37 protein-coding genes, 1 tRNA gene and 1 pseudogene are annotated in these 57,671 nt (G+C 46.9%); 6 read left to right on the forward strand and 33 right to left on the reverse strand.

Annotated features, from left to right (window positions below; translation table 11 throughout):
- Positions 1 to 86: 86 nt before the first annotated feature.
- The 5 genes from Q0G26_RS07820 to Q0G26_RS07840 form a co-directional block, all read right to left on the reverse strand.
- Positions 87 to 1,106 (reverse strand): asparaginase, encoded by a 1,020-nt coding sequence (locus Q0G26_RS07820; protein WP_293829635.1) that lies wholly within the window; start codon positions 1,104 to 1,106, stop codon positions 87 to 89.
- Positions 1,107 to 1,129: 23 nt separating this feature from the next.
- Positions 1,130 to 1,558, reverse strand: coding sequence for a C-GCAxxG-C-C family (seleno)protein (locus Q0G26_RS07825; RefSeq protein ID WP_293829636.1), 429 nt, complete (start codon positions 1,556 to 1,558; stop codon positions 1,130 to 1,132).
- Between the two features lie 101 nt (positions 1,559 to 1,659).
- Positions 1,660 to 2,157 (reverse strand): HD domain-containing protein, encoded by a 498-nt coding sequence (locus Q0G26_RS07830; RefSeq protein WP_293829637.1) that lies wholly within the window; start codon positions 2,155 to 2,157, stop codon positions 1,660 to 1,662.
- Between the two features lie 197 nt (positions 2,158 to 2,354).
- Entirely contained in the window at positions 2,355 to 4,031 is a 1,677-nt protein-coding gene (locus tag Q0G26_RS07835; RefSeq protein ID WP_293829638.1) for an ammonium transporter, read from the reverse strand.
- A 157-nt stretch (positions 4,032 to 4,188) separates the two neighbouring features.
- Positions 4,189 to 6,276, reverse strand: a complete 2,088-nt coding sequence (locus Q0G26_RS07840) for a glutamine synthetase III (RefSeq protein WP_293829639.1) — start codon at positions 6,274 to 6,276, stop codon at positions 4,189 to 4,191.
- A 590-nt stretch (positions 6,277 to 6,866) separates the two neighbouring features.
- Between Q0G26_RS07840 and Q0G26_RS07845 the strand changes: the two genes are divergently transcribed.
- The 3 genes from Q0G26_RS07845 to Q0G26_RS07855 all read left to right on the forward strand — a co-directional run bounded on the left by Q0G26_RS07845 (position 6,867) and on the right by Q0G26_RS07855 (position 10,788).
- Positions 6,867 to 8,324, forward strand: a complete 1,458-nt coding sequence (locus tag Q0G26_RS07845) for a monomeric [FeFe] hydrogenase (protein ID WP_293829640.1) — start codon at positions 6,867 to 6,869, stop codon at positions 8,322 to 8,324.
- A 127-nt stretch (positions 8,325 to 8,451) separates the two neighbouring features.
- Positions 8,452 to 9,342, forward strand: coding sequence for a DMT family transporter (locus Q0G26_RS07850; RefSeq protein WP_293829641.1), 891 nt, complete (start codon positions 8,452 to 8,454; stop codon positions 9,340 to 9,342).
- A 75-nt stretch (positions 9,343 to 9,417) separates the two neighbouring features.
- Complete coding sequence (locus tag Q0G26_RS07855; RefSeq protein ID WP_293829642.1) at positions 9,418 to 10,788, forward strand: MmgE/PrpD family protein; 1,371 nt, start codon at positions 9,418 to 9,420, stop codon at positions 10,786 to 10,788.
- A 91-nt stretch (positions 10,789 to 10,879) separates the two neighbouring features.
- On the opposite strand, the gene Q0G26_RS07860 is transcribed toward Q0G26_RS07855, so the two are convergent.
- From Q0G26_RS07860 to Q0G26_RS07945, 19 genes and pseudogenes are all read right to left on the reverse strand, one after another.
- Positions 10,880 to 11,083: a hypothetical protein gene (locus Q0G26_RS07860; RefSeq protein WP_293829643.1), complete on the reverse strand. Its 204-nt coding sequence runs from the start codon at positions 11,081 to 11,083 to the stop codon at positions 10,880 to 10,882.
- A gap of 22 nt (positions 11,084 to 11,105) precedes the next feature.
- Positions 11,106 to 11,846, reverse strand: coding sequence for an Rpn family recombination-promoting nuclease/putative transposase (locus tag Q0G26_RS07865; RefSeq protein WP_366517759.1), 741 nt, complete (start codon positions 11,844 to 11,846; stop codon positions 11,106 to 11,108).
- A 387-nt stretch (positions 11,847 to 12,233) separates the two neighbouring features.
- Positions 12,234 to 19,823, reverse strand: a complete 7,590-nt coding sequence (locus Q0G26_RS07870) for an ESPR-type extended signal peptide-containing protein (RefSeq protein WP_293829644.1) — start codon at positions 19,821 to 19,823, stop codon at positions 12,234 to 12,236.
- Between the two features lie 343 nt (positions 19,824 to 20,166).
- Positions 20,167 to 22,806, reverse strand: a complete 2,640-nt coding sequence (locus Q0G26_RS07875; protein ID WP_293829645.1) for an S-layer homology domain-containing protein — start codon at positions 22,804 to 22,806, stop codon at positions 20,167 to 20,169.
- A gap of 604 nt (positions 22,807 to 23,410) precedes the next feature.
- Positions 23,411 to 23,545: pseudogene (locus Q0G26_RS11480) on the reverse strand (autotransporter outer membrane beta-barrel domain-containing protein); the annotation flags it as partial.
- A gap of 50 nt (positions 23,546 to 23,595) precedes the next feature.
- On the reverse strand, positions 23,596 to 24,171 hold the full coding sequence (locus Q0G26_RS07880; RefSeq protein ID WP_293829647.1) for an autotransporter outer membrane beta-barrel domain-containing protein: 576 nt from the start codon (positions 24,169 to 24,171) through the stop codon (positions 23,596 to 23,598).
- 786 nt (positions 24,172 to 24,957) lie between these two features.
- Positions 24,958 to 26,253, reverse strand: a complete 1,296-nt coding sequence (locus tag Q0G26_RS07885; protein WP_293829649.1) for an ATP-binding protein — start codon at positions 26,251 to 26,253, stop codon at positions 24,958 to 24,960.
- A 290-nt stretch (positions 26,254 to 26,543) separates the two neighbouring features.
- Positions 26,544 to 28,424 (reverse strand): sigma 54-interacting transcriptional regulator, encoded by a 1,881-nt coding sequence (locus tag Q0G26_RS07890; RefSeq protein ID WP_293829651.1) that lies wholly within the window; start codon positions 28,422 to 28,424, stop codon positions 26,544 to 26,546.
- Between the two features lie 52 nt (positions 28,425 to 28,476).
- The gene (locus Q0G26_RS07895) at positions 28,477 to 29,394 is read right to left on the reverse strand and encodes an NlpC/P60 family protein (protein ID WP_293829652.1); all 918 of its coding nucleotides are present in this window, start codon (positions 29,392 to 29,394) and stop codon (positions 28,477 to 28,479) included.
- A gap of 21 nt (positions 29,395 to 29,415) precedes the next feature.
- On the reverse strand, positions 29,416 to 30,309 hold the full coding sequence (locus tag Q0G26_RS07900; RefSeq protein ID WP_293829654.1) for a radical SAM protein: 894 nt from the start codon (positions 30,307 to 30,309) through the stop codon (positions 29,416 to 29,418).
- 383 nt (positions 30,310 to 30,692) lie between these two features.
- Positions 30,693 to 32,111 carry an LPXTG cell wall anchor domain-containing protein gene (locus tag Q0G26_RS07905; protein ID WP_293829656.1) on the reverse strand — a complete coding sequence of 473 codons (1,419 nt, stop codon included), beginning with the start codon at positions 32,109 to 32,111 and terminating at the stop codon, positions 30,693 to 30,695.
- A 13-nt stretch (positions 32,112 to 32,124) separates the two neighbouring features.
- The gene (locus Q0G26_RS07910; protein WP_293829658.1) at positions 32,125 to 32,808 is read right to left on the reverse strand and encodes a FlgD immunoglobulin-like domain containing protein; all 684 of its coding nucleotides are present in this window, start codon (positions 32,806 to 32,808) and stop codon (positions 32,125 to 32,127) included.
- A gap of 100 nt (positions 32,809 to 32,908) precedes the next feature.
- Positions 32,909 to 35,344 carry a LuxR C-terminal-related transcriptional regulator gene (locus tag Q0G26_RS07915; protein WP_293829660.1) on the reverse strand — a complete coding sequence of 812 codons (2,436 nt, stop codon included), beginning with the start codon at positions 35,342 to 35,344 and terminating at the stop codon, positions 32,909 to 32,911.
- Positions 35,345 to 35,399: 55 nt separating this feature from the next.
- Positions 35,400 to 36,353, reverse strand: coding sequence for a 2-hydroxyacid dehydrogenase (locus tag Q0G26_RS07920; protein ID WP_293829662.1), 954 nt, complete (start codon positions 36,351 to 36,353; stop codon positions 35,400 to 35,402).
- A gap of 171 nt (positions 36,354 to 36,524) precedes the next feature.
- Positions 36,525 to 36,600 (reverse strand) — tRNA-Lys (locus tag Q0G26_RS07925).
- Between the two features lie 102 nt (positions 36,601 to 36,702).
- Positions 36,703 to 37,992: an adenylosuccinate synthase gene (locus Q0G26_RS07930; protein WP_293829664.1), complete on the reverse strand. Its 1,290-nt coding sequence runs from the start codon at positions 37,990 to 37,992 to the stop codon at positions 36,703 to 36,705.
- Positions 37,993 to 38,014: 22 nt separating this feature from the next.
- The gene (gene purB / locus Q0G26_RS07935; protein ID WP_021719764.1) at positions 38,015 to 39,307 is read right to left on the reverse strand and encodes an adenylosuccinate lyase; all 1,293 of its coding nucleotides are present in this window, start codon (positions 39,305 to 39,307) and stop codon (positions 38,015 to 38,017) included.
- A gap of 170 nt (positions 39,308 to 39,477) precedes the next feature.
- Complete coding sequence (dnaB, locus tag Q0G26_RS07940) at positions 39,478 to 40,830, reverse strand: replicative DNA helicase (RefSeq protein ID WP_293829750.1); 1,353 nt, start codon at positions 40,828 to 40,830, stop codon at positions 39,478 to 39,480.
- A 178-nt stretch (positions 40,831 to 41,008) separates the two neighbouring features.
- Positions 41,009 to 41,626: a YigZ family protein gene (locus Q0G26_RS07945; protein WP_293829667.1), complete on the reverse strand. Its 618-nt coding sequence runs from the start codon at positions 41,624 to 41,626 to the stop codon at positions 41,009 to 41,011.
- Positions 41,627 to 41,838: 212 nt separating this feature from the next.
- Here Q0G26_RS07945 and Q0G26_RS07950 point away from each other — a divergent pair, with 212 nt between their 5' ends.
- Positions 41,839 to 42,840, forward strand: coding sequence for a bile acid:sodium symporter family protein (locus tag Q0G26_RS07950; protein ID WP_293693013.1), 1,002 nt, complete (start codon positions 41,839 to 41,841; stop codon positions 42,838 to 42,840).
- Between the two features lie 71 nt (positions 42,841 to 42,911).
- Here the strand turns inward: Q0G26_RS07950 and Q0G26_RS07955 are convergent, their stop codons facing one another.
- From Q0G26_RS07955 to Q0G26_RS07970, 4 genes are all read right to left on the reverse strand, one after another.
- Positions 42,912 to 44,129: a nitrogenase component 1 gene (locus Q0G26_RS07955; protein ID WP_293829669.1), complete on the reverse strand. Its 1,218-nt coding sequence runs from the start codon at positions 44,127 to 44,129 to the stop codon at positions 42,912 to 42,914.
- Positions 44,130 to 44,131: 2 nt separating this feature from the next.
- Positions 44,132 to 45,418: a nitrogenase component 1 gene (locus Q0G26_RS07960; protein ID WP_293829671.1), complete on the reverse strand. Its 1,287-nt coding sequence runs from the start codon at positions 45,416 to 45,418 to the stop codon at positions 44,132 to 44,134.
- 87 nt (positions 45,419 to 45,505) lie between these two features.
- Entirely contained in the window at positions 45,506 to 46,471 is a 966-nt protein-coding gene (locus tag Q0G26_RS07965) for an ABC transporter substrate-binding protein (RefSeq protein WP_293829673.1), read from the reverse strand.
- Positions 46,472 to 46,489: 18 nt separating this feature from the next.
- Entirely contained in the window at positions 46,490 to 48,289 is a 1,800-nt protein-coding gene (locus tag Q0G26_RS07970) for a TonB-dependent receptor (RefSeq protein ID WP_293829675.1), read from the reverse strand.
- Positions 48,290 to 48,416: 127 nt separating this feature from the next.
- Between Q0G26_RS07970 and Q0G26_RS07975 the strand changes: the two genes are divergently transcribed.
- Positions 48,417 to 49,253, forward strand: a complete 837-nt coding sequence (locus tag Q0G26_RS07975) for a MerR family transcriptional regulator (protein ID WP_293829677.1) — start codon at positions 48,417 to 48,419, stop codon at positions 49,251 to 49,253.
- A gap of 220 nt (positions 49,254 to 49,473) precedes the next feature.
- Positions 49,474 to 51,033 carry a ClC family H(+)/Cl(-) exchange transporter gene (locus Q0G26_RS07980; RefSeq protein WP_293829679.1) on the forward strand — a complete coding sequence of 520 codons (1,560 nt, stop codon included), beginning with the start codon at positions 49,474 to 49,476 and terminating at the stop codon, positions 51,031 to 51,033.
- 173 nt (positions 51,034 to 51,206) lie between these two features.
- Here the strand turns inward: Q0G26_RS07980 and Q0G26_RS07985 are convergent, their stop codons facing one another.
- From Q0G26_RS07985 to Q0G26_RS08005, 5 genes are all read right to left on the reverse strand, one after another.
- On the reverse strand, positions 51,207 to 52,466 hold the full coding sequence (locus tag Q0G26_RS07985) for an L-serine ammonia-lyase, iron-sulfur-dependent, subunit alpha (RefSeq protein WP_210685346.1): 1,260 nt from the start codon (positions 52,464 to 52,466) through the stop codon (positions 51,207 to 51,209).
- A gap of 201 nt (positions 52,467 to 52,667) precedes the next feature.
- A complete protein-coding gene (locus Q0G26_RS07990) occupies positions 52,668 to 53,957 on the reverse strand; it encodes a diaminopimelate decarboxylase (RefSeq protein ID WP_293829683.1) in 1,290 nt (429 codons plus the stop codon).
- Entirely contained in the window at positions 53,950 to 54,657 is a 708-nt protein-coding gene (locus Q0G26_RS07995; RefSeq protein WP_293829685.1) for a helix-turn-helix domain-containing protein, read from the reverse strand. The genes Q0G26_RS07990 and Q0G26_RS07995 overlap by 8 nt, the downstream gene beginning before the upstream one ends.
- Positions 54,658 to 54,865: 208 nt before the next feature.
- Positions 54,866 to 55,912, reverse strand: a complete 1,047-nt coding sequence (locus tag Q0G26_RS08000) for an ABC transporter ATP-binding protein (RefSeq protein WP_293829687.1) — start codon at positions 55,910 to 55,912, stop codon at positions 54,866 to 54,868.
- A 17-nt stretch (positions 55,913 to 55,929) separates the two neighbouring features.
- The gene (locus Q0G26_RS08005; RefSeq protein WP_293722512.1) at positions 55,930 to 57,597 is read right to left on the reverse strand and encodes an iron ABC transporter permease; all 1,668 of its coding nucleotides are present in this window, start codon (positions 57,595 to 57,597) and stop codon (positions 55,930 to 55,932) included.
- Positions 57,598 to 57,671 lie beyond the last annotated feature (74 nt).

Raw genomic sequence — 57,671 nt, forward strand, 5'->3', positions numbered from 1 at the left:
TTTGTCTTTAATAAAAAATAAGTGCCGGTAGTCTCGATCTTATTTTAGACCAAGACCCCAACACTTATTATAGAACCGTTTATCTTTTAATAACGGCTAAAAATCTCCTGCACCTCGCTGCGCTCGTGCATCCGCAAAAGCGCCAGCTGCAGCAAAAGGCGTGCCTTTTGCGGATTCAGGTTATCCGCATACAGGAAGCCCTGCTCCTGCCAACGCTCCAAGCCTGCGGCAACAATACCGCTGCCGGTGCGGCTGGAACGCACAACCACAACGCCGCGGCTGACAGCCTCCGCCAGCGCCACCTCCACAGCCTCATGAATGCTGCCCATGCCACTGCCGGCGTAGATAAGACCACGCGCGCCTGCTGCTAATGCTGCATCCACAAATACGCGGTCCTCACCGATATGCGTATAAATGATATCTACGCGCGGCAAAGCAGTAACACCGCTTACATCAAATTCGCTCTGCAAAGTGTGCGGACGCATACTGCGGTAGTAGTAACGCACCTCACCGCCGACGATGAAGCCCAAAGGACCGCCGTTCGGCGCTTTGAACGTTGCCACATTCGCCGTGTTTGTCTTGGTCACGTCACGGCCGCTGTAGATTTCATCGTTCATCATCACCAGCACGCCCTGTCCGGCACTGGCAACGTCTGTTGCTGCCTTCACAGCGTTGATGATATTCAAAGGTCCGTCGGCACTGACTGCGGTGGCAGGACGCATCGCGCCCACGAGCACCACCGGCTTAGCACTCTTCACCGTCAGGTTCAGAAAGAAGGCCGTTTCTTCCATAGTATCAGTACCATGGGTAATAACAACGCCGTCGACATTCTCCTGTGCCAGCAGCTCATTGCAGCGCTGCGCCAGGCGCAGCAGCAACGCGTCCGTAAGACTGCTGCTGTCGATATTGCACAGCTGCTCGCCGCTGATATTTGCCAGCTCGCCCAGTTCAGGCACACCTGCCAGCAAATCGGCAACGCTGTAGGCCCCGGCAGTATAGCCTGTCATTTGGGTACCGGAAGCAGCCTTACCGGCAATAGTGCCGCCGGTTGCTAAAATCACAATGTTCTTCAACTCAGTTTTTTCCATCAGCCTGACCTCCTTCAATCCTTCAGCTTCACCGCCAATGCTTATTTTACCAGGCCCTTTTCCTGCAGATAATCAGATACCATATCTGCCGCTTCGGCAGTAATTTTAATGCATTTAGTTCTGTATTCCGGTGTGCCAAAGCTCAGGCGGTTCAGTGCTCTGCAGCAGGAAGTACCGAAATGCTTGGTAAAACGCTCATGGAACTCATGCGTATATTTATAGACCTCCGTCTGATGCTTTTCGGACGTATCCAATCTGCCAACGATAGAGCTGATAACCAGGCAGGAACCGCTCAGCGCACCGCACACGCAGCCGCTGCGGCCGATACCGCCACCCATACCGGACACCATGCGGATTGCTACATCCGGCAGGCCCAGCTCTAAGCCTTCGTTACACGCCTTAACTACGGATTCTACGCAGTTATTGCCATCGTTATGGTACTGCTCTGCTAAATCATAAATTTCTTTCATATCTTATCCCTCCAAAAAATAACCTAATCTTGTTTATTTTAGCAAGCATGAGGCAAAATAGCAAGAAAAATGCTGTGACCGAAAAGCCACAGCATTGTATATCAAAGTCCGAACATAGTCTTAGCCAACTTCGTTCCACTCTCGGTTTTAAAAATCCGCTCCACAGTTTTGGCAATATTCTCCTTCGGCGTACCATCCTCATAAAAGTTTACTATAAAATCAGCTTCCACAAGCAGCTGATAATCAAGACCGTCAATCATATTATACGTATGGTGATGACCGACAAGATAGCAGATGCGTTCAATTTTTTCAGGGGCATAGCCAACCTTTTGCAAAAGCTCGCGTGCTACCGCAGGTCCCTCCTGCTCCTGAATTTTGCCTGTGCAGTGACCGGCACCGTACTTAGCCTCGCCGGGTTTAATACCGCAGTCATGCACAAAACCGGCCGCCTCCACAAGCTCTGTAAGCTCTGCATCCGCACCCTCGCTCTCAGCCAGCTGCCTGGCCAGGCTGGCAACCTTGATAAAATGCTGACAGCGGCGTGCATCTCCAGCAAAAAATTTTATCATCTCATTATATAAAGCAACGTTTTTATTCATAGCATTCACTCCAATCCGACTAAAATACGATTCAATCTTATTTTGGCCTAAACAATGCAGTTTTGCAAGTTTTTTCGCCATAATAATATTATAAAAGCATTCTCCCCCAACACACAGAAAAGCGCTCTTAGCCTGCATTACGCAAGACACCGAGCGCCTTCCTGTTTTATTAGGGAGTTTGATTAGGGAGAAGCAAATTATTTTTCCTCAATAGGATAATCCTGCAGAGCATCATAGCCTGTTTCACCGGTACGAATCTTAACAACGTCTTCAACATCATAGATGAAGATTTTGCCATCGCCGTATTTGCCGGTGTACAGAACCTGCTTAGCAACATTGACTACTGCTGCAACAGGAATTGCGGAAACAATCATTTCAACCTTTACCTTCGGCAGCAGGTGAGCTGCAACCTCAGCACCACGATACATTTCCGTGGAGCCCTTCTGGATGCCGTAGCCCAGAACCTTGGTAACAGTCATGCCGGTAATACCCAGCTTATCCAAAGCATTTTTCAATGCTTCGAAACGATTTTGCGAGGTGATAATAACAACCTTGCTCATCTTTACTGCGCCTGCAGGCTTAGCTGCAGTTTCTTTGACCGGAGTAACATAAGTAGTAGTAACAGAGGTCTGTGCCTCCAGCGGAGTTTGCATAAAGTCGGCATAGCTGCTGAGCAGACCATGCTCTTCCATATCCAGACCTTTAATTTCTTCAGATTCCTTAACACGCAGGCCAAAGAGCTTATCAAGAACTTTAAAGATAATCGTCATGGTAACTGCAACATAGATTGCTACAACTACAACACCGAGGATTTGTTTTACCAGGAAATCAGTACCGCCACCATAGAAGAGGCCGCCGTCAAGAGCGAAGAAGCCGGTTGCGATAGTACCGAAGGCACCGCAGACACCATGAACAGAGATTGCACCAACAGGATCATCAATCTTCAGCTTTTGGTCGAAGAATTCAACAGCAGCGACTACCAGCACACCGGCAATCAGGCCGATGATTAAAGCGCCGGCCGGGCTTACCATGTCGCAGCCTGCGGTAATTGCTACCAGACCTGCAAGCACGCCGTTCAGTGTCATGGAAACATCAGGCTTGCCGTAACGAATCCAGGTATAAATCATAGTTGCGGTAGCAGCAGCTGCTGCAGCCATGTTGGTAGTAATGAAGATGGCACCCATGGAAACCAGAACATCATCACCGGTTGCACAAACGGTAGAAGCACCGTTGAAACCGAACCAACCGAACCAGAGGAGGAAAACGCCCAAGGCACCAAGCGGAATGCTGTGACCAGGAATAGCGTTTACTGTACCGTCAGCATTGTATTTGCCGATACGTGCGCCGATCATCTTGGCACCGACAAGAGAAGCAACACCGCCTACCATATGAACGGCAGTGGAACCAGCAAAATCATGGAAGCCCATCTGTGCGAGCCAGCCGCCGCCCCAAATCCAGTGACCGCTGATCGGATAAATAATAGCGCTGATTAACACGCTGTAAATGCAATATACCAGGAAGTTGGTACGTTCTGCCATAGCACCGGAAACAATTGTTGCTGCGGTTGCACAGAACATAGTCTGGAAGATGAAGTACGCTGTGCTAGGATAGCTGGCACCGTAATCACCTTTTACAAAGAAGTCCGGCGCTCCGATAAAGCCGCCGATATCGGTACCAAACATCAGGCCAAAGCCCAGAACCCAGAAAACTATGGAACCGAGGCACATATCCATGACGTTCTTCATGACGATGTTGCCAGCATTTTTAGCTCTGGTAAAGCCTGTTTCAACCATTGCAAAGCCCGGCTGCATAGAGAATACCAGGAAGGCACCTATCAGCACCCATATAGTATCGACAGATACATATTTGTCCATTTGTAAACACCCCTCAAATTATAATATTTTTTAACGCGTCATTGAGCAGCGCTCACATGGCATTAGCTAAAGAAAAAGGGGCGTACCCGATTTTTCGGATACACCCCATTGTGTATGAGTTTTTATATTTATATTTTATACCTATTTATCGTTTGATTTATTCATTTACACCAAACAGCAACTCACCATAAGTCGGATAGTCGAGATACTTACCACCGGTCAAAGCTTCGGCAGCATCAACAGCACTTCTCAGCTTGCCCATTTCTTCAAGAACGGTATCGTGATAGTACAGAGCCTGTTTCTCGCTGTCGCCGATTTCTGCTGCTTCCTTCAGGCCATCTTCCAGCTTCAGGGAGGATGCATACATTTCGCCGCCTAGCTTGCTCAGCTTATCAGCAAGTGCGCCTTCAAAGCCTGCGCTGACGCCGGCAGCCTTTTTATCCAGTACTGCTTTAGTCAAATCTTCGGTATAAGCAGTAACTGCCGGGAGGATATCCTTGTGGAACATATCCAGCATGGTTGCTGCTTCGATGGAAATCGTGGTGCTGTAGTTCTCCAGCAGGATTTCTACACGGGATTCAACCTCAGCTTTGGTAAAGATGTTGTGTTTTTCGAACAGCTCAATGTTCTTGGCATGTCCCAGATACGGCAGAGCCTCCGGAGTAGATTTGAGGTTCAGCAGGCCACGTTTGGCAGCTTCATCAACCCAGGCATCGGTATAACCGTTGCCATTGAAGACGATGCGTTTATGAGCCTTGTAGGTTTCTTTAACCAGATCATATACTGCTGCTTCCAGGTCAGGAGCATCTGCCAGCTTATCGGCAAATTCATCCAGCTCTTCGGCAACGATGGTGTTCAGTACGATGTTGGGGCCGGCGATGGAGAACATGCTGCCCAGCATACGGAATTCAAATTTATTGCCGGTGAAGGCGAACGGAGAGGTTCTGTTTCTGTCGGTGTTATCCTTAACCAGAGCAGGAATCGTATCGTCGCTTACCTTGATGTAGCTTTCCGGATTGCCGTTGTAAACCTTGTCTGCTGCAATAGCTTCAAGAACTGCAGTCAGCTCAGTGCCAAGGAACATGGAAACGATAGCCGGAGGAGCTTCGTTAGCGCCCAGACGATGGTCATTGCCGGCGCTGGCAACAGATACACGCAGCAAATCCTGATATTCATCAACTGCTTTGATGATTGCTGCCAGGAAGGTCAGGAAGCGGATGTTTTTGTACGGCTCCTTGCCGGGATCCAGCAGGTTCAGGCCTTCTTCCGTAGATAAGGACCAGTTGTTATGCTTACCGCTGCCGTTTACGCCATCAAAAGGTTTTTCATGCAGCAGGCAAACAAGACCATGACGCAGAGCAACACGTTTCATGAATTCCATCATCAGTTGGTTATGGTCAGATGCTACGTTTGTAGTGGTGAAGATAGGTGCCAGCTCGTGCTGTGCCGGAGCAACCTCGTTATGCTCGGTTTTGGCAAGTACGCCCAGCTTCCACAGCTCATCGTCCAGATCCTTCATGAAGGAAAGAACTCTTTGTTTGATAATGCCGAAGTAGTGGTCGTCCAGCTCCTGCCCACGCGGAGATTTCGCACCGAAAAGGGTACGACCGGTGTAAACCAGGTCTTTACGTTTTTCCCACATTTTTTTATCTACGAGGAAATATTCCTGTTCCGGACCAACAGTACTGTTGACGCGGATAGTATCAATGCCGAACAGCTTCAGCAGCTTGCAGGCTGCTTTGCTGGCTGCATTCATAGAACGCAGCAGCGGAGTCTTTTTATCCAGCACTTCGCCGGTGTAGGAGCAGAAGGCTGTAGGAATGCACAGGCAGTTATCTTTGATAAATGCATAGGAGGTCGGGTCCCATGCTGTATAGCCACGAGCTTCGAAGGTTGCACGTAAGCCGCCGGACGGGAAGCTGGAAGCATCAGGCTCGCCCTGAATCAGCTCTTTGCCGGAGAAGTCCATGATTACACGGCCTTCAGCAGTAGGAGAAATGAAGCTTTCATGCTTTTCAGCAGTAATACCGGTCATCGGTTGGAACCAATGGGTGAAATGAGTGCAGCCATGCTCCAGAGCCCAGTCTTTCATAGCATTGGCAATGATATTAGCAATTTCCAGATTCAGCGGAGTGCCTGCCAGCACTGCTGCCTTATATGCCTTATAGGTTGCAGTCGGCAGACGGTCCTTCATAACGCTTTCGTTAAAAACTAAGCTGCCAAACAGTTTCGGTACATCATTCATTGTAAAACCTCCCTAATTTCTCTCTGAGAATTTCCTTGGGTTTACGAAGTGTAAGCCCCTCATTTGAAATACAGTTTTTTGTGCTTTACAGATTTTCTTCTCTCTGGCTCTGTAAATAAGAAAGCACCGTCAGCTGCGCCCTGCGCTGCTACGGTGCTTCGTTGCACTTATCATGGGTAAGAGGATAATTCTCACCGCTGATATAAAAGAAAAAGCAACTACGAAGTTTGGATCTTTCAATCCAACAACCACGTCGTTGCTTTATGCGCTTATTATAATACTAGGATTTTAATTTGTAAAGGGGGTAAGAGGAAAATTTTTTAATTTTTTTCTGCGTATACTAAAAAGGTATGCTTATTTTTGACTACAACAGCAGAGATTTTTATCAGATATAACTGATAAAAATCTAAAATCACGAAAAGTTTCAGTTATATCTGATAGAATTTCAAATATCAAAACAGATGACCAGACTTATGCCAACCATGATTTATCTCCTACCTCAGCAGGATTTTTGCGTTCTGTAAAGAATTGTACAGTATAAAGTATGCAATGCAAAACGCAAGATAACTAATTGCCAAGGAGGTACCCTTATGGAATTAACCGCTGTTGCGCAGCTGCGCCGCATGGTACTGGAGCATTTATCCCGCTACACCTGGAATAACGAGCTGCCTGACCACGTCTACGATATTCTGCAGGAGGTACGCGAGGACACTCCGCGCTACCGCTGCTGTGTTTATAAAGAAAGAGCCGTACTGAAAAACCGTATTGATATGGCGCTGGGCCAGGAGTGCTCCAGCAATATCATCGAGGCTGCCAAGCTGACGCTGAACGAGCCTGAGCGCACCGATTTACCGATTATCGACGTGCTGCCCGCAGCCTGCGACCAATGCCCGATTGATGCTTATTATGTTACAGATATGTGCCGTCACTGCATCACCCACAAATGCATGAATAACTGCCCGAAAAAGGCTATCAGCATTATTCAGGACCGTGCCTTTATCGATAAGACCAAATGCATTGAATGCGGACGCTGCAAGCAGATGTGCCCCTACGGTGCGATTATCGAAATCCATCGTCCCTGCGTGCGCGCCTGCGCAATCGGTGCCATCAGCATCGGTGAAAACCGCAAGGCTGTCATTGACCACGAAAAATGTGTTTCCTGTGGTGCCTGCCGCAACGCCTGCCCCTTCGGCGCTATCGACGAGCGCAGCAATATTATCCGCGTTATCCGCGAAATTCAGCAGGGCAAGCAGGTTATCGCCCTTGTGGCACCTTCCATCGTAGGCCAATACGGTTTAAAGATTACTATGTCACAAATTTACGAGGCACTTCAGAAAGCAGGCTTCGCTGAGGTCGTAGAGGTTGGCGTTGGCGCCGATATCACCAGCGTTAAGGAGGCAGAGGAATATCTGGAGAAGGTTCCTGCCAAGCAGGGTTTTATGACCAGCTCCTGCTGCCCTGCCTTTGTTAAGCTGATTAAAACGCAGGTGCCGGAGGCTGCAGACAAAATTTCCGACACTCCCTCCCCCATGCTTACCTGCGCTGAGTTGATTAAGCAAAAATATCCTTATGCCGTTACCGTGTTCATCGGCCCCTGCATTGCCAAAAAGGTAGAAGCACGCGAGCACCGCGAAACGATCAATTATGTGCTGACATTTGAAGAAATTATGTGCATGCTGGAGGGCAAGGATATCAAATTTGCGGAAATGAGCGGTGATACTGCTTATGAACGCGATGCCTCCAAGCTTGGCCTGAGCTTCCCGCTGACTGCCGGAGTAAGTGCTGCCGTGCAGGATACGGTTGCTGCTATGGGCGGTGAGGTGCATAACGCACAATACTGCTCCGGACTGGATAAATGCCGTGATACGGTTAAGGCTGCTACCGCAGGCAAGCTCGACTGCAGCTATATCGAAGGCATGGCCTGCTCCAACGGCTGTATCGACGGTCCTGCTGCCGTAGGCGACTTCCACATCACGAAGGTTGCCCTAACGAAATATGCTTCAGCAGCCCCCAATAAGCAGGCTGCTGAAGACAAGCACACAAAATAAAAACTTAAAGCCTATCCCTTCTGTCATACCGGCAGAGGGGATAGTTTGTTAATAGCAGGATTTTAGTCTGCTAAAATCATAGAGTGCGTTTTACTGCGCACTAAAAAGAACGGAGATTCCCAAACAAATGCAAAACACTCGCTACATAGGTCACCTTGCTGCCCTCATTACGATTGTTACCTGGGGCACAACCTTTATTTCTACCAAGGTTTTACTTACCGGCTTTCAGCCGCTGGAAATCCTTTTTTTCCGCTTTATCATGGCTTTTTCTGCCCTTTGGCTGGCCTATCCCAAAATGCTGAAAACAGATAAAAAGCAGGAGCCTGTTTTTATGGCCGCAGGTCTCTGCGGCATCTGCCTCTACTACCTTTTGGAAAACATCGCCCTGACCTATACGCAAGCCTCTAATGTCGGCGTAATCGGCAGTACCGCGCCTTTCTTTACTGCGCTGCTGGCGCATTATTTTATGCGTTCTGCCGGCAGCTTAAGCAAGCAGTTCATCATCGGCTTTTTCATCGTAATGATCGGTATAGGCTGCATCAGCTTCAACGGCGCAGCCATGCAGTTCAATCCGCTGGGTGATTTGCTGGCGATTTCGGCTGCCGTCGTGTGGGCATTTTATGCGCTGCTGACGAAAAAAATCAGCAGCTACGGTTATCCGGTTGTCCTCGCCACTCGCAGAACCTTTTTCTATGGCATTCTCTTTATGCTGCCAGCGCTCGGTTTTCTGGATTTTGAACTGAACCTGGCGCGCTTCGCCAATACTACCTATCTTTTCAACATTATCTTTCTGGGACTAGGCGCTTCTGCCCTCTGCTTTGTCACCTGGAATCTGGCAGTAAAGGAGCTGGGCGCAGTCAAGGCCAGCGTTTATATTTATATGGTTCCCGTTATCACCGTCATTACCTCGGCGATTATCCTGCAGGAAAAAATTACGCTGCTGGTAGCACTTGGCACCATCCTGACAATGACCGGTCTGTTTATCTCGGAATACAGGCCGAAGAAAAAAATAAAGTAGGAAGGCAGGTATTCACGATGCGTCCAGCGAATACCATGGCAATAGTTAAAATTAAAGCAAAGGCAGGTATTTACAATGACAACTAAAGCATTAGCAAAATTTACCGCAGAATTGTGCTACGAAAAGCTTTCTGCCCATAGTATCGAGATGGCTAAAAAATGTCTGCTCGACTGGCTGGGAATAGCTATCCGCGGTTCACAGGAAAAGCCGGTGCGTATTATCCATGACGTTATCCTGCAGGGGGATGCCCCACAGGCGAATATTTTCGGCAGCCTTCCTGCCAAAAAGGCCAGCGCTCTGAACGCCGCCTTTATCAACAGTGCTGCTTCCCACAGTCTGGACTTCGATGATCTGCATAACCCGTCGATTATTCACCCGGCTTGCGTCGTTGTTTCACCGGCACTGGCTGTCTGCGAGGCAGAGCACAAAAGCGGCAAGCAGCTGATTGCTGCCATCTGCGCCGGCTACGAGGCCAGCGGCCGCGTAGGCGAAGCAGTAATCCCGGAATCCTACTTCTTCTGGCATACTACCGGTACCGCAGGCACCATCGCCGCCGGTGCTGCTGCCGCCAATGCCCTTGGACTTGACGCGCAACAGACACTTATGTGCTACGGCAGCGCCGGTACCCAAGCTGCAGGCTTGTGGGAGTTTTTAAAAGAGGGTGCCATGAGCAAGCCGCTGCACACAGGCAAGGCTTCCTACAGCGGTGTCCTCAGCGCTTATCTGTCTCAGAAGAGCTTTACTGCCGCCAGTGAGATTTTGGAAGGCGAAAAGGGCTTCTGCCGTGCCATGGTCAAAGAACCGCATTTTGAAAAACTTACCGAAAACATGAGCACTGATAAGCTGAAAATCGACATCAACTCCTTCAAGCCCTACGCCTGCTGCAAGCATGCTCACGCCGCTCTTTACGCCATTCAGGAGCTGCGTAAGGCTCATTCTCTGCAGCCTGAAGACATCGCTGAAATTAAGCTTTACGTCAACGATATTACGAACTATCTGATCAATAATCCGCAGCCGCAAACTCCCTACGGCGGCAAATTCAGTATTCAATATTGCTCCGCTGCCATGCTGAAGTTCGGCGAGGTCGGCATTGCGCAGTTCAGCGAGGAATGTATCCATAACAAAGAGCTTACGGATTTAATGCAGCGCATCGAGGTTATCCGTGATGAGGCTATGGAACAGCTGCACACAGAAGATGCTTCCAAGCTGGCTTCCAAGGTAGCAATCCAGCTGCAAAACGGACAAACACTGACAATGCAGGTTGATTATCCTAAGGGAGATCCGGAAAACCCTCTGACCTGGGAGGAGCTATGCGCTAAATTTATGAGCCTTGCCGTACCTGTTTATGGTGAAGCCAAGGCATTGCGTTTACAACATTGGGTGGCAAGCCTAGAGCAATGCAGTGACGTTGCCCAAGCGCTGGACGCCTGTCTAAAGGACGTATAAAGTATGCTGATGCATTACGTATTCCAATAGCATTTCTTACTGCAAAAGGCGTTCTCCCCTGCGGGAGAACGCCTTTACTTACAGCAACTTATTAAATTTGTTCAGCCTTAATCTTTTCAACCTGCTCAACGGAAAATGAAGTAGCCTTAGCAATATCCTCTACAGATAATCCCATACTTAAAAGACGCTTTGCGGTTGCAGTCTTTTCTTCTGCCTTGCCTTCGGCGAGACCTTCTGCTTTGCCTTCGGCATGTGCTTCGTCACGCAGGTCTTTCATACGCATTTCGTAAGTCATATAGGAATCCCTCACTTTCTTATCATTCTAATTCAGCCTTAATCTTTTCAACCTGCTCAACAGAAAGCGAAGTACCTTTAGCGACATCTTGCACAGATAAGCCCATGCCTAAAAAGCGCTTGGCAGTAGCAAGTTTTTCTTCAGCTCTACCTTTAGCTTCACCTTCGGCAAGAGTATCCTTTATACGCATTTCGTAAGTCATATAGGCATCCCTCACTTTCTTGTCATTTTTAATTTCTACAATCGTGTCAGCAACCTCACGTGTAAAATTACTGTTAATAGTATTGCTGTTTATGTAGTCAAACAGACTTTGAATGTCCGGTGACACATCACCTTTGGTTCCCAAGGTATTGAGAAACATAATAACTGCTTCATCTGCCAATTCAATATTCATGTTTTCCAGACAACGCTTCTTAAAGGTATAAATACGCTGAGAATCCTGAAAAAAATCAAACAGACAGAAGAAAATTATATACGTAGGAGATAATTCGTCATAATCCTGACCTTTTTGCAGCATATCCGTATCAAGCATAGCTTGATAGTAGCGAGTACGCTTAGGCAACAGAAATTTTCCTGTAGCACGATTAACAGGATTCTTTACCTGCATTTCCAAATTGTAATGAGTATTGGCAGCATCTGCAATTCTAACATCCAAACGAATACCATGGCTGTCGGGATAAACATCAAGTGTCTGTTCTGCTTCAAGATAGGTGATATCTGCAATTTTTGTGTGTAAAAGCTCTTCCAGAATATGCTTGCAGATCGCTTTCTGAGCATAACGTGCTTGAAGAGAAAATCGTTGGAAAGAGTGAGCTTGTCAAGATTAGATACTTGGTTTTGCATATGTTTCCTCTTTTGATTATAGCATAAAATAAGGCAAAAATATATAAGCAGCCAGATGTAAAAAGGCGCTTGCCGAAAGCTCGACAAGCGCCACTGATCCGCATGACCAGGCATAAGCTCCGCAAGAATGCGGCTACCTATGCAACTAAGGTAATTATAGCACATAAGCTCTTGGAAAACAATAGTTCGTCAAAGAAAAAATCATATTGTATTCAGTGATATATTCCCTACGACAAAAGGCGTTCTCCCCTGTGGGAGAACGCCTTTACTGTTTACAGAACCTTATTCACTTGTCATTTGCTGCTTATTATTTCAGCTTGTTGCCGTAGTGGTCACGCTCGCCTTTGGTTGCATTAACGCGTACACGCTCAATCTTGTTGCGGTCACCGTCTTCGCCGCTGATGCGGTCTACACGGATGCGTCCCAGCTCAGGCTCAAACTCTTTGATGATTCTTTCTTCCAGAGCTGCGCCGTTTTCAATTGCACGGTAAAGCATGCTAGCAAATTCATAACGAGTCATCAGACGGTCGCCGCCAAAGTTGCCATCAGGATAGCCTTCGATGATACCATTGCCAGCCAGCTTAGCGATGTATTCATATGCCCAATGGTTAGCCGGGATATCCGGGAAGAGCTTGGTCTTGCTTTCATCCAGCATACCAAATGCTTTTTCCATTCTAGCCATCTTAGCGCCCATTTCTGCCAATTGACCGCGCAGGTCGATAACCTCACGCGCCAGAGCAGTACGGCTGTTGCTTACATGGTTGGTGCGATCCAGGGAGAAGGAGATGCCTGCATTAACCATATTTTCACCGTTGCCTACAGTACCGCCAACGCTGAACATTACCTTTTCATCAGGACGGTAGTAAGCGCCGATTGCTGCTGCATTTTGGCCTGCATAGTTACCATAGCCTGCAGAGAAGGTCAGCTTGTCGTCCGGATCAAAGTCCATCGGATGCAGTGCTGCCAGAGCTGCTGCGCCTGCGCCAACCTTGTTCACGCGGCTGCTCAATTGACCGATGCGGTTGCTGTTGCTGATAACCTGGTTTTCAACACCATCAATGCGGTTGTTGATCTTAGTTTCGGTATCAAACAGCTGACCACCGTTGATAGCGTCCTTGGAATCCTTTTCTACCTTACCGTTTGCTACGTTCGTAATAGTAGTGTAGGTATCCCCTTCCTTATTCAGGGTAATCTGAGTCTTGTTAACGCTGCCATCTTCCTTGCGGTCGTACTGTACAGTGCCGCTCATTGCCTGCTGCAGCTGAGCTTCGGTTGCAGCCTTGCCGGAATCCTTATATTGGTCAGTATTGGTTGCATCCCATTTCTTGTTACTCAGGTTATTAACAGTATTATTTTCAATGCTTACGCCGCCGATGTTAGCTTTGTCTGCAGTTACGCTTTCAACAGTGATATCCTTGTTCAAAGCCACATTGTAGTTTTTGCTGCCGTCAGGATTAGTTTCCGGAGTTACAGTAATGTTAGCGCCCTGGGTTACAGTGGTGTGTTTAGCTGCAGTTGCTGCTACATCCTTCAATGCCTGGTCAAGCTTGCCGATGGAAACAGTAGTGTTTTCGCCATTAGTAACGTAATTACCCTTGGTTCCTGCACCGCCTTCTACGTAGTTCAGGTCGCCAACCTTGTTGTCCAGCTTCTGGTTCAGATTGTTTACAGCATCAACAACGGTAGTAGCACCATTCGGGTTCTTCAGATCGTTGTTAATGTTAGTAACGTTACCTACATCACTTGCTTTAGCAACATCGGTAATGGTAACGGTATTAATCTTCGTACCATTCTTATCAACAACGTCCATATTAACCTTGTTGTCAGCACCTACACCATATTCACCCGGTCTGATATGAGTATCAGTATTGCCTGCTTGAACCGCTGCATTCATCTGACCTACGTTTACTGCATCGTTATTATCCGTACCTGCGGTTACATTGTGGATTTGGCCATTGTTGCCGAAGGTTACATTATTATTGATAGTAACGTTGCCACCGGAGAAGCTGATGCTGCCACCGCCTACGCCGTTAATAGCTTCCATGCCCTTCAGAGTAGTATTCAAAGACAGACCATCTTGGTTAACTACCAGGTTTTCCTCACCATCTTTCAGCTTAACGCTAACAACTTTGTTATCAATCTTGATGCCATCGCCTGCAGTCAATGCTGCGTCTGCAATCTGGTTCTTCACATACGCTACGTTGGTTACAGAATCGTCCCTGCGTGCATCAACGTTAGTTACGTATGCATTGTTGGTAGTTACGCTGGTCAGGCCGGTCAGCTCTTTGTTCAGCTTAACAACCAAATTGCCACCTTCACCAACAACGCCGATATTACCGTCAACAAATTCTGCACCAGTAGCAGCATTGCCTTTGATAGTCAGGGTTTCGTTCAGCTTCTTGCCAATGGTATCGCCGCTGTCGCCTTGGAACTTCAGGCCATCATCCAAGGTTGCAACCTCGTGCTTAACGCCATTGTTTTCATAAATAACACGAGTCATGGTTGTACCATCAAGGCCCGGTTTGCCAGGAGCAGTCCAGATATCGGTTTTGCCATCTTTGCCGTTCAGGCCAATGTGGCCTTCTGCGCCATTAATGCCATCAACTCCGTCTTTACCATAAATGCTTACAGCATCCTTGCCATCCTTGCCCTTAATGGAGATGCCATCCTTGCCATCAATAGCTACGCCAGACATGCCGTCTGCACCATTAACACCAATGTGACCATCCTTGCCGTCCTTACCAACGCTCAGATTGTTGCTCAGGCCGATTACCAGAGCACCATCTTTAACAGTAGAGGTAATACCATCTTCGCCCTTAACCTGAATGGTGTTATCCAGCTTTTTGGTCAGTTTAGTGCCGTTGTCATCAGCCAAACCGAAGGTCTTGTTGCTGATATCAGTATTGATGTTGTTTTGTACCTCCTTCAGCTGATCTTCAGTTGCTGCTCTGCCGGATTCAATTTTGCTTGCATCCCATTTAGTGTTAGTCAAACCGGTGATGTAATTGCCTTTACCCGGATTAGCACCGCCACCATTTTGTACACCAATGACAGTACCGCCTACGGTGATATTTTTGTCAAAGTCTACGGTTACAGTAGTTGTATCGGTTGTCTCATTCTTATCAACCTTTAAGCCGTTAGCACCAACAAATTCTACTGTATGACCATTCTTAATTGCACTTGCTGCACCTTCGCCTGCCTTCAGGTTCCAGCCGCTGTTAGCAATTTGCTGTTGAACATACTCTACGTTGGTTACAGATTCATTCTTGCTTGCATCAACGTTAGTTACATATGCATTGTTGGTGGTTACACTGTTCAAGCCTGTCAGGTCTTTGCCTAACTTAACAACTACGTTTTTACCAGTGTTGCTTACAACAATGTTGTCTTCGCCTGCAAAGTCTACGGTATCTCCAGGTTTTACATTGGTTGCAGTACCGCCGTTAGTAGAAACGTTCCAGCCTTTATTTGCTACGTCATTAACCTTCTTCAGCTGTGCTACATTGACAGCGTCAGTATCAGCACTACCTGCTGCTACGTTGGTAATCTGACGGGTTTCGCCATTACCGCCTACAGACACAGCACCCTTGGTAGCCTGCCAGATTGCATCCGTCTTACCATCAGCACCAAAGCCCGATACGCCTGCAGCTGTGCTTGCTACGCTGCTTACGCCAAGTGCAACGCCGCCCTCTACGCTTACGCCTGCACCATTACCGATGGCAACGGCATTGTCGGCAGTCACGCTGTTGCCATTACCCAAGGAAATAACATTTTCATGGTTTTCCAGTGTTTGGTTGTTGCCCATTACAATGGAAGCAGATACGTTGGTAACAGTATTCTTATTGCCTGCAACCAATACATCGGAGGTAGTATTATTGCCTTTGATAGTGTTGCCATAGCCAATAACAGATGTAGAGGTCTGCTTGGAAATGGTGTTGGCACCGCCGATTACCGCTACAGCACCGCTGTCCTTCTTCGCGAGGGCACTATAGTCGCCCTTGCCAATATTGTATGCTTCTCCAATACCTATATTCATATCCTTGTAGGCATCAGTAACCTTATTGCCGGAACCCTGAATAGTTACGCCATTAGATGCCTCAATGGTGTTTGCAGAGCCCATAACATTATTGGCCACACCGGAATAAACCTTACCATTGTTATTATCTACAGTATTCTTGGAGCCGACAACAGTTGCAGCAGCACCCTGAACATTTAATTCTTTCTTAATACCCATGACGTTTACTTTGTAAGTAGTTCCGTCACTATTAATTACGGAATCAGTACCTACAACAGTAGTATACAAGCTGCCAGATTGTGTATTGTATCCTACCAAGGTTGTGCCTTCACGACCGCTGATAGCGCCAGAACCTAACGAAGTTCCTTTATAGCCAGCATGGGCACTATTACCAAAAGCAACACCGCCAATACCATTGCTGCCAGCAACAACACTTGCACCATCACCGATAGCAACAGAATTATCAACTGCAGATGTACCTTTGCCAAGAGCAATGGAGTTATTACCTACGGTACCGGAGTTAGTTGTATGCAAGGATTTGTTTTTGTCATTATCAACATAAACAACTGCTACATTGTCTGTTTTTGCGTAACCGTTCAAATCAACGTTAACTTTGTACTCTTTACCGCCGTACGCATTAGTAGTTTCTTCAACCGTAGTGTTTTTACCATTAACTAAGGTAGTATGTTTGCCAGCTTCTTTACTTACTTCCTGCAATTGGCCAAGGTTTACTGCATCGGTGAGTTCCGTACCTTTTGCTACGTTTTGGATTCTGCCATCCTTATTGAATATAGCATTATTGACAGTTACATTATCACCTGCAAGATTGATTATACCACCTGTACCAGTGATGGATTCCATTCCAGTCAGCTGCTTCTTCATGGTAAGACCATTTTCATCAACTACCAGGTTTTCTTCGCCCTCTGTCAGCTCAACGTTAATTTTCTTATCGGTGATGGAAATACCTTTGCCTGCGCTCAAGGTTACGCCTGCAATCTGGTTCTTCACATACTCTACGTTGGTTACAGATTCATTCTTGCTTGCATCAACGTTAGTTACATATGCATTGTTAGTTGTTACGCTGGTCAAATCCTTCAGTTCTTTGTTCAGCGCTACCTTTACATTAGTACCCTCATTGCTTACTTTGATGTTGTCATCAGCACCGCTGAAGTCTACAATTGCACCAGGTTCTACCTTGGTATTGTTAGTGCCGTTAGTAGTAACGTTCCAGCCTTTATTTGCTACGTTACTTACTTCCTGCAATTGGCCTTCAGTTGCAGCTCTATTTTCAACAATATTGCTGCTATCCCATCTGGTGTTATCCAAGCCGGTGATGTAGTTGCCTTCGTTGTCAAGAGTACCATTTTTTTGCTTACCGATATCGATGCCATTGGCACCATCTACACCGTTTACAGTAATTTTTTCGCCAAAGCCTATAGTTATTTCAGCACCTGTATAATTGCCATCTGCGTCAGGAAGAGCTTCCTGACTAATTACTAAGCCGTTGCCATCTGTCACGAAGTTTACCTCGCCACCATTTTTAATTTTAGAGGAACCGTTCTTGTCGTGCTCTGCAGACACATTCCAGCCGCTGTTAGCAATCTGCTTATTCACATAATCTACGTTGGTTACAGAATTGCCATTGTATTCGTCAACCTTCTCCACATATGCATTAGTTGCATTAACAGTAGTAGATGTTACGCTGGTCAAATCCTTCAGCTCTTTGTTCAAATTAACGGTAATTTCACCTTCAGCATCAGATTTAACATCAATATTAGTATCGCCTTTGAAGTTTACCTTATCACCTTTAGGCACAACATCAGTGCCATTAGCCTGAGCGGTCCAGCTTTTATCGCCGCTTTGAATACCACTGAGGTCAATTGTCACATTCTCGGTAGTTTTGCCATAAGCATCAGTTTTTGTCAAAGTCAGCTCTTTCTTGTCTTTGTCATAGGTGCCGCCGGTAACACTGTAGTCTTGCAGCGTACCCTTCATTTCAACATTGGTACCATTTATAGTTGACAGTTCAATCTTGCCATCGTTACGAATTGTACCACCCGTTACGGCTACATTTTTGATATTAGTAATTTCACTAGTATTACTTGTTACCCTGCCGTCAATACCGATAACAGTAGTGTTCAAGTTATCTAATGCAGTCTTGCTGGCAACGTCGTTAATAATCAATTTCTTGCCATCAATATCCTTATCATTACCATCAACATACGTCATGGTTACATTGCCTTTTTCGTCAACTTTGTACTGACCTTCTTTAACATGCACATCTGCAGCCTTGGCAATGTTAACTATTTCTGTTTTGCCACCTTCAGTAATATTTGTCAAATCGCGATCAACTGCATGGTCGTTCAGATAATCAACGTTAACTGCATCGCTGCCATTACCGTTAGAGTAAGCTACATTGGTAATCGTAGTGCCGCCAACTTTATCAATGTATGGAGTACCATCCAAAGTAATAGAAGTTTTGTTCGGATCACCATCAGCATTAGGATCATACTTAACAGCAAAACTATCCAGATAATCTAATGCCATCTTGCTGGCAACATCCTTAATATATAATTTTTTGCCAACAGGATTACCATTGCCATCCTCATACTCCATGGTTACGGTGCCTTCGTTAATATCCACTTCATATGTGTCAGGTTTGACATGCATTTCTTCAGCCTTGATATTTTCGCTTACTTGCTTTAGTTGGCCTTCAGTTGCAGCTCTATTTTCAACAATATTGCTGCTATCCCATCTGGTGTTATCCAAGCCGGTGATGTAGTTGCCTTCGTTGCCAAGAGTACCATTTTTTTGCTTACCGATATCGATGCCATTTGCACCATCTACACCGTTTACAGTAATTTTTTCGCCCAAACCAACTTTCACCGCAGGTGTTCCGATTAAATCGCCATCCGCATTTCTTCCTGTATCTAGCTTAACAGTTACGCCATCAGTACCTTCAAACTCTAAAGTATCTTTATTCTTAATTTCAGTTATATCACCATCTTTTACAGACACATTCCAACCGCTGTTAGCAATCTGCTCTTTCAGTAAATCAACGTTAACTGCATGGCTACCATTCGCCGGATTATCAATATCAGCATATGCTACATTGGTAATTGTAGTACCGCCAGTACGCTGCTCAAAATTATAATTAGTGCCGCCCAAGGTAACAGAGTTTTTGTTTACAGTGCCGTCAGCATTTTTGTCATATTTAACAGCAAAATTGTCCAGGTTAGTAACATCTGCAGCGCTAGCAATGCCTTTAATTTCTATTTTCTTATGCTCTGCGTTATTATCATAAGCATCTACATTATTCAAGGTAATGGTATTGGTGCTTGCATCAAATTGAGCAGAATCAATGTTGTAGTCATGCACCTTTGCGTAAGATTGTTCTTTGTTACTGCTGTCAGTATAGTAGAAGGTTCCTGTTTTATCATCAAAGCGTACACCTTGGATGAGCTTAGATAAATCTAACTCTGAGCCATCACTTTTAATGATTTTATCTGTTTTGATAGAATTAACAGCGATATTAGAAGCCAGTTTGAGTTGCAATCCCATCGAACCGCCAGATGCAAACAATATATTGTTATCCGCACTAGAAAGTCCTTTCAAGTTATTTTGCGCTTGAACATTGGAATATCCTTCATCCGGAACAACATGCGGTGGATCAACTTTACCCGCCAGCGCACTGCCCATCGGCAACGCCGCCAAGCTCATCGCCAGCACACCTGCTGCAACAACCTGTCCGGCAACAGCCTTCAGGCGACGGCGCAGCGCACTGCGTGTGTCGCTGGTGCCACGTGTATGCCCCTTGGCAAATTCAGAGGCAACAACATAGCAATTTCTTACTTTGTTCCATACAATTTTGTAAATCTTGTTCATATGTATCCTCCTTTGATATCCTTACATCATCATTTTTCCAATCAACTGTTTAATTAGCATCCCCTCTAATAAAAACAGAGAACATGAAGATGTTATTTATAAAAAAGGCAATCATCATGCTAAGCATAATGACTGCCTTATCCAACATAACCTGCTGCAAAACAAATGTTATGCCGATACAAAAGACGCTGCCAGCGTAATGCTTGTGCTGAAACGGGTTCTGTATTAATCTCTTCTGCAAGCTTCCGTCATTTAAGCGCATTTCCCTCTACAGGAAAACCTTTGGAAGTTTGTCAGAACTATTTTGCCAACTGCCGGCACACTGAGTGCGCCGGGCCTGGATTCATTTTTCTAATTTGGAGCCGTAGTGATCACGCTCATCACGAGGCCCGTTAATGCGAACGCGCTCAATCTTGTTGCGATCGCCGTCCTCACCACTGATGCGGTCTACACGGATGCGTCCAAGCTCAGGAGCAAATTCCTTGATAATCTTGCTGTCAATCTGGGCGCCCTTCTGCATTGCACGGTAGAGCATTGCAGCAAACTCATAACGTGTCATCATACGGTCGCCACCAAAGTTACCATCCGGATAGCCTTCAATGATGCCATTGCCGGCAAGCTTGGTAATGTATTCATAAGCCCAATGGTTTTCAGCTACATCCGGGAAGATAGTCATTTTATCTTCATCAATGCTGCCAAGTCCTTTTTGAGCAACCAATGCCTTCAGCTCTACAACTTCAGCACGCAGGTCCAAAATTTCGCGTGCCATCGCAGTGCGGCTATCGCTCACGCGGTTGGTACGGTCCAGTGCAAAGGAAATGCCTGCATTCACCATGTTTTCGCCGTTGCCAACAGTGCCGCCAATGCTGAACATTACCTTTTCGTCAGGACGGTAATATGCACCGACAGCAGCGGCATTTTCGCCGGCGTAATTGCCATAGCCTGCTGCAAAGCTCCATTTGTCATCCGGATCAAAGTCCATCGGATGCAGTGCCGCCAAGGCTGCAGCACCTGCGCCAACCTTGTTCACGCGATCGCCCAGTTTGTTAATGCGCATGCTGTTATTTGTAACATTGGTATTGGTTTCATGCAGCTGGCTACCGTTTACTGCGTCCTTAGAGGTTGCGCTGATTTCGCCATCTGCTACATTGGTAACCTTCTTATCACCGGCATTAATGCCCTGATTCGTAACAGAAGGACCATTTGTAATCTCTAAGCCGCTATTAGTAATTGTTGTATCACCGGCCGTAAATTTATTGGCAGTAACGCTATCTACCTTTAAATCCTTATTTAAGGTAACCTGAATATTTTTACCATCAGTATCTGTTTTTGTAGTAATATTGTTGTCACCTTTAATTCCCAGTGTCTCACTCGAGCTGATTGCCAGAGTCTTACCATCATCAGCTGTAAAATTGGTCGGTTTAGTTACGGTTTCAACTACTACAGGAGCACCGGTCTGAATCTTATTGTCAGTTGCCGGCTGATTGGGCAACGGATTAACACCTGGATTAGGAGCAACAATCCCGATATTACCACCTGCTACGCCACCTTCAGCAGCACCAGTTTTAACGGTAGTAGTATCCGTCTTGGTATCTGCACCAGTAATATTGGTACTGATTTTGTAGGTTGTACCATCATCGCCCTTTACAGTTTCAATAACAATTCCGTTGCCTGCTTCAAATTTAAAGTTGGCCTTTTCCATGGCGCGCTTCAACTGTGCCACATTGACTGCATCAGTATCCTGCGTACCTGCAGCAACGTTGGTGATCTGGCGGGTAACATCCATATAACCACTACCCATAGGTACTCTGCCACCAACAGACACAGCAGCAGATGTTGCTTTCCAAGTTATGGATTCATCTGTCGAATTCTCACCTGTCAAAGCATCATAACCGGCTTTACCTTCAGCAGTAGAAGCAATAGAATATGAGCCTAACGCAACACCGTCATGTACTGAAACCTCGCTATAAGCACCTAAGGCTGTTCCGTAGTATCCACTGGAAACAGACTTTGCACGGTAGCCAATTACTGTAGCGCAATTATTATCGTCTGCAACCCTTGTTCCATAACCAACAGCAGTGCTACCAAAGGCATATTCACCAATCGAGGATTTGGCGCCTATTAAAGTGCTTCTATCTGCTTCCTCGCCAATACTTGACCAAGAACCATTAATAACACTATTTACAGCATTAGCACTAATTGTAGACTCATGGCCGAAAATAATGGAGCCTTCAGCACCTTCCTCAACCTCAGCACCTTCACCTAAAGCAATACTGTAGCTTCCCAACGCATGGGCAACTGCACCTATAGCGATAGACTGACCATATGCTTTACTAAAGTTACCTATTGATACACCAGGCTTAGAACCATTTTCATCATTAGGATCTATAGCATTGACAGCATGCCTGCCAATAGCAACACCACCGCCATTTTGTACTTCACTCACCAAACCTATGGCAACACTGTCTATGCCAGTAGCCTTACTATTCATGCCAATTACAGTTGCACCGTGAACACCAGATGCCTGTGCACCAATAACAGTTGTTGAAGCTCCGGTTGCCGTACTGTGATTACCTATGGCAACAGAAGAAGAACCATCTACTACCATACTTGTATTGCCGATTGCAATGCTATAATCACCTTTTACATTACTATCATTGCCGATAGCGCTGCTATGGCTTCCTTGTGCAACACTGCCAGAGCCAATAGCCATATCAGCCTGGGTATATGTCGGTTTAGCACTAGGATTATCATGGTCATCCTTCATGGTTTTTATCTTACCAGTCGCTACAGTATATTTTTGTGAACTATACTCTGTAACCTTAGCCCATGCCGGTGATGCATCCATAGTACCAGCAAGAACGCTAACCATAACGGCAGCGGCAACAGTCTTGCTTGCACGGCAATGATTTTTCGCGAGCTCAGAAACCACTACAAAAGCATTTCTTGCTTTACTCCAGATAATCTTAAAAATCTTATTCATAATATCCACCTCTAAAAAAATCATTGAAATATATATATATATCAAATTCCCAATCATAAAAACAAACTTTCATTCATCGTTAATATATTTTTGTAATATCTGTGATATACTGTATTTTAATTGTTTTTTCGCCTTCTTTTTGCGCATCATATTCCTTCCTTTCATAAAAATTTTTACACCTAAAACCTTGAGTGAAAACCACAGCCTCCGCCGTGAAGATTTATATATTACGGCCAATGCCGCAACAAACAAAAACCTAGACACTTGTTCTGATAGTTTGAGTCTTTTAATTATAATTCAACTAAACATTATAATCCTCTTGCTTTCTTAACAAGAATTATAGCACTTTGCCCCCCCCAGTCAAACTCTTATCCAGCGACACGCTACATTCGGCGTAAAAATTTTTACAGAGTCTTGAACACGTTACATTTGTTACACTAACTGAAGTTTTTGCATTTAAGCTCCAAATTGATACAAGTAAACTTTAAAAAATTGTATCGCTGGCAAGTTTTGCACAATAAAAAATCGTGAGCAATGATAAACTCAAAGCTCACGACTTTTTATTCTTAATTACACACTATGAAATTACAAATTCACAGGCTCATCAGAAGCTCCAGCGAACGCCGGCATTCCACTGCCACGGAGTATCAACGTTGCCGCCATAGGTCTTTTCTACATCAAAGTACAGATGTGTTGCATCGCTCAGGTTGATGTTGGTGCCTACGCCAACCTCCCACCAGCCGCCGAGGTCCTGCTTGAAGCCACGGGTTACACTATTTTTACTAAAGGTTACGTCCGTTTCACATCAAAGCCGTACAAATAGGATGCTCTTGCATACACATTGCCTGCCTTGATATTTCTGCCCATGGCAAATCCGATACGACCAACAAGGCTGTCCATACCGTTTTGACGTACCTGAACATCATTGTTTGTCAGATAATCCACTGCGCCAACATAGCCATAAGTCAATTCAACCTGCGGCTCAATCCAGAAGCCATTGTCCTGGGTAAAGCGTTTACTATATTCTGCGCTCAGGCTGTAGCCATTGGTTTCGTAATCGCCCTTGCCTGCACCGCCAAGAACATCAAACTCATTCTTCAAGCGTGCAGCCTTCGCAATCAAATCTACAAAGCTGCCGTTGTCACTAAGATAGCTGCCATATACTGCAAAACCGGTGCTCTTGTTTTCACCATGTCCTGTACTGAAGCTGCTGGAAGCATCTGTGTAGCTCACTGCTGCGCCAACTGTCCAATGCTTGTCAACGCTCAGCTTTTCATCATAGCCTAACTGATAGGTGCTGTACTGGTTCTTCACGTTTTGTGCGCCATACTTGCTCTGACCACGTATTACGTGGCCCCAATCCACGCGAGGAAGCTAGTTTTATTATGCAACAATTTGTTTTTATTAATAAATAACACTGTATTTTCGCACTTTATTTAATAGACTTTATTTCCGTAATAGCTTTAATATACTGTACTTTTCAGACATTCACTATTGTTATTTATCATTAGGCGAACGTCCACAATTGTATATCAAAGACCATAGGCACCTATAGTTTAATTAATCAGACAATTATTCTCACAACCGATACTTTATTTTTATTATACCACCTTCACCCGTGCCGGACAAGCATTGTTCTTGTCTTTATAGTTTAAGAGTATAATGTTTGGCAGTAGAATCAGTTGACTATTTAATTTTTTATTTACAAAATGAGTTTAACACTTTTCCATATTATGCAATATATTAGGCGAAAGCTTATGTATTGATATTCTTTTTTCAGGCACAAAATCTAACTAAAGACACCAAAAAGCCCAGCACTTATACATTTGTCAAAAACGCAGCTCGATAGCATCGCAGCTGTATGTGCAAGAAAATTTTTTTGGCACGCTATATTTTTACAAGACTGCCGTTTTCTTACTGTAATCAGACTACCATACAGTTCAATACTAGAAATTTTAGCACCACCTTGTCTTTATTTATTTTTTAAATTTTATTTACTTAAAGTGCCTGAAAAGCACCGCCGTTTCTACAAGAGATTTTTGCAACATGTTGCACTTTTCTCTTCTAAACACACAGCCCAAAATAGTAAAAACCCCCGAAGCAGGCAAAACCTGCTTCAGGGGCATTAAACTTCAACTATTAAGCTAGACTTTATCTATCCAGACTCTCGCTATTCAGCAAAAAATCATATATATTCATGGTCAAAATTCCGTATTCATCATAATATGCGGGAGTAATCTCCTTGGTAATGATAATTTTTTTGAAGGTATCATCAATATTTTTCAATGGACGCACCTCCTGCGCACGTTTCATTTCATCCGGCAAAGAATATGCAGACTGAATATAATACCTGACTGAGCCCATATTGCAGACAAAATCAACCTCCAGCTGTTTTCTTACTACATTGCCGCTGTCATCTCTCACAGCAATAGGCACTACACCCACATCAACGCTGTACCCACGCATGCAAAGCTCATTGTAAATTACATTTTCCATAGAATGAGTTTGTTCAAACTGCCGGAAGTTAATGCGCGCATTACGCAACCCCAGATCAGAAAAATAATATTTCTTCGGAGTATCAATATAGGCCTTGCCCTTTACATCATAGCGCGATGCCGCTTCAATTAAAAAGGAATCTTCCAGGCAATCCAGATATTTTTTGATAGTAGTAGAAGTAATTTTGGATTTTTTGACACTTTTAAAAGTATTTTTCAGCTTTTCATAATTAGTTAAAGAGCCAATTGCCGAAGCCAGTATATTGAGCAAATCCTCCATTTCTCCCTTATTGCGGATCCGATTGCGTTTATAAATATCGCTCAGATAGATTTCACTCAACAAATTCTGCAAAGCGGCAGCCTTTTCAGCAGTCCCTTCCCGAAGAGCAACTAGCGGAATTCCTCCGTAAAGCATATATTCTGCCAAACCCATATACTTATCACCGGGATAAACACTCATAAATTCGGCAAAGCTAAGCGGATACATATGCATCTCATCGCCGCGTCCGGCAAATTCCGTAATGATATCCTTGGAAAGAAATTTAGCATTACTGCCGGTGACATATACATCCATATTCGACTTGCGCAAATACCCGTTAAGCACAGCTTCGAAACAGTCCATCTGCTGTACTTCATCTAACAGCAGATAATACATGCCCTCATCAACAAGCCTGCTATTAATATAAGCCATAAACTTTTCAGGATTTACGCCGCGTTTTTCCTTTTCCATTTTGATAAGGCTTTCACCTATTTTTTGCAAATCATCTGCAGAATCAAAAGCAAAACGGATAATATGGGCGTCATCTATACCGCAGGATATAAGATGCTGGTAAAATATAGTGTTCAGCAGATAGGATTTACCACATCTGCGAATACCCGTAATAATTTTAATCAACCCATTATGCTTGCGTTTTATCAGCTTTTCCAAATAAAAATCTCTGCGTATTTCCATTAGCTCACCTTCTTTAGAAGAGATTTTTGCAACATGTTGCACTTTTCTCTTCTATTATAGCCTTTTTTCTCCCTGTATTCAATCTCACCACCATTTCTACAAGAGATTTTTGCAACATGTTGCACTTTTCTCTTCTAAATCTGCCTTTTCCTTCCCAATATTCACCCTCAACACCATTCCTACAAGAGATTTTTGCAACATGTTGCACTTTTCTCTTCTAAACACACCGCCCAAAACAGCAAAAGCCCCCAAAGCAGGATAAACCTGCTTCAGGGGCATTAAACTTCAACTTATTTTGCTTTCGGTCCCAGTCCGTACTTCTTCAGATAACGGTACAGGGTTACACGGCTGACATCAAGCATCGTCGCCAGCTTACTGATATTGCCGCCGGCAGATTTCCAGGCTGCAATAAAGGCTTCCTTGTCATATTTCCAGGAGCGCTCCAGAGTTTTGTCACCGGGCAGCTTAATGTTTTCTGCTTCGATGATGCTGCCGGGAGTGTGGAAGAAGGCCTGCTCGATAACACCCTGCAGCTGCTTGATGTTGCCCGGCCAGCTGCAGGACAGCAGCAGGGAAACAGCCTCAGAAGACAGGCGTTTTTGCGGCAGGTTGTGCTGTGCGGACATTTCCACCAGAATATGCGAAGCGATAACCTCAATATCCTTCACGCGCTCACGCAGAGGCGGCACGCGCATGGTGGTATCCAGCACCAATTCGTACAGGTTGCGGGAGAAAAGTCCCTTGTCTGCCAGACGCTTGAGGTTGGAATCGCAGGCAGCAATTACGCGCACATCAAACATACGTGGCTTACCACCCTTTTCCTTGGCAGGCAATCCATGTGTCAGTGCGTCAGCCAGCTTGTCGCCCATTTCCAGCGGCAGCTTTTCTACCTCGTCCAAGAACAGTGTGCCGCCAATTGCCAGCTCCAGCTTGCCTGCAGATTGCTGTCCGTCATCATCAGTACCAAAGAATTCAGCTTCCAGCTCATCCAGCGATGCGTTGTGGCATTTTACAGCAATCAGCGGAGCGGCAGCGCGCGGGCTGGCCTGATGAATGCCATGTGCCAAACGTTGCTTGCCAGTACCGGGCTCGCCCTGCAGCAGGATATTGTGGTCAGTGCGGGCAACGCGGCTGGCCTTATGCTGTAGCGCCAAAAATTCGCTGGTTTCGCCAACCATGCTATACAGGCTGTAACGGCTGCTGTAACCGGTTGCATGGGCAATAGTTGTCTTCAAATCCTCAATGGACATAGAAAGCACCAAGGCACTTTCTACCTCGCTGCCTACCTTAATCGGCATAACAGTGGTAATATCCTCAAAGGTTCTGTCCTGGGTAATCCAGGTGATTTCACGACGCTGCGTTGCTACGCCGTGCAGCGCTTTTTTGATAGGAATATGCTCGTAGTTCAGGAACACATCTTCGAGGCGCTCGTGTCCCTCCAGACGCTTGCGGCCGTTTTCGTTGCAGTATTTTACGCTGCCGTCCTTGCCCAGCCAGTAAACGGTTACCGGCAGCTGCTCCATCATAATGCGGTTAATGCTCCAGGCCTCCAGCATGTTCAAGTGCTGCTCGATGGAATATTTCATTGTCAAAAGCAGGCTCAAAAGCAGGTCATAGGGCAAATCGTTCTGATCCAAAGAAAAGAAGGAAATAATATAGCGGATTTTACCATTGACGCAGATAGGCGCGCTGCAGGCATCTCCGGAATGGCTGTCCTTAATCCACATTTCCGGACCAAACATCAAAAACGGTACGTTGTGCTCACGTGCCACGCTGATGCTGGAGGTACCAACATCCTCCTCCAATACGCGCATACCCTGAATATCCTCGATAATGCGCTGGAAGAACGGCATAGCATAGTTTTTGATTACATAGCCGTTTTCATCAATCAACAGCATGCTCAGGTTGTGGATATTGAAGTGCTGCTTGCTTTGCTCATACAGGCCATCAACATATTTAACAATGAACTCATGCGTCTTTTGATGCGCGATAATCTCTTCGCGGCTCAGCTTGTTGATTTTAGGCATTGTTTCATGCGGCAGATGCATAGCACGGCAGCGTTGCCAGCTTTCAGCAACCCACGGATGCACGTTGGGATCAACAATACCCTCTTCCATAAACTTTCTGTAATAAGAAGCCAGCTTATCCTTATTTCTTCTCTCACGAATCATGTTTTATACCCTCCCCGTCTGTCCGGCAGTCGGCTGCCGTCAGCAGAACTTTTTATTTATTAACCTCGCCGTTCGTAATCAACACCCGGCGTGCTCCAAAATAACGTTGTTTCCAATACTCTTCCTTCAGCGACGAAAGGATTACACCCTTGGACGAGGATGCACTCCAAAATTGTCCGTCACCGGCATATATACCCACGTGCGATGCTCCCGGCGCGTAGGTGGTAAAAAACACCAAATCACCCGGCCGCAGCTGCTTCTGCGTCACAAAAATCCCCCGTAACGCCTGCTCGTCTGCCAAGCGCGGCAACGTAGCCTTGCAGTCCTTAAAAACATGCTGCACGTAGCCGGAGCAGTCAAAGCCCTTGGGCGTAGTGCCGCCAAATACGTAGGGCACGCCCTTGTATTTTGCAGCACGGCTGACGATTTCCTTGCCCTGCACCTTGCGGATGCCTTCTTTAGCAAAGGCCTCCCAGGTCAGCTTCTGATAGGTAGCATCATCAAGCTCGCCATCCACCTTCAGCTTATGCTGCTTCTGAAAGCTTTTCAAAGCATTGCCGGTAGCCTCGGTCATGCGTCCGCTGGGGCGTTCGTCACTGAAGCCCAGCACCTGCAGCTTTTGCTGTGCCACCTTCAGGCGCCAGTTGCTTTGCTGCACCTGCACCTTAGACTGCTTTTCCTTCGTTTTTTTAGACTTTTTAGCAGCGGCTTTCTTCACCTTTTTCTCAGGCTTCGCCTGCTTGGGCGCCTTTACTTCGGCAGCAGGCTTGGCTACGCTATCATTTTTGACAGCAGCAGGCTCCGGCGCCGCCTTCACAGGCTGCGCCTCGCTTACCACCGGCGGCGTTGCCACCGGTGCCTTATGCGGTTTGTTGCTGACAATAGGCGCTGCTGCCTGCGCCTGCCATGGCAGGCTGCAGGCCAGCATGATTACGGCCAGCACAGAAGCAAGCTTCTTTTTCAATTCCATCAGCCCCGCTCAAATGCAAAATCAGTTATAGTTATACACGTCCCAGCTCTTCAGCTTGCTGAGCTGGGCAATGCTGTAATCAATATCACGCAGCAGGCGCTGCTTGTCGTGTGGCAGCGTTGCTGCCAGCTGAACGTAGTTCGATACATGGTTGCTGCGGAAGAGGCAATACCTGTCCGCAGGTAAATCTATATTTTCCATTATCAGCTTCAGCTCCTGCATCAGCCCTGCCGGAGAAAGCGGATTGAATTTGCCTGCCTCGTACTGGTCTAGCAGCTCGCTGCCGCGGTACAGCATCAGGCAAAGCGCACTTAAGTGCGTCGGCTTGATAATGTTAATCGCCTTAGCGGTTGCCAGTGCGTGGCGTTCGCTGCCCTCCGCGCCTGCCAGGCCCAGAATAATCATCATGGACAGCTTCATGCCGCTGGCAGTAACCCTGCGTCCCGCTTCTACCGCCTGTTCGCCGTCAACACCCTTGTTGACAGCCTTCAGCGTAGCGTCGTCGCCTGTTTCCATACCGTAATACAAAAGCTTCAGGCCTGCTTCCTTCAGCTGGCGCAGCTCCTCCTCGCTTTTGCGCAGGATATCCTTAGGCGCAGCATAGCTGGCAACGCGCTGCAGATGCGGAAACTGCTCGCGCAGCACCTGCAGAATCTTCAGCAGCTTGGCCGTCGGCAGCACCAAAGCATCGCCGTCCGCCAAAAAGACGCGGCGAACCTTGTTCTTGCCGTAATGGGCCGCCAGCGCTATCTGACGGGAAATTTCTTCATCCTTTAAAATCTGAAAGGGAACACCTCTGTACATGTTGCAGTAGGTGCATTTATTATGTGCGCAGCCGCGCGTAACGCGCAAAATAAAGCTGCGTGCCTCACTGGGAGGTCTGAAGACTGGTGTCTCGTAAGAATCAAAAAACATTTCTACTATTCTACCTCATTTTACTTTGATTGATTTGGCGCCAGTTTGAGATCTCAGAGATTTTGTAAAGTATAATACACTTTAATATTATTATACTAGATTTTTCGCTATTTGTAACGTCCAACTGAAAACTTTTTGTTACTTTTTTTACAGAGATTTTGTGAAACATAGTCAGAGTGTAAAATAACTGTGATTTTCAACACCTATAGGCAATGTCAAAGGCATTGAACCAGGCAAACAACAACGTAACAACAGCGGCAAAACACTTATATACACCTAAAAAAGCACGCCTGCAGCTAATGCCGCAGGCGCACCAAGGAGGCTGAGACAAGTCAGCCTCCGATGCTTTATATTATTTTTAGCAAGCGTAAAGCTTTACCTCATCAGCTGCGTTTTCTGCGCAGGAAGAAGAAGGCAGCGCCACCGATGATAATAACTCCGCCAATAATCGTCAGCCAGCCAAAGCTATCATCGTCATCCTCATTTTCTTCCTCATCCTCGGCAGCAGGCAGCTCCGCCGTGCCCACAGCCACCGGCCATTGGCTCTTCATCTCGCCGTGGACTGCCGTAACGGTAACAACGCCGTCAGCCTTACCGATCAGCTTGCCATCTTCGATAACGGCAATTTTTTCATCGCTCACGCTCCACTCCGGTGTCACGCCGTCAGCCTCGCCCACAACGTAGGCCTCCAGCTTCAGCGCCTCGTCTATTCCCAAGTGCGCCGGCAGATTCGGAGCCTCCAGCTTCGGCTCATAGGCAGTAATCTGCGTCACAAAGGCCTTTTCGCCCTTTTCCAGCAGCAGCTTACCGCTAATTGTCGCAGTTCCCGGCTTCACAGCCAAAAGCTGCACATCGCCGTCCACCTTTACTATATCACTGTCAGAGGAACGCAAATCCGTTACGTTATAGCCTACGCAGCCCGGCAGCGAAGCAACTATGCGCGTGCGCTCGCCCACCTTCAGGCTGGCCTCCTCCGGAGCCACCGTCACCAGCGGACTAAGCTCGGAGGCTGCCGCTGCAGGCAGGTCAGACGCATCCTCGTCGCCCTCCAGCTCGCCGCTTTCGATTGCAGGACCTTCAAGCTCATCTTCCTCTACGAGCGGTGCTCTTTTGGCAGCCAGCATATTGATCGGGTCACCGTAAATAAGGCTTACCTCATCCTCTTTATCGTTGCGGTACACTGCGCTCAAATCAGCAGCTACCAAAAAATTGGCAATAACCTCACCCTCATCATCAAGAGCCGTCAGTTGGTAGAACCAGCCGTCCACAGGCTCCTCAGCATAAAGCAGCTTATAGTCATCAGCATCCTCCGGCAGACCTGTCTGCTTTTCCGGCAGGCCGGCAAGCAGCGCGGCGGCCGCAGCCTCGGATACATCAAAGCTGTCCTCGTTGAATCTGTATTCACCCTGAACATCAAGCGGCAGCGGTCCGTCCTGATAGGCGGTAATGCTCTTGTCCTTCAGTACGAAGCGCAGCTCTACCGTATCATTATTTTGGTAATCCACCTCGGCAATACCGTCGCCATCTTCATTAATTTCAAAAACACCGGCAGTAACAAAATCCTGCGCACTGTCCTCTTCCTCACTGCCGCGCAAAACCTTCAGCTCGTAAAGGTATTTATCGTCGCCCAAGGGCTTGATATTCAGTACGCCGTTATTATACTGGCTACTTTCGGTCCACACATAACAACCGGCAGTATTCTTCCAGTCATTTTTGGAGGCGGCGCCTGCCAGCAGCGTCAGGCTGCACAGCAGCAGGGTAAGCATAACAGCTACGATAATACGCATCATTCTTGTCTTCATTATGCTCCCCTCCTCAAATGCTCAGACGGAATTTGGCAGTTTTGGGATTAACGCCATCCATCCAATACTTCACGGTATATACGCCCTTAGCACATTTTTTGCCGCTGTTGCCGCTTGCCCAGCCGTTCCAGCTGAAGGCAAAATCCTGATTGGCATTTTTCGCCTTGTATTTCGTGCTATAGACCAGCTTGTTGTTTTTATTGAAAATCTGGGCATAACAGGTCTTGCCCGTGGAATTGTTCTTTTTGAAATACAGACGCTGGTAAACATCGCCATTACCCTTACGGATAATTTTGGACGCACGGAACTGCATTTTGCTCTGCGGCTTGTAGCTGATGTTGACAGTCTTTTTCACCGCACCACCCTTGCCGAAGCTGCTGGTCGTTACTAAGCGATATCTGCCCGGCTTCAGGTTCTTCATATCATAGCTGTAGGGTACAAAGCGGAAATATTTGTCACCGTCATAGTACCATTTTTTCAGCTCGCGCTGCTTCCAGCGCACAACAACCTTGTTATCCTTGTTGAGCAGCACCGCCTTGTCCTTCATCGGCCCCTTGCCCTCTACGTAGCGCTGCACATTCAGCTTAGTGCCACTCACCTTAATAGTTGTTTTGTACTGTGTCGCCGCCCACGCCAATGCCGTAAAGGCCACCAGCATTGCCATGCACGCCCCGAGCACTACCTTCAGCCGTTTCATTTTTCCGCCTCCTAACCGCCGGCCCAATATAAAAGACCTGGCATATACTTTGTCAATTACAGTATATGCCAGGTCGATAACAACTTGAAGTAACCTTTAGTTAAGAATTGGGGAAAAAGCGCTCCAGCTGATGTCTTTTATTTTTGGCTGTCGCATCAATCTGCAGCTTAGCAAAAATTTTGTTGAGATATTGCTTAATCGTCCCCTCCGACAGCGCCAATCTTTGCGCAATCTCCCTGTTCGTATGGCGTGCTGCCGCCAGCTGTGCTATCTGCAGCTCCTGCTCCGTCAGCTCCTGCAGGCCTGCTTCAGCAAAGCGTGCGGACAAAATCTGCCCCCGGCCTGCCTCCAGCTGCTGTCCCAGTTGCAGCGCCACTGCCGCCGCTGCCGAGTATTCGCCATGCGCCTCCTGCTCCAGATAAGGACGCAACAGCGCTATGTTCTGCGCCAACGGCAGCACCAGCTTATCCGCTGCCGCCATCGCCAGCGCCTGCTTCAGCGAGGCACGGCAGCTTGTCACATCGCCTCTGCCGGCAAAGGCCGCCGCCCTTTGCACCTGCAAATACAGCAGACATAAAAAATTACTGTAGGGACGGCATTCCTGCTCCCAGTCGGACCAGCGCACCAAAAGCTCCGTATACTGATGCTGTGCCAGCAGACACTGCGCGCTGATATAGTTGCGGCAGGGGCGCGCCGGATACAGCACAGAAGGCTGCTGTCCATTTCCGTCCGTCAGCCAACTTGGGATATATTCCTGCTTACCCAGCAGTGCATAGTAAAAGCCTGCGCACATATCGGCCGTATTCAGCAGCATGCTCTGCTTCCATGGCTGCAGCTGCCACTGCTGGCGGCTGTAGGCCTCCGCCTTACTGCTGTAAACGCCGCGGAAAAGATCGCGCTGCATCTCCAGAAAATCACAGCAGATAGTAATACACTCCTGCCCGTGCTTTTCCGCCTGATAATAAGCCTTCTGCAAGGGCATATCCATTTCGTCAACGCGTCCCTGCAGCAAAAGTGCTTCTGCCTCCGTCAGCTCGGCAGCACCGGCACCGTGCCAGCCGCTAAGCAGATAGTATGGTGGCATGCACTCCTGCATATCCTCCACCGTCTGCCGCAGACTGCAGCCCGTGCGCAGATACAGCCCCAGTACACTGGGCGCACCAAAGGTCCAAATGCCCTGCTTGCTGAGCGTCTGCGGAGCGCCGCTCAGCAGCTTGTAGGCGCGCCGATGATGCTCGCTCATACCGGTGATGCTGTTGAAGGCCAAAAAGCTCAGAATAACCTCCAGCTCGCCGTAATAATTATCACGTTCACGCTGGCTGAGCGCAGTATTGCGCTCCAGCGCCGTTACGTACCATTCCTTAACCTGCAGCATTTCCGGCACCATATTCAGCGAAAACATGCGGCGCATAATAATCAGCACCGCCTGCGGATACTGCCACAAGATTTCCGGTGGACATTCGCGCAGCCAGTCGAAAAGATGCTGCCTGTGCTGCGGACGCATCGACCAGTCGCGCAGCTGCTGCACTGCAGCCAGCAGGCCGTCAAAATCACGGCCGCGGTACAGCCAGTCCAGCGCTTCCTCGTACTCCTTCTGCTGTGCGTACCATTGCCCCAAACGACGGAAGTACATTTGCTGCTCAGCCTCAGCCAGCAGGCCGAAGGCATGGCGCGTTGCCTGCTTCAGCATATGATGACAGCGCAGTCTGCCGTTGGCCAGCCTGATAATAAAGGCATTGCATTCCAACAGTCTGCTTACAGACTCCCGGCAGCTTGTGCCGTAGGCAAAGGCCACCTGCTCCGGCGTAAACTCCTCCGGCTGCCCCATAAGCAGCAGCAAGCGCTGCTGCTCCGGAGGCAGCGGCTGTAGCAGTACATCAGCAATCATTTCATAGACACTACCTGTATCAAGACAAAAGCGCTGATACCTGTCATAGTTCAAAAAGTTAAGATAGGTAACGGAAAACCAACCCTCGCAGGCCTCATGCAAAGCATCCAGCTGCTGCGTTGTAAGCTGCAGGCCGCATCTGCTGCTGTATTCCGCCAGCTCGTCACGCTGCAACGCCAGGTCATGCTTATCTAAACAAAAAGCTCTGCGCCCCAGCTCCAGCAGACGGCTGCTGTCAAAAATCTGCCCTCTGCTGACCAGCAGCAGGTGCAGATTAGTAAAGCCGGCCTTGCTCAAGGCATAAAGAAAATCAATCGCCTCACTGCTTTCCAGCAGATGCAGGTCATCAATAAACCAGTAGACAGGCTCCTGCGGCAGTAGCTGACGAAACAGCTCCAGTACCAGCGTTCTGGCGTTGGCATCGGCAGGCAAAGACTGCTGCGTCAACGCCGCGCCCAGCTCCGTTCCCTGCCAGCTGTAGCACACTCCCTGCCAAAAGGCTTCGGCTCCGGCACCGTAAATACTCTGGCGCAGTACCTTTTTGCCGCAGCGCTCCTGCTCCTGCAAAAAGTACTGCACCGCCAGCGTTTTGCCGTAGCCCATGGGCGCAACAACCAGCGTTGTTCCCGCTGTCTGCAGCTCAGCCAATAGCTCTTTTATTCTCTTAGAATAATATAAATTATTGAGCCTTTTCATAGCGTTTTTACTTAATTACGTTCTGCGGTGTGCCTGCCAGCCATTTTTCGATATTGGCAAAAACGATGTCAGCACGTGCAGCCAACGCTTCAGCGCTGGCGAAAGCAACGTGCGGTGTCAGTACGGTATTCTTCGCATGGCACAAAAGATGCTCCGGTGCAATCGGCGGCTCGCCCTCAAATACATCAATGCCTGCGCCGGCAAGGCGTCCTTCGTTCAGCGCCTGCGCCAATGCCTCGCTGGCTACAACAGGACCGCGCGCAGTATTCAGCAGTACGGCAGAAGGCTTCATCTTGGCAATAGCCTCTGCATTAATCAGGCCGCGTGTTGCGTCCGTCAGCGGCACATGCAGGCTGACGAAATCGCTGTTAGCCAAAAGCTCATCCAGGCTCACAAAGCTTACACCAGCAGCCTGAAGCTCTGCCTTCGGAGTACGGCTGTAGGCCAGCACCTTACAGCCGAAGGCAGCGGCAATCTTCGCCACTCTGCTGCCAATTGCACCGGTGCCCACTACGCCGAAGGTTTTACCGAAAAGCTCAAAGCCTACCAGGCCATCCTTCGTTCCTGCCTGACGGCAGCGTGCGTCACAGGGTACGATATTGCGGATAACACTGATAGCCAGGCCGAAGGTCAGCTCTGCAACCGCATTGGTAGAATAGCCTGCGGCGTTGCACACTAAAATTTCGCGCTCACGGCAGGCAGCCAGCGCAATATGATCTACGCCGGTAAAGGCTACAGAAAGCATTTTCAAATTGGGGCAGGCGTTGATAATATCTGCACTCAGCGGCTGATTTGCCAGCATGATAATATCTGCCTGCTGCACACGCGCCAGCAGCTTCGTCTGGTCGGTTTCTTTCTCAGTAAAATACACAAAATCATGACCTGCAGCCTGCAGCGGTGCTGCCAATGCATTAATCTGCTCCATCTTTACGCCTAACGGCTCCATAACTACTATTTTCATCAAAGCACCTCCGAAAAAGTCTGTAAAATTTTTGCTTATCACTTACATATTACTACTGTAGGCATTGATTAGCAAGGAGGAAAATTTCAGGGCCTGCGTATGCCTTCATGAGTATTTGCATTCGCAAATACAAAAAAGCCGTTCTTCTTTCGAAGAACGGCATATTTTCGTTGGTGATCCACCCGAGACTCGAACTCGGGACACCCTGATTAAAAGTCAGGTGCTCTACCAACTGAGCTAGTGAATCATTTGTTACCATAAATCAGCAACATTAATAGTATACAGACTAACACAAGGAAAGTCAAGTACTTTTTTAAAATATTTTTGCTGTTTTTTCAGCAGCCTAAGCTTACAGCAGCTCTTTCAGAACGATGGTCTGCTCGCGATTAGGACCAACGGAGATAATACCCAGCTCAACACCGGATACCTCGCTGATCTTAGCCAGATATTTCTTAGCATTTTCCGGCAGCTCGTCATAGTTGCGGATACCGCTGATATCGGTCATCCAACCGTCGAACTCTTCGAAAATCGGCTCAACCTTAGCCAGAACGTTCAGGCTTGCAGGAATGCGTTTGAGAACCTCATCGCCAATCTTGTAGCCAACGCACATTTTAATCTTCGGCATATTGTCAAGGATATCCAGACGGGTAATTGCCAGATAATCCAGGCTGTTCAGGCGTGCGCTGTAACGCAGCATGAAAGCATCCAGCCAGCCGCAACGACGCGGACGACCAGTTACAGTGCCGTATTCATGGCCGGTTTCGCGGATTTGGTTGCCAGGGCCGTCGGTATCCAGCAGCTCGGTGATGAAGGGACCTTCACCAACGCGGGTGGTATAAGCCTTAACTACGCCGACAACATGGTCGATGAAGCGAGGACCTACGCCACTGCCGGTGCAGGCATTACCTGCAGTCGGGTTGGAGCTGGTAACATACGGATAGGTACCATGGTCGATATCGAGGAAGGTAGCCTGTGCGCCTTCAAACAGAACGTTTTTGCCTGCTGCAAACAGCTCGTCCATAACAACGCCAGTATCAGCAACATAAGGACGCAGCTCTTCAGCATAAGCCAGGTATTCCTTCAGTACAGTATCATAATCAAACGGTTCAGCACCATAGATTTTGGTGATGATCGCATTTTTAGCTTCCAGGTTAACCTTCAGCTTATCAGCGAAGGTTTCGGGCTCCATCAGATCGCAGATACGGATGCCTACACGAGCAACCTTATCCATGTAGCAGGGGCCGATGCCGCCTTTGGTGGTGCCGATTTTGTGATTGCCCAATGCTTCCTCCTGCAGCTCATCAAGACGTTGATGATACGGCAGAACAACGTGTGCACGGTCAGAGATAACCAGATTGCTGCAATCAATGCCCTTTTCCTTCATGCCGGCGATTTCAGCCAGCACAACGCCGGGGTTGATTACAACGCCGTTGCCCAGAACGTTAGTCTTATCATTGAACAATACGCCGGAGGGCAGCAGACGCAGCTTATAATTAACATCATTAACTACAACAGTATGGCCTGCATTGGAGCCGCCACTGTAACGAACTACAGCATCAGCCTTTTGCGCCAAATAGTCAACAATTTTACCTTTACCTTCATCGCCCCATTGGGCGCCTAAAACTACAACAGATGACATTAGCAGTCACTCCTTATCAAAATTATAAACCAAATCTGGCAAAAATTTCATCAACGTGGCGCAGCATCGGTTTCGGATCGAAGCAATGCTCAACCTCTTCGTCTGTCAGATATTTCTTGATATCCGGATCAGCTTCAACGTTGGTCTTGAAGTCAGCGCCTTGCAGCCAACGTGCCATAGCGTTGCGTTGTACCCATTTGTAAGCGTCCTCACGCAGTACGCCTTTGGTAACCAGAGCAATCAGCAGGTTTTGGCTGAAGATCAGACCGCCGGTTTTGTTCATATTGGCAATCATTGCATCAGGATATACCAGCAGCTTGTCGATGATGTTGGAGAATTTACGCAGCATATGATCCAGAGCAATAGTTGCGTCCGGCAGAATAACGCGTTCTACGGAAGAATGGGAGATATCGCGTTCATGCCACAGGGTTACATCTTCCAGAGCTGCTACTGCATAGCCGCGCAGCAGGCGAGCCATACCGGAAACCTTTTCGCAGGTGATAGGATTACGTTTATGAGGCATAGCGGAAGAACCCTTTTGGCCAGGTGCAAAATATTCTTCAGCTTCACGGATATCAGTACGTTGCAGGTTGCGGATTTCGGTAGCCATCTTATCCAGAGAGGAACCGATGATTGCCAGAGTAGTCATGAAATGTGCATGACGGTCACGTTGGATAACCTGGGTTGCCAAGCGTACCGGAGTGAGCTCCAGCTTTTCGCAGACATATTTTTCTACAAACGGATCGATGTTGGAATAGGTACCTACTGCACCGGACAGCTTGCCTACTGCCATCATTTCACGCGCTTGTTTCAAACGTTCAATATTACGCTCGATTTCAGCGGACCACAGCAGGAACTTCATGCCGAAGGTCATCGGTTCTGCGTGGATGCCGTGGGTACGGCCGATCATAACAGTATATTTGAATTCAGCAGCACGACGGCGCAGAATTTCGTGGAAGTTTACCAGATGACGCATAATCAGGTCTGCGGATTGTACGGTCATGTAGCACAGTGCAGTATCCTTTACGTCACTGGAGGTCAGGCCTTTATGAATGTATTTGGACGCATCGCCAACATATTCAGCCACATTAGTCAGGAAAGCAATAACATCATGGTTGGTAACTGCTTCAATTTCCTTAATGCGGTCCAGACGGAAGTCAGCCTTCGTCTGAATATCCTTCAGCGCTTCGTCAGGCACAATGCCCAGTTTGTTCATAGCCTCGCAAGCCAGAATTTCTACCTTCAGCATGGTACGGAATTCGTTTTCGAGTGTCCAGATATTACCCATTTCAGGATGAGTATAACGATCAATCATTTTTGTATGCCTCCCAAGACAATTTTATTCATGAAAAAACATCTGAATGCCCATGATTTAGCTTCAGATTCTTCATTACAATTTGATGCATAAATATCATATCATTTTCCGCGTCTTATCGCAAGCTTTATGAACATTTTTTGTTGATTTTAGGTAAAATATTCGGTTTTTTACGCTTCGCGTTTCGTAAAGCCCACAAATTTGGTGAACTGCTTCTGGAAAAACAGATTAACAGTATCTACAGGACCATTACGATGCTTAGCAATAATCAACTCAGTATGCTTGTTTTCCGTATCCGGATTGTAGTAATCCTCGCGGTACAAAAATGCTACGATATCAGCATCCTGCTCCAAAGAACCGGATTCACGCAGGTCACTGAGCATGGGGCGTTTAACCTGACGTGATTCTACACTACGACTCAGCTGTGACAGCGCCAGCACCGGCACATCCAGCTCACGCGCCAACGCCTTCAGCGAACGGGAAATTTCCGAAACCTCCTGCTGACGATCACCGGAATTATTACGCTTGCCGCTGCCCTGCATCAGCTGCAGGTAATCGACAACAATCAGGTCCAGGCCATGCTCTGCCTTCAGGCGGCGTGCACGACTGCGCATATCCATCGCCGTAATGCCTGCTGTATCATCAATATAAATTTTGGCACGGCTCATCGTATCGCAGGCGTCCCACAGATGCGTCCAGTCCTCGTCATGCATCTCGCCTACGCGCAAGCGCTGGCTGTCGATGCCGGCTTCGGCACACAGCATACGGTTTACCAGCTGCTCCTTGCTCATTTCCAAACTGAAGAAGGCTACACTGCGCGGCTCGCCGCCGATAGCCTTATGCGCACGCAGTGCCACATTTTGCACAATGTTCAGTGCCAGCGCAGTTTTACCCATGGAAGGACGCGCTGCCAGAATAATAAAATCTGAAGGCTGCAGGCCGCTCGTCAGCTTGTCCAAATCGGCAAAGCCTGACGGCAGGCCGGTAAGACCGCCCTTGTTCTGCAGCAGGCTTTCAATGCTCTGCACGCTGTCCATCAAAATATCATTAATCGCTGTAAAATCATTCTTTTTCTTGCGGTTGGAAATCTCCAGAATACGGCTTTCCGCAGTATCCAGCAGCGTACCGACATCATCGTTAGCCTCATAGCCCATAGCCGCAATTTCGGTAGAAACACGCACAAGCTGGCGCAGAACCGACTTTTCAGCAACAATCTCCGCATGGTACTTAACGTTAGCCGCCGTCAGCACAACATTCGCCAGACTGGTGATGTAGGCAATGCCGCCGATATCCTCCAGCTTATTGTCACACTTGAGGATTTCTGTCACAGTAACCATATCTACTGCTTCATTCTTATTATAAAGCTCCAGCATAGCGCTAAAAATAACGCGATGCGCCTCGCGGTAAAAGTCATCTGCCGACAGCAATTCCGTCGCCTTGGCGATAGCCTCTTTATCAATCAGCATAGCACCGAGCACAGCCTGCTCGGCTTCTATATTTTGTGGTGGTACTCTTTCTTCAATCACTCGCTTCTACCTCCTCTTCTCTCTACCACTATTTATTATACAATACGGCAGTTCTTTTTACTACTGAGGTCAGCTTTTTTTATCTGCCTGACATTGGCCCTAGGGCAAAAAAACAACCTCCCGCAAGCAAAATAGCCTAAGGGAGATTGTTCGTATAATTTTTTCCTATTGCAAGCTACAGCGCCACCTCAGCGAACTCTGTGCCCTCCTGCTCCAGCTCTATCTTCTGATTCAGGTTTTCGGTCAGCCAGGCCTCTGCCTCTGCCTTTTGCTCAGCGCGCATTTTCAAAATCACCTTGGCGCGCAGGTCATACTGCACATCAGCAATTTCAAACAGCTGCTGCTGATAAAGCACGTTCAGAATGCGGCCGACATTGTTTACATCATATAAAAAGCTGTAATAGCCCAGCAAAATCTTCTGCGCCAGGCCTGCTTCCTTAACTGCGCCTGCCACGCTGCCGCTGTAAGCACGCACAAGTCCGCCTGCGCCCAGCTTAATGCCGCCGAAATAACGTGTCACCACGGCTGCTGTTTCCGTCAGCCCGTTTTTGCGCAGTACCTCCAGCATGGGAATACCGGCAGTACCGCTAGGCTCGCCATCATCACTGGAGCGCTGTGCCATATCGTCTACAATATAGGCGGAGCAGTTGTGCGTTGCGTCCCAGAATTCCTTCTTTACTGCCTTAATAAACTCCTGCGCCTCCTCCTCACTGTGAACCTTTTTCAGCGAGCAGATGAAACGCGATTTTTCAATCACAATTTCTTTGCGGTAATCTCTGCTTATAGTATACAAGTAGCGTACCTCCGTCCGTAATTTTCGCAATTTATATTAACATTATAACACATTTTGACCATTTATAAAAATTTTTACCATTTTTTACAGCCAACCCTTTATTTCCTGTTCCATCTTTGTTATAATAATGGACATTCACAGATAAAGGAGAGAGCATTGATGCTACTCTCTAAAATTATTATTTTTTATTAAGGGAAAGAGGTAATTTCATAATGAAACAATTTTGTGCTTTAATCGGCAAATTCTTTGGCATCATCGCCATCGTTTTTCTGGTTCTCGGCCTGACTATGCCGCAGAACTTTTTGTGGGTATTAGGCAAGGTGCACGGCATCAGCGTCCTGAGCTGTATGCTCGGTATCGTAATGTTCGGCATGGGCACCACGCTGAACCTGAAGGATTTTGCGCTGGTACTCAAACGCCCGCTTGATATTATCATCGGCTGCTGCGCTCAGTATTTCGTAATGCCTTTTCTGGCATACCTGCTGTCCGTTGCCTTCAATCTGGATCCGGCACTGACCACCGGCGTTGTACTGGTAGGCACCTGCCCCGGCGGTACCTCCTCCAACGTAATCACCTTTATGTCCAAGGGTGACGTTGCACTTTCTGTAACCATGACCAGTGTTTCCACTGTACTTTCTCCTATTCTTACTCCGTTCATCACCTACATGATTATCGGTGAAAAGATTAACTTTGACCCGGTCGGTATGTTCTGGAGTATCGTACAAATCGTTATCCTGCCTATCTGCTTAGGCCTGGCTGTTAAATCCTTCCTGCCCAAGCTTGCTGAAGCAGCAACCGACTATCTGCCGGCTGTATCCTCCATTGCAATTTCTCTGATTATCGCAGGTGTTATCGGCGCCAGCCGCGACCTGATTCTGAAGGCTCCCGGCCTGATTCTGCTGGTAGTTATTCTGCATAACTGCTGCGGTTACGCTCTTGGCTTTGCCATCGCCCGCTTCACCGGCCTCAGCTGGAAAAAGGCTGTTGCGCTGTCCATCGAAGTTGGTATGCAGAACTCCGGTCTGGCAACCGGCCTGGCAAAAGCACACTTCGCTGCTCTGCCTGCCGCAACCGTTCCCGGTGCAGTCTTCTCCGCATGGCACAATATTTCCGGTGCTCTGCTGGCATGGGCTTATCAAAACTACCTGAATCCGAAATTTGACCCGGATTACGCTAAGGAAGAAGCTGTAGAAGCAGAGGCTGCTAAGGCTTAAAAAATAAATTTGGTTGAAAATACTAATCCCCTTGAGATTGAAACTCAAGGGGATTTTTGTATGCCAAAAACTTACATATTCACATACTGCTGAATATATTCAAAAAGCATGTCTGCGCCCCATTCGCCCATAAATGGCAAATGGTTAGCAATCGTCCTATAACTGAAGCAGGGATGGCTGACACAGATTTTAAAGTTTGTCGCATCAGTTTTTGCTATGGTATCCTCATCAGCCAAAACAAGGCAATGATGAATATCCTTTAGCAACTGCAGATATTCCTTCTCTTCCTTAAAGTACTCTATGCCTTCCGCAGCAGTACCGGTTATTTTATGTGTGCATACACTGTGAGCTACATTAAATCTCAGCTCCTTGAAGAATGCACCCAAGCCTTTGACTGTATCATAATCACCCTTTAAAAATACAGTACCGGGAGTTCTGCTCATCAGAGGAGAATTTAAAAGCATTTTCAGTCTGCGGTTCTTTTCCTCTAAACGCTGCAACACAGCTTCCTTAACAGGCTTATTGATAACTGCGGCAACGCTCTTTAAAAAGTCTGTTGTCTGACTGTAGCCATAAGGCGGTAGGTAAACGTACGGAGTACCGGTAACGCTTTGAAGATATTCGGCACAGGGAACCGCATCGGCTGTAAGAACAATATTCATCTCGGCACTGCCAAGCCCGGCAAGCGCATCCGTAGTCGTATTCATTGCAAGACAATGCAGCAGCTCATAACTGAAGCCCTCTCGCAACAACCTTGCTATTTCGCCGATATCGGATTCTGCTCTGTAATGCAGCGGTGAGGCACCTAAAATATTATACCGTCCTCTTTGCTTGGCTACGTCAGGCTGTACAAACAGTTCTGCCAACTGCAGATAGATTTTTCGCAAGCCTGCACTATAGTCAGTACTCAATCCGGAGGCATTTACAGGAATCAGCCTGCTTTGCACCTTAGCTTGCAGGTTATCGCATATTCCCGCAATATCCGTACCGATGATAGAGGTTACAGAAGAAGTCAGCACAAAAATAGCCTTAGGTGAATATAAAGCATCCAGCTCCAAAATGCCTCTTTCCAGATGCTCGGTACTGCCCATAATAATATCACTGTCATCTACACCGGTGGTAAACAGTCTGTCAGGATAATCCTGCCCCAGCTTATTGAAAAAATTCATGCTGAAATGCGTAGTTCCTTCCGGTCCGTACTCCAGCACAACAGCATCCTCGATATTCAGCAGCGTGCTGATTATTGCCATCCTGTCAGACGGCACCGGAAAATTTCTTATCAAAGCCATAATCACTTCTCCTCCATCTGAGTCTGTGCGAAATCCAACAGGCGCTTCAGCAAGTTACGGCAGCCAGCAAAGCCCAGTACATCCTGGCCGGGCATACTGTCTATACCGAAAATCCCTTTTCTTGCCAGGCTGTCGGTAAAGCTTCTGCCGATATACAGCTGCGGTTTTAATTCATCATAAACAAACTCCATCGCCGCCAGATTGGCACTCTTGCAGACATAAGGATTTGCATATTGCAGCAGTTCATTTTTTGCTTCCTTGTTTTTCAAGGTACTCATCTGCACCATCAGCGGCTGCAGTCCCAAAGCTGCCAGATAGGTGTTCAGCTCCCAGCAGTTATACGGACTGTTGCCATAGATATAGCCCACACCCTGCAGCTTATCCTGCACCTGCTGCTGTAAAGCAAGACATTCCTCCCAAGACTCGGTAACTGTTTGCGGCAGCTCCATTTCCAAAGCAGCAGCAAGCTCCTTATAGGCCTGCAACACCTTATGCGGATTACACATCGTTGGGAAGTAAACGTAAGGCACGGCAAGCTTTTCCTGCATCTGCTTTGCCAGCTCCAATCCCAGCTCATCAACAACAATATTCAGCTTCGCTCTGCCTGCAAGCGCCAAATCCTCCAGACTGCATTTGCCGGGAAGCTGCAGTCCTAACTGTACGCCGGCCTGCTCCAACAGCTGCAGCAAAGCGGAATTTTTTTGCAAAGGAACGCCATTGCCAAGAATATTGACAACATTTTCCGTCGGCATTTTCCGCATCAGCTTTACAGTGGCAGTCAATGTTCTTTCAATACCCGGCAGATGGTCCCTGCACTGAAAATGCTCTGTACGCACAAGCAGAACCGGAATATGGTACTTTTCCTCCAGCTCATCAACGAGCGCATCGTAATCATCACCGATGATTTCCAGAACGCAGGTTGTTACCAAAACTATGCATTTAGGCGCACCTGTCTCAAAGGTTTCGGCAACAGCCTTTTTCGTTTTCTTAATCGTACCGAAGGTAACATCATAATCATCTATTACTACGGAAACACAGCTTTCCTTAAGACTGCCGAAGATTTTCATATTCGCCAGCAGCTTAGAATAATATGTGCATTCATCTGTACCGATGATAACCGTAACTGCCTCCGGCAGCTGTCTTACTGTCATCAGGACGCCCATCAGCGGGCAATGAGTTCCCGGGAAGGATGTTGCCATCAGCGGTTTAATATCCCTTTGCTCATTTACTTCACTCAAACGCCTGATATTACGCAAAATATCAGCGCTATAGTTTTTCTTTTGCAGCATATTTCTTCTCCTCAAAAAACAAGGGGCGGCAGATAAAACCGCCACCCCCATAAAATGTTATTTAATATCACACAAAGACCTTTGTGTCTATTTGCCGTAAACTGCCTCATGCAGAAGCTCTACACTGTCAGCAGCATGATGCGACAGGCAGTTTACATAGCCTTGCGGAATTATAATGGCCTGCTTTTTCTTTACAGCAGTTACTGTAGCCAGAGCAGGATCGGAATACAATTCTTCTAGCTGTGCATTACCCGATTTATAAGCACCGCCCTGAGACCAGGTGCCGATAATTATGTAGTCAGGATTGGCCTGTACTACTTCTTCCTTACTCAAAATACGGCTCGTTCCGGGTTTGTCCGCAATTGTATGACGTGCTGCCTCATAGCAGTCCTCTACGCCGGCAGCAGTCATGATATCGTTAAAGATAATCCCCTTGCCGCCGATAGCGCCAAAGCGCAGAAAGAGCAATCCTTTTTTTCTGTCCTCAGGCTGCATTTTTTTAACCTTAGCTTCAACCGCACTGATTTTTTTCTGCATCTCGGCAATCAGCTTTTCAGCCTGCTCCGGATTGCCTACAGCACCGCCGATAGCCTTAATCGTCTTGGGAATATTGCTCAGTCTGGTAGCGGCAGGATAAACAAAAACCTTGATTCCTACATCCTCCAAGCTGGAAATCTGCTCCGGCTTACTGCTGTCCGGCAGCAGCACCAGATCAGGCTTCAGTGCAAGAATAGCCTCCGGATTGCTTTCCGCAATTTGGGTAACATCCTTAGCCTCCTTTGCACCCATGGCCAAATCCTCATCATGCACCCATTTGGACAGGCCTGCTATACGCTTATGGTCAACAAGGCCTAAAAGCACCTCGTCACCATAAACATACAGGCTGATTATTTTTTGAGGCTTAGACTCAAAGGACAGTTTCTTGCCGCGTACATCCTGCACAACATAGCTTTGCTTTTTAGCAGCATCATTCTGCTTGTCAACAGTACCGGCACAGCCGGAGCAATAGACAACAGCCAGCACGGTAAGAACAAGGAAAAATAATCTACGCATAATCAGCCAAGCCTTTCATCAGAAGCTGTGCTCATAAGACAGCATCCAGTTGCGTTCCTCCAGCATAGAACCGGTACCTGTAGTAGATCCCGTTCTAATATCATCACGGTCAAGCAGATTATAAACAGTAAATTTCAAAGCATCATTTTTGGTAATCTGTTGCTTTATGTTCAGAGTAAGGTCTAACATAGGTTTAACATTATGGCTTCTTTCTGCCATATAGTTAGCATAAATATCGGCATTTGTCTTACCAACGCTGTAACCAATTCCTGCATGTAAACCTAATTTAAAGTCAACTCTTTCCCATTCCTTGTCATGCTTTTTCTGTTGGGGGTTTGCATAGGAAGCACCTAAATTATAGCTAAATTTGTCGGACGCAGCCTTTTCGTAGCTTATTTCTACACCAGTATTTTTATATTTATCTGCATTTAAATGAATCGATGTATCTGCATCTATACTTTGACCATAAATGCGATCATTGAGAGTCATATGGAATGCGTTGATTTTAAGCAACTCGTTATCTGACAACTTTTTCTTCCAGCCAATTTCATAGTTCCAACCATGCTCTGCTTTTAAATTAGGATTCTTAATGTAATCGCCAGTACCCCATTGTTCATTAACCTCTGGAGCGCGCATAGAACGATTAATATTTAAATAGATATTATCATCCTTACCGATGGAATGCATAATTTGCAGCTGCGGACATAACTTGCTGCCGGATTCCTCAACATAAGCCTCACGAGCACCTAAAAGAATTTTGGTTTTGTCAGAAACAGGAGTCTCAGTCATAAAGAATACAGCGCCGCTATCACGTTTCACAGTATCTCTGGTATCTTCATTATCAGTAGTTTCATTTTCATAATTAAAACCGACAGTCAGCATGGTGTTGCCCAATTTGAATTTATCCTGCAAATCGGCACCACAGTTATGACCTTTTTGGTGTGTAGAGAAGGTATTGGTTTTCCAATCTCTGTTCCTGAAGAACACGGTAGCCTGTAAATCATCATTTACATATCTGAGCGAGCCGAAATTATATTTAATGTCACTGTGGAAGCCGGGCTTGTAAACACCATTAACGGATTTGGAGCAGTCGGAAACCTTTTTGCTGTACATATATTGCAAGGACAGGTTATCGCTGATAGCATATTGCAGATTCAAGCTGTCCTTTTCCAGCTTATCACCGGTCCAGTAATTGTTTGCACCCCCGCTTTTATAGACAAAGCCTCTATCCTTAGATTGTTGTCTGCTATAGCTCATTTGCAATTTGTCATTTGCAACATTAACAGCGCCCTTAAATTTATTTTTGTCACCAAAGCCTACTAAAACTTTATTTACAGATGCATTTTTCTTAGTAATGATATTAATTACACCAGCACTGGCACCACTACCATAAAGAACTGTAGAACCGCCCTTTACTACTTCAATACGCTCAATAATATCAGTAGAAATGGATTCCAGGTCATAGTTACCATCTTGACTCAAATGAATTCCGTTTACCAAAATTGCAACGTTATGTCTAGACAAACCTCTAAAACCAATATAGGTGTTACCAAAAGGTGAAGCCATCAGGGTAAAACCAGGGATATTTCTGACAACCTCCATAACGTTGTTGGCACCCAGCTTTTCAATCTTCTCCTGATCATAAATTTCGGTTGCAGCAGGAATATCAATATCTCTTTGCTCATAACGGGCAGCAGTAACCATCATGGGATCCAGTACATACTCATTTAAAGCTTCATGTGCCATTACCGGCGCAGCAAACAGCATACAACCCAAAGCTACAGCACTGTTTACCATTTTCTTACTCATTGAACTCATCACTCATACACTCCTTGAAAATTTTAATAATATAGCGTAAAATAATAATATTGGCTTTTGACAACTTATATCACGTTATCAGCATTATCTTACAACATACAACGCTTATACAGTCAAGAGGTTTTTTATGAAGGATTCACGTTATTTCACTCCCGCTGAACTGGCAAAGTTATTCGGCATATCCAAGCAGCTGCTGTTATATTATGATAAAAACGATATTTTTTCACCGGAATTCGTGGATGAAAACGGCTACAGATTTTACGTTTTATCGCAGTATTTCACTCTGCAGATTATCATTTCTCTCAGGAAACTTGATGTTTCCTTAAAAGAAATTAAAGCTTACTTAAAGAGCAAAGATATAAACCTGCTAAAAAATATATATCGCAACAAGCAGCAGGAATACAAAAAGCAAATTGAGGAGCTGCTATATTTAGAAAAAACAATGCAACAGAAAATCTCCTTTTTAAATAATATCGCAAACCTGCCTCTGAACCAAATTCTGTTGGAAATCCAAGAGGAGGAGTGTCTTTATTTCAGTGAAGCCATCAGCATCAAAAAACCAATAAAGCAACGGATGAATATTTTGGCTAACCATATGCTGCCAGTGTTTTCGCACGAATCCTTTCAGGAATATCTGATGGGCTTTCATTATGACAGCAAGGAATACTTCTACGAAGACCGTATAACGCAATACAATGTATTTATTTCCGCAAACAGCAAATTAAATTATAAAAATCCAATAAAATTCATCAAAGAAAAAGGGCTTTATCTCTGTGTTTACTGTAATGCCCAATACGGTGTAGTCGACACACAAATCAAAGAACGTATTGTAAAATTCATCAAACAAAATAATTTACGCTTTCATGGCGGCATCTATCTTTTCCCGCTACGCAACTTCTGGTCTACTTCTAAGCCAAAGGAAGAGCTGGTTAAGCTATGTTTAAGAGTAGAATATACTGATTAAGGTGTATAACTATTATACACCTTATTTTTTATTCTTAATTGGAGTTTTTACAGTAAAACCCGACAAAAGTTGCTGATATCCCGATTGCTTTTAGCTATATAATACCCAAAGCTGACGCATTTGCGCCGGCTTCTTTTTCTTCTGCGAAGTATATACATCCGTAAGGTTATTTTTATGCTATAATATTAGTTACAAAAATTCGAAGAAAAGAGTTATATTTATGGACGATAAAGAACAAAAATTCAAAACCTACCGTTCGCTCAGCAACATGCACAACTTCCGCCTGCGCCTGTTTGCGGAGGGCATTCTCACCGGTATCTTGGCCGGCATAGTCATCAGCTTCTTCCGCTTCGCCCTTTCGGAAATGGAATATCTGCGCGGAGCGCTCTACAATCGTTTGTGGGTGAGCGACTGGAGCATCAACGCCTGCTGGTTCGCCGTGCTCATAGCCATCGCCTTCATCCTGCACAAGCTCAACTGCATCGAGCCTATGGCGGCAGGCAGCGGCATTCCGCAGGTCAAAGGAGCAATTTTAGGCCTGATGAAAATGCGCTGGCTGCACATTCTCTGGGTTAAGCTCACCGCCGGCATCATCGGCATCGGTGCCGGTCTTTCCCTGGGACGCGAAGGCCCTTCCATCCAGTTGGGCGCAGTAACAGCGCAAGGCATCAGCCGCCTTATGGGCCGCACGCGCATGGAAGAACGTTATCTGCTGACCAGCGGCGCCAGCGCCGGTCTGGCAGCAGCTTTCAACGCTCCACTAGCCGGTGTAATCTTTGCTTTGGAGGAGCTGCACCGCAACTTTTCCATTATGGTTCTGCTCCCCTCCATGGCGGCAGCCTTCACTGCGACAATTATTTCCCGCGCTATTTTCGGTCGTGCGACAATTTTTGATATCCCCGACTTACAGCTGCTTCCCATCAGCTATTACGGCATCGTCATTTTAGTTGCTCTCGCCAGCGGTCTGGCAGGCGTCATTTTTAACTGGGGACTGCTGAACATCGGCCGCTTTTACAGCCTTCCCTGCTTCAAGCGCCCTGTACAGAAAATCGCCTTTGCTCTCATCTGCGCCGGTATTTTGGGTTACTTCCTGCCGGAGGTTTTGGGCGGCGGCAACGGTCTGATTAATCATCTGGCAAAAGCGCCGGTATCGTTACAGCTTCTGCTGCTTTTTCTTGCAGGCAAGCTTATTTTTACGCTCATCAGCTACGGCTGCGGCGTTCCCGGCGGCTTCTTTCTGCCGATGCTCGTTATCGGTGCTCTCTGCGGCAGCATCTGCGCTCAGATACTGATTATGTTAGGCTGGATTGAGCCTGCATATGCCACAAATATTATGGTTGTTGCTATGGCGGCGCTTTTTGCTTCCTCCGTACGCGCGCCCATTACAGGCACTGTGCTGATTATGGAAATGACCGCCAGCTACCAACAGCTGCTTTCGCTGGCAATTGCCGCTATGGTGGCCTTCGTAATTGCGGAGCTGTGCCACAGCAAGCCCATCTACGAGGAGCTGATGCAGCGCATGCTGCGCAAAAAAGCACCGGAGCCGGCTGTATTGGAACAGCGCAATGTTATCGAGCTGGTAGTTTGCAGCGGCAGCAGTGTCAGCGGCAAGCTCATCAAGGATATCCCCTGGCCGCCCAACACGCTGCTGGTAGATGTCAAACGCGGCGAATCACAGCTCATCCCGGCAGGTGACACTCGCCTGCTCAGCGGCGATTTCATCTATATCCTTACTGCTACCGAGCATGTAGAAGAGCTCACCAAAATGGTAGAAGAATAATTATATAGCGGATCAAAAAACGAGACTAGGACAAAACCAATTTCGACAAATCAAAGAATCACTAGAGTTTAATTTTTCACACTAAAAAACCAGCGGATATTTACTTGACGGTAAACTTCCACTGGTTTTTCTGTTCAAGGCTGGGCTTTGTCCCAGCCTCTATTTTTTGCCTATTACAGGCCAAGCATTACATCAATAATTTCTTTATCGGTTTCTACCATGCCCTGACTGGCAATTTTGCCGACTGCAGCAATGGTTTCATCGGCAGTATTTTGAACAATACCATCACCGCCGGCAAAGTTACGTTCTGCCACGGACATATCAACGCCCATCAGACCGCCTTCAACAGCCATAGCAATTTTAGCTGCGCAGGAGGATTTTGCACCGTCGCAGATAATACCGCTGTTGATAGCCAAAGCATTTTCTACAGCATGCTCAATCTGGTCATCAGTGCAGTCATACAGGAAAGCAATTGCCGCACCGGCACCGCAGCCTGCGCTGATAGCACCACAGTAAGCGGACAGCTTACCGATACCCTGCTTCAGGTAAATGGTAACAAGGTCGCTCAGCAGTACTGCACGCAGCATTTTTTCTTCGCCTGCAGCCAATGCATGTGCATAAACAACAACAGGAACAGAAGCGGTAATACCCTGGTTGCCGCTGCCGGAGGTAATTACTACCGGAAGCTCGCAGCCGTTCATACGCGCGTCACTGCCTGCAGCAGCGCTGGCACGCGCGCGGATACGCAGGCTGTCCGGGTCGCGGCGCAGCAAAATCTTGCCGATGCTTGCACCGTAATCATTTGTCAGGCCTTCCTTGGAAATAGCCATATTGAAATCAATCTGGCGCTGCAGCAAATGCTTAACATTATCTAAAGGCATATTGCGGGCCGCATCGAGAACGTCCTCGATTCTCCACAGGCTCTTAGCCTCTTCTTCTGCAGGCACAATCGGTTTTTCCAAAACGGTAACACCATTTTTCTTAATGCAGGTAACATTAGTGTGGTCCGTACGAATAGTTACCTCGGCATTATTGCCACCGGCTGCCAGGAAAATGCGGATATAGAAAATATCCGGTTCTTCGGAAACGTGAATATTAATCTTGCCGGATTCAGCCAGCGCCTTAATTTCAGCCTTTTCCTCTTGGTTGATATACGCCAGAACCTCCAGCTGACGCTCAGAATGAGCAGCAACAACACCAGCAGCGCAGGCAACCTCAATTCCCTTCATCTTGTTGGTGTTCGGAACAACAACGCTCTTAACGTTTTTTATAATGTTACGGCTAACCCAGATTTCAATTTGCTCCGGAAAAGCTCCTAATTGCTCGCGGCATACAGCAGCACAATAAGCAATGGCAATCGGCTCGGTACAGCCCATGGCGGGAATAAGCTCCTCCGCCAGCGCCTCCTCATAAACAGCATATTTATTTTGCATAAGCACATCCTCCAAAATTCGGCTGCGTTCCCTCACAGCCTGATATTTTTCCGGAAGCATTATTGCCTAAAGCTTCCGACAATTCATTATATATTGTAAATCAAAAGCAGCTTTCAGGCAAGTGCTTATATCACATAATAATAAAGGACTGCAGCCCTCAAGCTCCAGTCCTCATGAAACAACGTCACTAAGCGTTGTTTTTTACATTTTAATTTTTGCTTCTTCTGCCAGCTTCGGTCCGTACTCGCCGAAATCGAAGGTAGCAAAATAATCTGCCGGTGTTTCCGCACGGCGAATCATTTTCACACTGCCGTCCTCCTGCAGCAGCAGCTCTGCACTGCGCAGCTTGCCGTTATAGTTGTAGCCCATGGAGAAGCCATGTGCACCGGCATCATGGATAAAGAGCAGATCGCCGATATTAATTTCCGGCAGCATTCTGTCAACAGCGAATTTATCGTTGTTCTCGCACAAACCGCCGGTTACATCATACTTATGGTCGCAGGGAGCGTTTTCCTTGCCCATAACGGTAATATGATGATAGGAACCATAGATAGCAGGACGCATCAGGTTAGCAGCGCAGGCATCACAGCCGATATATTCTTTATAAATATGCTTTTGGTGAATAGCGGTAGTTACCAACGCGCCATTCGGTGCCAGCATGTAACGGCCAAGCTCGGTGAACAGCTTAACATCACCCATGCCTGCGGGTACAAGCACTTCTTCAAACACCTTACGTACACCTTCGCCAATTGCCAGTACATCGTTATCCTGCTGCTCCGGCTTGTAGGCAATGCCGATACCGCCGCTGAGGTTGATGAAAGAGATATGCGCACCGGTTTTTTCCTTAAGCTCTACTGCCAGCTCAAACAGAATACGTGCCAGCTCCGGATAGTATTCGTTAGTAACGGTATTAGAAGCCAGGAATGCATGAATACCGAAATTCTTTACGCCCTTGCTCTTGAGAATTTTATAAGCTTCGATAATCTGCTCATGAGTCATACCGTATTTTGCATCGCCAGGGTTATCCATAATATTGTTGGCAATGGCAAAATGTCCGCCGGGATTATAACGGCAGCAAACAGTCTCCGGAATATCGGCAACCTTTTCCAAAAAGTCGATATGAGTAATATCATCCAGATTGATGGTTACATTCAATTTACGCGCCAGTTTGAAATCCTCTGCCGGTGTTGCATTGGAGGAGAACATAATCTCGCTCTCCTTAAAGCCTACGGCATCGCTCATCTGCAGCTCTGTATAGGAGGAGCAGTCGGCACCGCAGCCCTCTTCGCGCAGGATTTGCAGCAGATAGGGGTTAGGAGTAGCCTTTACTGCGAAATATTCTTTAAAGTCCTTGTTCCAGGAAAAAGCCTTGTTCACCAGACGCGCGGTGCGACGGATGCCGGCCTCATCATACAGATGGAACGGAGTAGGATATTGAGAAACGATTTTTTCTAATTGTTCTTTAGTAACAAACGGAATTTTCTTAGACATTTATATCACCTTTCTGTAATTTAATCAGCGCAATTTCATTCTGCAGCGCTTCCTTAAATAAATCAACTAAATTGCGTTTGCAGGAATACAAACAGGTTGAATCCTCATCATCCTGTAAATCTCCCGTCAAAACAGTGTGTGAATCTGCAATCAGACGAATCTGCTCGCTTTGCTTATTGGTACCGTAGCAGATTGCTCCCGGCAAAGAAAAGTACTTATCACCGATAACTACTACCTTCAGCCCTCGCTGCAAAGCAGCCTGCAGCTCTGGCAGCAGCAGCTCCAGCATTCTGCTGTTAGCTGACAGATAAATTCTTGCCTGTGCCTGACGCACGGTATTGCGCATTTTATTTATAATCTCTTGCGCACCCTTGATGGTGATATACCCCTCAGGTTCATTGTTCAGCACCGGCAGCTGTTGGAGTATATCTTTTTTTATCTCCTCCAGACAACTGATTTTGTTGCTGCAAAACTCAGCAGCAGGCACCGGAGTATAGCGCGTTACCTTGCCCTCCTCCAGCACATAAGCCGCACCCTTATCCACCAGACCTGCCAGCGCAGTATAGGTGTTAGAGCGCGAAATGCCGGTCTGCTTAGCTGCTTCGTAGCCGGTCATCTGACCGGACTTCAGCAGCAGCACATACAGCGTTGCTTCCTGCTTTGTTAAGTTAAAATTAGTAAGACCTTCAATTAAATTCATAAAACCCTCATTCAGCTCTTCAGCTTTTTCGACGGAACAATTTAAAGCTTTAGTCGCATTTTCTTATTATTGTTCCTGTTTAAGAACACTATACTACGATTCAGACGAGTTGTCAATAGCTAACTGACGATTTTTTTATATTTTTCACACGCAAAAAAACGGAGATAACAGTAATTTAATCCGTTATCTCCGTCTAATGTTTTCAGTTTTAGTTTCTGTCAAAAACCATTACTCTGTCAAAGTCCAGGTATACCTTGGAGCCATCAGGAATCGCATCAATGTCAGCACCCTTAACGATAACGCGAATGTCATGGCCATGAACATTTACACGATAGTCTACTGCATCACCCAGGTAGAAGCGGTGAGTTACCTGACCTTCCATCTGGCCGCCGCTAAGGGACATGGTAATGTTCTCCGGACGTACAGCAATAGTAGCATCGCCGGTAACCTTAGCAGTATTCGGGAAGGAAACATTGCTGCCCTTAATGAATACTCTGTCACCCTTAACCTCGCCATCGATAAAGTTAACAAGACCAATGAAGTCAGCAACCATTTTGTTGGCAGGCTTAGTGTAGATTTCGTGCGGCGCACCGATTTGTTGTACAACGCCAGCGCTCATTACTACTACGCGGTCGCTCATTGCCATTGCTTCGCCCTGGTCATGAGTTACATACACAACGGTAATGCCCAGCTCCTTTTGAATAGCCAGGATTTCGAAACGCATAGATTCACGCAGCTTAGCATCCAGGTTGGAAAGAGGCTCGTCCAACAGCAGCAGGCCGGGCTGTGCTACCAATGCACGTGCCAAAGCAACACGCTGTTGCTGACCGCCGGACAGCTGATGCGGATAGCGCTTGCTGTATTCACCCAGATGAACCAGCTCGAGCATCTTCTGTACGCGCGCCTCACGCTCCTGTTTATCTACCTTTTGAATTTTCAGCGGATAGCCTACATTTTCAGCAACAGTCATATGCGGCCAAACTGCATAGGATTGGAATACCATGCCGATATCACGTTTTTCCGGTGGAGCAAAGCTGCCCTTAATGGAAGAGCTTACGCAATGGTCGCCGATATAAATCTCACCTTCGGTAGCACGCTCAAAGCCTGCAATCATACGCAGGGTAGTGGTTTTACCGCAACCGGAAGGACCGAGGATGGAAACAAATTCGCCATCCTTTACAACTAAATCAAAATCGTTTACAGCAGTTACAGCGCCGAAACGTTTAAATACATGCTCAATTCTTACCTCAGCCATTTATTACACTCCTTTAATTAAATACCTACGTTACCTTTGGAAACCTTGTTCAGAATCAGGTTACCAATCAAAACAATCAGCAGAATGATTACAGAAAGCACAGAAGCGTTCTGCGTATCTGCATAGGTCTGCAGTTCATACAGCAATACGCCGATGGTCTTGGTGTCACTGCCATACAGGAGCAAGGACATAGTCAGCTCGTAGAAGGACGGCATGAAAATCAGGAACCAGCCGGCAACTATGGACGGTGCAATAAGCGGCATGATGATATCCTTGCAGCAGCGCAGCCAGCTGGCACCGGAGTTCAGTGCAGCCTCCTCCAGAGAGATGTGCACCTGGCTCAGCGAAGCAGCGATAGTACGCACAGACATCGTCATGTATTTTACCAGATAAGCAACTACCATAATCCACATCGTGGAATACAGGTTCAAACCAAAATTACCGCTGAAGGTAATAATCAAAGCCAGCGCAATAACGATGGACGGGGTACTGCCACCGATTACTACCAGCAAATCCGGCAGGCTACGGCCTTTGATTTTGGTTTTAACTGCAAGATAAGCAATAAAGATAGAAATGAGTGTGCCGATGCAGGCAGCAATAACAGCGTAAACAACGGAATTCCAAACACTTTCCATGTACTGGGAGCTGGTGATAACCGGAATCCAGGCATCAAAGCCCAGGTTATCCAGACCAATCGGCTTGGACAGGGTAATAATCAAGCTTGTAAGCACGATGGAGCCCAGCGGAATGATAATGGAAATCATGCTGTAAGCGCCAACCAGGCAGAAGCAGGGCCATTTCCATTTACCCAGCTCAACAATGTTCGGACGGGTGCTCTTACCACTGATAGTGGTGTAATCCTTTTTACCAACCATCCAGGTCATACCGAACAGCAGGATGTTAGCCAGGAACATCAGGGAAGCAGCCAGCGCCGTAGCATCACGTACGCCCGCAGTATCGCCCATGTAAATATAGGTTACGATACGCGTGGTCATTACCTCAATGTTACCGGGCATACCTACGATAGCAGGGATACCAAAGCAGCTGCCGGCAGCAATAAATACCAGCAAACCGCCAGCCAGAATGGACGGAGCCATCAGAGGCAGGGTAACGTCAAAAACGGTACGCATCGGAGAAGCACCGCTGACACGAGCAGCCTCTTCCAAGGTCGGATCCATTTTCTCCATAGCACGGGAAATGGTGATGAAAGCAAAGGGAGAGTAGAACAAAGTCAGTACCCAACCTAAGCCGGCCATAGTATAAATGTCAAAGGGTGCTGTCTCCAGACCAAAGACAAATTTAAGAATCTCGTTCAAATAACCTACACTGGGGTTCAGCAGCTGTACCCAGGCAATAGCGCCTACATACGGCGGAATCATGTAGCTGGATACCAGCAGAGTACGGTAGATTTTCTTACCGGGCATATCAGTACGGCCAACAAGCCAGGCCAGCGGGAAGGTGATCAGCACGCTGACAATCATAACACCCAAAGAAAGCTCGATTGTATTCGTCAACGCACGCCAGTTGACATCCTGGCTATATACATTGCGATAGTTTTCCAAGTTAATTGCGCCATCCAGCATGATGCTGTCATACAGCAGAATTCCCATAGGGAAGATAACAAAGTATAAAAGCAACAGCACGGAGATAGCGATAACAATAAATTTACTGTTTATTCTTGACATAGAACGCTTCTTTCTCCTTTTTTAATACCTCAGAGCAATACCAAAAGCAAATTTTTGGCCCCTCTTTATTGAGC

The organism is uncultured Phascolarctobacterium sp. (genome assembly GCF_934190775.1).
In the GTDB taxonomy this organism is placed as follows: Bacteria; Bacillota; Negativicutes; order Acidaminococcales; family Acidaminococcaceae; genus Phascolarctobacterium_A.

Excerpts from the sequence above, each read along its gene's own strand:
- Q0G26_RS08000 (WP_293829687.1), bottom strand. The coding sequence starts at position 55,912 with ATGGCTGAGGTAAGAATTGAGCATGTATTTAAACGTTTCGGCGCTGTA.
- Q0G26_RS07930 (WP_293829664.1), bottom strand. The coding sequence starts at position 37,992 with ATGTCATCTGTTGTAGTTTTAGGCGCCCAATGGGGCGATGAAGGTAAA.
- Q0G26_RS07900 (WP_293829654.1), bottom strand. The coding sequence starts at position 30,309 with ATGTTTTTTGATTCTTACGAGACACCAGTCTTCAGACCTCCCAGTGAG.
- Q0G26_RS07890 (WP_293829651.1), bottom strand. The coding sequence starts at position 28,424 with ATGATTCGTGAGAGAAGAAATAAGGATAAGCTGGCTTCTTATTACAGA.
- Q0G26_RS07985 (WP_210685346.1), bottom strand. The coding sequence starts at position 52,466 with ATGCAAAATAAATATGCTGTTTATGAGGAGGCGCTGGCGGAGGAGCTT.
- Q0G26_RS08005 (WP_293722512.1), bottom strand. The coding sequence starts at position 57,597 with ATGTCAAGAATAAACAGTAAATTTATTGTTATCGCTATCTCCGTGCTG.
- Q0G26_RS07850 (WP_293829641.1), top strand. The coding sequence starts at position 8,452 with ATGCAAAACACTCGCTACATAGGTCACCTTGCTGCCCTCATTACGATT.
- purB (WP_021719764.1), bottom strand. The coding sequence starts at position 39,307 with ATGATTGATCGTTATACTCATCCTGAAATGGGTAATATCTGGACACTC.
- Q0G26_RS07970 (WP_293829675.1), bottom strand. The coding sequence starts at position 48,289 with ATGAGTTCAATGAGTAAGAAAATGGTAAACAGTGCTGTAGCTTTGGGT.
- Q0G26_RS07955 (WP_293829669.1), bottom strand. The coding sequence starts at position 44,129 with ATGGCTTTGATAAGAAATTTTCCGGTGCCGTCTGACAGGATGGCAATA.
- Q0G26_RS07950 (WP_293693013.1), top strand. The coding sequence starts at position 41,839 with ATGAAACAATTTTGTGCTTTAATCGGCAAATTCTTTGGCATCATCGCC.
- Q0G26_RS07830 (WP_293829637.1), bottom strand. The coding sequence starts at position 2,157 with ATGAATAAAAACGTTGCTTTATATAATGAGATGATAAAATTTTTTGCT.
- Q0G26_RS07980 (WP_293829679.1), top strand. The coding sequence starts at position 49,474 with ATGGACGATAAAGAACAAAAATTCAAAACCTACCGTTCGCTCAGCAAC.
- Q0G26_RS07920 (WP_293829662.1), bottom strand. The coding sequence starts at position 36,353 with ATGAAAATAGTAGTTATGGAGCCGTTAGGCGTAAAGATGGAGCAGATT.
- Q0G26_RS07995 (WP_293829685.1), bottom strand. The coding sequence starts at position 54,657 with ATGAATTTAATTGAAGGTCTTACTAATTTTAACTTAACAAAGCAGGAA.
- Q0G26_RS07840 (WP_293829639.1), bottom strand. The coding sequence starts at position 6,276 with ATGAATGATGTACCGAAACTGTTTGGCAGCTTAGTTTTTAACGAAAGC.
- Q0G26_RS07845 (WP_293829640.1), top strand. The coding sequence starts at position 6,867 with ATGGAATTAACCGCTGTTGCGCAGCTGCGCCGCATGGTACTGGAGCAT.
- Q0G26_RS07875 (WP_293829645.1), bottom strand. The coding sequence starts at position 22,806 with ATGAATAAGATTTTTAAGATTATCTGGAGTAAAGCAAGAAATGCTTTT.
- Q0G26_RS07965 (WP_293829673.1), bottom strand. The coding sequence starts at position 46,471 with ATGCGTAGATTATTTTTCCTTGTTCTTACCGTGCTGGCTGTTGTCTAT.
- Q0G26_RS07870 (WP_293829644.1), bottom strand. The coding sequence starts at position 19,823 with ATGAACAAGATTTACAAAATTGTATGGAACAAAGTAAGAAATTGCTAT.
- Q0G26_RS07990 (WP_293829683.1), bottom strand. The coding sequence starts at position 53,957 with ATGTCTAAGAAAATTCCGTTTGTTACTAAAGAACAATTAGAAAAAATC.
- Q0G26_RS07975 (WP_293829677.1), top strand. The coding sequence starts at position 48,417 with ATGAAGGATTCACGTTATTTCACTCCCGCTGAACTGGCAAAGTTATTC.
- Q0G26_RS07910 (WP_293829658.1), bottom strand. The coding sequence starts at position 32,808 with ATGAAACGGCTGAAGGTAGTGCTCGGGGCGTGCATGGCAATGCTGGTG.
- Q0G26_RS07905 (WP_293829656.1), bottom strand. The coding sequence starts at position 32,111 with ATGAAGACAAGAATGATGCGTATTATCGTAGCTGTTATGCTTACCCTG.
- Q0G26_RS07895 (WP_293829652.1), bottom strand. The coding sequence starts at position 29,394 with ATGGAATTGAAAAAGAAGCTTGCTTCTGTGCTGGCCGTAATCATGCTG.
- Q0G26_RS07860 (WP_293829643.1), bottom strand. The coding sequence starts at position 11,083 with ATGACTTACGAAATGCGTATGAAAGACCTGCGTGACGAAGCACATGCC.
- Q0G26_RS07835 (WP_293829638.1), bottom strand. The coding sequence starts at position 4,031 with ATGGACAAATATGTATCTGTCGATACTATATGGGTGCTGATAGGTGCC.
- Q0G26_RS07855 (WP_293829642.1), top strand. The coding sequence starts at position 9,418 with ATGACAACTAAAGCATTAGCAAAATTTACCGCAGAATTGTGCTACGAA.
- Q0G26_RS07825 (WP_293829636.1), bottom strand. The coding sequence starts at position 1,558 with ATGAAAGAAATTTATGATTTAGCAGAGCAGTACCATAACGATGGCAAT.
- Q0G26_RS07885 (WP_293829649.1), bottom strand. The coding sequence starts at position 26,253 with ATGGAAATACGCAGAGATTTTTATTTGGAAAAGCTGATAAAACGCAAG.
- Q0G26_RS07960 (WP_293829671.1), bottom strand. The coding sequence starts at position 45,418 with ATGCTGCAAAAGAAAAACTATAGCGCTGATATTTTGCGTAATATCAGG.